The organism is Myceligenerans cantabricum, from assembly GCF_054777735.1.
Genome location: NZ_BAAHAJ010000009.1, coordinates 1,028,211 through 1,085,624 on the forward strand (window position 1 = coordinate 1,028,211; position 57,414 = coordinate 1,085,624).

Annotated in this window: 49 protein-coding genes (2 of these 49 running past the window's edge); 16 read left to right on the top strand and 33 right to left on the bottom strand. The window is 73.3% G+C overall.

Features of this window, described 5'->3' with window-relative positions; all coding sequences use genetic code 11:
• On the top strand, positions 1-1,862 hold the 3' portion of the coding sequence (locus ACYU96_RS13700) for a DEDD exonuclease domain-containing protein (protein WP_460754287.1). Its footprint begins 31 nt before the window's first position; the window shows 1,862 of its 1,893 coding nt (coding positions 32-1,893); its start codon lies off the left edge, out of view; its stop codon occupies positions 1,860-1,862.
• Here the strand turns inward: ACYU96_RS13700 and ACYU96_RS13705 are convergent.
• From ACYU96_RS13705 to ACYU96_RS13725, 5 genes are all read right to left on the bottom strand, one after another.
• Positions 1,840-3,291, bottom strand: a complete 1,452-nt coding sequence (locus ACYU96_RS13705) for a mannitol dehydrogenase family protein (RefSeq protein WP_460754657.1) — start codon at positions 3,289-3,291, stop codon at positions 1,840-1,842. The two genes, ACYU96_RS13700 and ACYU96_RS13705, sit on opposite strands and share 23 nt — an antisense overlap.
• 29 nt (positions 3,292-3,320) lie before the next feature.
• Positions 3,321-4,199: a carbohydrate ABC transporter permease gene (locus ACYU96_RS13710; protein ID WP_460754289.1), complete on the bottom strand. Its 879-nt coding sequence runs from the start codon at positions 4,197-4,199 to the stop codon at positions 3,321-3,323.
• A complete protein-coding gene (locus tag ACYU96_RS13715) occupies positions 4,196-5,083 on the bottom strand; it encodes a carbohydrate ABC transporter permease (protein WP_460754292.1) in 888 nt (295 codons plus the stop codon). Before ACYU96_RS13715 ends, ACYU96_RS13710 begins: the two co-directional genes overlap by 4 nt.
• Positions 5,080-6,444, bottom strand: coding sequence for an ABC transporter substrate-binding protein (locus ACYU96_RS13720; RefSeq protein ID WP_460754295.1), 1,365 nt, complete (start codon positions 6,442-6,444; stop codon positions 5,080-5,082). Before ACYU96_RS13720 ends, ACYU96_RS13715 begins: the two co-directional genes overlap by 4 nt.
• Before the next feature lie 327 nt (positions 6,445-6,771).
• On the bottom strand, positions 6,772-7,548 hold the full coding sequence (locus tag ACYU96_RS13725) for a DeoR/GlpR family DNA-binding transcription regulator (RefSeq protein WP_460754297.1): 777 nt from the start codon (positions 7,546-7,548) through the stop codon (positions 6,772-6,774).
• Between the two features lie 202 nt (positions 7,549-7,750).
• Here ACYU96_RS13725 and ACYU96_RS13730 point away from each other — a divergent pair, with 202 nt between their 5' ends.
• Entirely contained in the window at positions 7,751-8,032 is a 282-nt protein-coding gene (locus ACYU96_RS13730) for an Lrp/AsnC family transcriptional regulator (protein ID WP_460754300.1), read from the top strand.
• Positions 8,033-8,172: 140 nt separating this feature from the next.
• Here the strand turns inward: ACYU96_RS13730 and ACYU96_RS13735 are convergent, their stop codons facing one another.
• The 5 genes from ACYU96_RS13735 to ctaE all read right to left on the bottom strand — a co-directional run bounded on the left by ACYU96_RS13735 (position 8,173) and on the right by ctaE (position 13,237).
• The gene (locus ACYU96_RS13735; RefSeq protein WP_460754303.1) at positions 8,173-8,802 is read right to left on the bottom strand and encodes a superoxide dismutase; all 630 of its coding nucleotides are present in this window, start codon (positions 8,800-8,802) and stop codon (positions 8,173-8,175) included.
• A 96-nt stretch (positions 8,803-8,898) separates the two neighbouring features.
• Positions 8,899-10,629, bottom strand: a complete 1,731-nt coding sequence (qcrB, locus tag ACYU96_RS13740; RefSeq protein WP_460754306.1) for a cytochrome bc1 complex cytochrome b subunit — start codon at positions 10,627-10,629, stop codon at positions 8,899-8,901.
• Complete coding sequence (gene qcrA / locus ACYU96_RS13745; RefSeq protein ID WP_460754660.1) at positions 10,626-11,684, bottom strand: cytochrome bc1 complex Rieske iron-sulfur subunit; 1,059 nt, start codon at positions 11,682-11,684, stop codon at positions 10,626-10,628. Before qcrA ends, qcrB begins: the two co-directional genes overlap by 4 nt.
• Positions 11,685-11,689: 5 nt before the next feature.
• Positions 11,690-12,469: a cytochrome bc1 complex diheme cytochrome c subunit gene (gene qcrC, locus ACYU96_RS13750; protein WP_460754309.1), complete on the bottom strand. Its 780-nt coding sequence runs from the start codon at positions 12,467-12,469 to the stop codon at positions 11,690-11,692.
• Between the two features lie 114 nt (positions 12,470-12,583).
• Positions 12,584-13,237 (bottom strand): aa3-type cytochrome oxidase subunit III, encoded by a 654-nt coding sequence (gene ctaE, locus ACYU96_RS13755; RefSeq protein ID WP_460754663.1) that lies wholly within the window; start codon positions 13,235-13,237, stop codon positions 12,584-12,586.
• Between the two features lie 186 nt (positions 13,238-13,423).
• Here ctaE and ACYU96_RS13760 point away from each other — a divergent pair, with 186 nt between their 5' ends.
• Together ACYU96_RS13760 and trpD are read left to right on the top strand one after the other, a co-directional pair.
• Positions 13,424-13,864: a PleD family two-component system response regulator gene (locus ACYU96_RS13760; RefSeq protein WP_460754312.1), complete on the top strand. Its 441-nt coding sequence runs from the start codon at positions 13,424-13,426 to the stop codon at positions 13,862-13,864.
• Positions 13,865-13,887: 23 nt separating this feature from the next.
• Positions 13,888-14,919, top strand: a complete 1,032-nt coding sequence (trpD, locus tag ACYU96_RS13765) for an anthranilate phosphoribosyltransferase (protein WP_460754665.1) — start codon at positions 13,888-13,890, stop codon at positions 14,917-14,919.
• A 177-nt stretch (positions 14,920-15,096) separates the two neighbouring features.
• On the opposite strand, the gene ACYU96_RS13770 is transcribed toward trpD, so the two are convergent.
• The 7 genes from ACYU96_RS13770 to ACYU96_RS13800 all read right to left on the bottom strand — a co-directional run bounded on the left by ACYU96_RS13770 (position 15,097) and on the right by ACYU96_RS13800 (position 21,088).
• The gene (locus tag ACYU96_RS13770) at positions 15,097-15,510 is read right to left on the bottom strand and encodes a cytochrome c oxidase subunit 4 (RefSeq protein ID WP_460754314.1); all 414 of its coding nucleotides are present in this window, start codon (positions 15,508-15,510) and stop codon (positions 15,097-15,099) included.
• Positions 15,507-17,321: an aa3-type cytochrome oxidase subunit I gene (ctaD, locus tag ACYU96_RS13775; protein ID WP_460754316.1), complete on the bottom strand. Its 1,815-nt coding sequence runs from the start codon at positions 17,319-17,321 to the stop codon at positions 15,507-15,509. The genes ACYU96_RS13770 and ctaD overlap by 4 nt, the downstream gene beginning before the upstream one ends.
• Entirely contained in the window at positions 17,321-18,226 is a 906-nt protein-coding gene (gene ctaC, locus ACYU96_RS13780; protein ID WP_460754318.1) for an aa3-type cytochrome oxidase subunit II, read from the bottom strand. The genes ctaD and ctaC overlap by 1 nt, the downstream gene beginning before the upstream one ends.
• 195 nt (positions 18,227-18,421) lie before the next feature.
• Entirely contained in the window at positions 18,422-18,733 is a 312-nt protein-coding gene (locus ACYU96_RS13785; RefSeq protein ID WP_460754321.1) for a sulfurtransferase TusA family protein, read from the bottom strand.
• Positions 18,730-19,869 (bottom strand): cysteine desulfurase family protein, encoded by a 1,140-nt coding sequence (locus ACYU96_RS13790; RefSeq protein WP_460754324.1) that lies wholly within the window; start codon positions 19,867-19,869, stop codon positions 18,730-18,732. The genes ACYU96_RS13785 and ACYU96_RS13790 overlap by 4 nt, the downstream gene beginning before the upstream one ends.
• A 105-nt stretch (positions 19,870-19,974) precedes the next feature.
• Entirely contained in the window at positions 19,975-20,328 is a 354-nt protein-coding gene (locus ACYU96_RS13795; protein ID WP_460754327.1) for a HesB/IscA family protein, read from the bottom strand.
• A 184-nt stretch (positions 20,329-20,512) separates the two neighbouring features.
• Positions 20,513-21,088 (bottom strand): hypothetical protein, encoded by a 576-nt coding sequence (locus ACYU96_RS13800; protein ID WP_460754329.1) that lies wholly within the window; start codon positions 21,086-21,088, stop codon positions 20,513-20,515.
• 125 nt (positions 21,089-21,213) lie between these two features.
• Between ACYU96_RS13800 and nadA the strand changes: the two genes are divergently transcribed.
• The 3 genes from nadA to ACYU96_RS13815 all read left to right on the top strand — a co-directional run bounded on the left by nadA (position 21,214) and on the right by ACYU96_RS13815 (position 23,767).
• Positions 21,214-22,419 carry a quinolinate synthase NadA gene (nadA, locus tag ACYU96_RS13805; protein WP_460754331.1) on the top strand — a complete coding sequence of 402 codons (1,206 nt, stop codon included), beginning with the start codon at positions 21,214-21,216 and terminating at the stop codon, positions 22,417-22,419.
• 52 nt (positions 22,420-22,471) lie between these two features.
• Positions 22,472-23,125 carry a DJ-1/PfpI family protein gene (locus ACYU96_RS13810; protein ID WP_460754334.1) on the top strand — a complete coding sequence of 218 codons (654 nt, stop codon included), beginning with the start codon at positions 22,472-22,474 and terminating at the stop codon, positions 23,123-23,125.
• 81 nt (positions 23,126-23,206) lie between these two features.
• Positions 23,207-23,767, top strand: a complete 561-nt coding sequence (locus ACYU96_RS13815; protein WP_460754336.1) for an acyl-CoA thioesterase — start codon at positions 23,207-23,209, stop codon at positions 23,765-23,767.
• A gap of 57 nt (positions 23,768-23,824) precedes the next feature.
• On the opposite strand, the gene ACYU96_RS13820 is transcribed toward ACYU96_RS13815, so the two are convergent.
• Positions 23,825-25,216 (bottom strand): M20/M25/M40 family metallo-hydrolase, encoded by a 1,392-nt coding sequence (locus tag ACYU96_RS13820; RefSeq protein WP_460754339.1) that lies wholly within the window; start codon positions 25,214-25,216, stop codon positions 23,825-23,827.
• 79 nt (positions 25,217-25,295) lie between these two features.
• Between ACYU96_RS13820 and ACYU96_RS13825 the strand changes: the two genes are divergently transcribed.
• Positions 25,296-25,907, top strand: a complete 612-nt coding sequence (locus ACYU96_RS13825) for a DUF3043 domain-containing protein (protein ID WP_460754342.1) — start codon at positions 25,296-25,298, stop codon at positions 25,905-25,907.
• A 131-nt stretch (positions 25,908-26,038) separates the two neighbouring features.
• Here ACYU96_RS13825 and ACYU96_RS13830 read toward each other — a convergent pair whose 3' ends face one another.
• On the bottom strand, positions 26,039-27,052 hold the full coding sequence (locus ACYU96_RS13830; RefSeq protein ID WP_460754344.1) for an aldo/keto reductase family protein: 1,014 nt from the start codon (positions 27,050-27,052) through the stop codon (positions 26,039-26,041).
• A 119-nt stretch (positions 27,053-27,171) separates the two neighbouring features.
• Here ACYU96_RS13830 and ACYU96_RS13835 point away from each other — a divergent pair, with 119 nt between their 5' ends.
• Complete coding sequence (locus ACYU96_RS13835; protein ID WP_460754347.1) at positions 27,172-28,227, top strand: LLM class flavin-dependent oxidoreductase; 1,056 nt, start codon at positions 27,172-27,174, stop codon at positions 28,225-28,227.
• A gap of 279 nt (positions 28,228-28,506) precedes the next feature.
• On the opposite strand, the gene yczR is transcribed toward ACYU96_RS13835, so the two are convergent.
• On the bottom strand, positions 28,507-29,997 hold the full coding sequence (yczR, locus tag ACYU96_RS13840) for a MocR-like transcription factor YczR (protein WP_460754350.1): 1,491 nt from the start codon (positions 29,995-29,997) through the stop codon (positions 28,507-28,509).
• Positions 29,998-30,058: 61 nt separating this feature from the next.
• On the opposite strand from yczR, the gene yczE reads away from it, so the two are divergent.
• Entirely contained in the window at positions 30,059-30,724 is a 666-nt protein-coding gene (yczE, locus tag ACYU96_RS13845; protein WP_460754354.1) for a membrane protein YczE, read from the top strand.
• Here yczE and pdxR read toward each other — a convergent pair.
• Entirely contained in the window at positions 30,651-32,411 is a 1,761-nt protein-coding gene (gene pdxR / locus ACYU96_RS13850; protein ID WP_460754356.1) for a MocR-like pyridoxine biosynthesis transcription factor PdxR, read from the bottom strand. The genes yczE and pdxR overlap by 74 nt on opposite strands.
• 92 nt (positions 32,412-32,503) lie before the next feature.
• Between pdxR and ACYU96_RS13855 the strand changes: the two genes are divergently transcribed.
• Positions 32,504-33,325, top strand: coding sequence for a pyridoxamine 5'-phosphate oxidase family protein (locus ACYU96_RS13855; RefSeq protein ID WP_460754359.1), 822 nt, complete (start codon positions 32,504-32,506; stop codon positions 33,323-33,325).
• Between the two features lie 123 nt (positions 33,326-33,448).
• Here ACYU96_RS13855 and ACYU96_RS13860 read toward each other — a convergent pair whose 3' ends face one another.
• From ACYU96_RS13860 to ACYU96_RS13875, 4 genes are read right to left on the bottom strand one after another with little or no spacing between them, the layout of a single operon-like run.
• Positions 33,449-33,667, bottom strand: a complete 219-nt coding sequence (locus ACYU96_RS13860; protein WP_460754362.1) for a hypothetical protein — start codon at positions 33,665-33,667, stop codon at positions 33,449-33,451.
• A complete protein-coding gene (locus ACYU96_RS13865; RefSeq protein ID WP_460754364.1) occupies positions 33,664-34,764 on the bottom strand; it encodes a quinone-dependent dihydroorotate dehydrogenase in 1,101 nt (366 codons plus the stop codon). The genes ACYU96_RS13860 and ACYU96_RS13865 overlap by 4 nt, the downstream gene beginning before the upstream one ends.
• The gene (locus ACYU96_RS13870) at positions 34,761-35,261 is read right to left on the bottom strand and encodes a hypothetical protein (protein ID WP_460754366.1); all 501 of its coding nucleotides are present in this window, start codon (positions 35,259-35,261) and stop codon (positions 34,761-34,763) included. Before ACYU96_RS13870 ends, ACYU96_RS13865 begins: the two co-directional genes overlap by 4 nt.
• Positions 35,237-35,593, bottom strand: a complete 357-nt coding sequence (locus tag ACYU96_RS13875) for a hypothetical protein (RefSeq protein ID WP_460754369.1) — start codon at positions 35,591-35,593, stop codon at positions 35,237-35,239. The genes ACYU96_RS13870 and ACYU96_RS13875 overlap by 25 nt, the downstream gene beginning before the upstream one ends.
• Positions 35,594-35,763: 170 nt before the next feature.
• On the opposite strand from ACYU96_RS13875, the gene ACYU96_RS13880 reads away from it, so the two are divergent.
• Both ACYU96_RS13880 and ACYU96_RS13885 read left to right on the top strand, forming a co-directional pair.
• On the top strand, positions 35,764-38,577 hold the full coding sequence (locus tag ACYU96_RS13880) for an AfsR/SARP family transcriptional regulator (RefSeq protein WP_460754372.1): 2,814 nt from the start codon (positions 35,764-35,766) through the stop codon (positions 38,575-38,577).
• Positions 38,574-40,067: a leucyl aminopeptidase gene (locus ACYU96_RS13885; protein WP_460754374.1), complete on the top strand. Its 1,494-nt coding sequence runs from the start codon at positions 38,574-38,576 to the stop codon at positions 40,065-40,067. Before ACYU96_RS13880 ends, ACYU96_RS13885 begins: the two co-directional genes overlap by 4 nt.
• A 105-nt stretch (positions 40,068-40,172) precedes the next feature.
• Here ACYU96_RS13885 and ACYU96_RS13890 read toward each other — a convergent pair whose 3' ends face one another.
• A complete protein-coding gene (locus ACYU96_RS13890; RefSeq protein ID WP_460754377.1) occupies positions 40,173-40,526 on the bottom strand; it encodes an oxidoreductase in 354 nt (117 codons plus the stop codon).
• Positions 40,527-40,699: 173 nt separating this feature from the next.
• Between ACYU96_RS13890 and lpdA the strand changes: the two genes are divergently transcribed.
• Entirely contained in the window at positions 40,700-42,157 is a 1,458-nt protein-coding gene (lpdA, locus tag ACYU96_RS13895; RefSeq protein WP_460754379.1) for a dihydrolipoyl dehydrogenase, read from the top strand.
• 31 nt (positions 42,158-42,188) lie between these two features.
• Positions 42,189-43,958, top strand: coding sequence for a 2-oxoglutarate dehydrogenase, E2 component, dihydrolipoamide succinyltransferase (gene sucB, locus ACYU96_RS13900; protein ID WP_460754382.1), 1,770 nt, complete (start codon positions 42,189-42,191; stop codon positions 43,956-43,958).
• 169 nt (positions 43,959-44,127) lie between these two features.
• On the opposite strand, the gene ACYU96_RS13905 is transcribed toward sucB, so the two are convergent.
• Entirely contained in the window at positions 44,128-45,543 is a 1,416-nt protein-coding gene (locus ACYU96_RS13905) for a serine/threonine-protein kinase (protein ID WP_460754385.1), read from the bottom strand.
• Positions 45,544-45,676: 133 nt separating this feature from the next.
• A complete protein-coding gene (locus ACYU96_RS13910) occupies positions 45,677-46,690 on the bottom strand; it encodes a Gfo/Idh/MocA family protein (protein WP_460754387.1) in 1,014 nt (337 codons plus the stop codon).
• Positions 46,691-46,885: 195 nt separating this feature from the next.
• Between ACYU96_RS13910 and ACYU96_RS13915 the strand changes: the two genes are divergently transcribed.
• Positions 46,886-47,605, top strand: coding sequence for an HNH endonuclease family protein (locus ACYU96_RS13915; protein WP_460754390.1), 720 nt, complete (start codon positions 46,886-46,888; stop codon positions 47,603-47,605).
• Between the two features lie 30 nt (positions 47,606-47,635).
• Here ACYU96_RS13915 and ACYU96_RS13920 read toward each other — a convergent pair whose 3' ends face one another.
• The 5 genes from ACYU96_RS13920 to ACYU96_RS13940 all read right to left on the bottom strand — a co-directional run.
• A complete protein-coding gene (locus ACYU96_RS13920) occupies positions 47,636-49,600 on the bottom strand; it encodes a hypothetical protein (RefSeq protein WP_460754392.1) in 1,965 nt (654 codons plus the stop codon).
• The gene (locus ACYU96_RS13925) at positions 49,597-50,871 is read right to left on the bottom strand and encodes a VWA domain-containing protein (protein WP_460754395.1); all 1,275 of its coding nucleotides are present in this window, start codon (positions 50,869-50,871) and stop codon (positions 49,597-49,599) included. The genes ACYU96_RS13920 and ACYU96_RS13925 overlap by 4 nt, the downstream gene beginning before the upstream one ends.
• Positions 50,868-53,522, bottom strand: a complete 2,655-nt coding sequence (locus ACYU96_RS13930) for a DUF5682 family protein (protein ID WP_460754397.1) — start codon at positions 53,520-53,522, stop codon at positions 50,868-50,870. The genes ACYU96_RS13925 and ACYU96_RS13930 overlap by 4 nt, the downstream gene beginning before the upstream one ends.
• Positions 53,519-54,643 carry an ATP-binding protein gene (locus ACYU96_RS13935; protein WP_460754399.1) on the bottom strand — a complete coding sequence of 375 codons (1,125 nt, stop codon included), beginning with the start codon at positions 54,641-54,643 and terminating at the stop codon, positions 53,519-53,521. Before ACYU96_RS13935 ends, ACYU96_RS13930 begins: the two co-directional genes overlap by 4 nt.
• 191 nt (positions 54,644-54,834) lie before the next feature.
• Positions 54,835-57,414 carry the 3' portion of a DUF4132 domain-containing protein gene (locus tag ACYU96_RS13940; RefSeq protein WP_460754401.1) on the bottom strand. The gene runs 1,239 nt beyond the window's last position, so only the last 2,580 of its 3,819 coding nucleotides appear in the window; its start codon lies off the right edge, out of view; its stop codon occupies positions 54,835-54,837.

Genomic DNA, 57,414 nt, shown 5'->3' on the forward strand with positions numbered 1-57,414 from the left:
ACGAGCTCGGGACCCCCCTGCGGGACGTGACGTTCGTCGTCGTGGACCTCGAGACCACCGGGACCCGGGCGAGCGAGGGCGGCATCACGGAGATCGGGGCCGTGAAGGTGCGGGGCGGGGAGAGGCTGGGCGAGTTCCAGTCGCTGGTGAACCCAGGACAGCCCGTGCCGGCCTTCGTCGCGCGGCTGACCGGGATCACGAACGCGATGGTCGCCACGGCACCGGACATCGCGAAGGTGCTGCCGAGCTTCCTGGAGTTCGCGCACGACGCGGTCCTGGTGGCGCACAACGCGCCGTTCGACGTCGGCTTCCTCAAGGCCGCCTGCGAGAGGCTCGGCTACGAGTGGCCGGGCTTCGGCGTGGTCGACACGGTCCCGCTGGCCCGCAAGGTGGTCCCCCGGGACGAGGCCCCCAACCACAAGCTGTCCACGCTCGCCCGGCTCTTCCGGGCCGAGGTGACGCCGGACCACCGCGCGCTGTCGGACGCCCGCGCCACGGTCGACGTGCTGCACGCGCTCTTCGACCGGCTGGGACCGATGGGCGTCACCCACCTCGAAGACCTCCGCACGGCCGCGGACCCGGTCCCGCCGGAGGTGCGCGCCAAGCGCCACCTGGCGGCCGACCTGCCCGAGGCGCCCGGCGTCTACCTGTTCCGCGGCCCCGGCGACGAGGTCCTGTACGTGGGGACCAGCACGAACATCCGGGGGCGCGTCCGCTCGTACTTCACCGCCGCCGAGAAGCGGCGCCGCATGACCGAGATGGTGCGGATCGCGGAGCGCGTCACGCCGGTCGTGTGCGCGACGCCGCTGGAGGCACAGGTGCGCGAGCTGCGGCTGATCGCCGAGCACGAGCCCCGCTACAACCGGCGCTCCAAGCACCCGGAACGCGCGGTGTGGGTGCGGCTCACCGACGAGCCGTACCCGCGGCTGTCGGTGGTGCGGGACACCGCGTCGGGGATCGCGCACATCGGGCCGTTCGGCGGGTCGCGCGCTGCGAAGGAGGCGGTGTCCGCCCTGCACGACGCCCTGCCGCTGCGCCAGTGCACCGCCCGCATCGCGCGCGTCCCGCGGGTGCCCGGCAGCCCGTGCGCGCTGGCCGGGATGGGGCGCTGCTCCGCGCCGTGCGTCGCCACCGCCGGCCCCGACGCGGCGTACGACGACGTCTCCGCGACCGCCCGCGACGTCCTCGTGGGCGACCCGTCGCCCGTGGTCCGGGCGCTGTCCGCGCGCATCGCGCGACTGGCCGCCCAGGAGCGCTTCGAGGAGGCCGGGGAGGTCACGCGACGGCTGCGCGCGTTCGTCCAGGGCGCGCAGCGTGCGCAGCGGCTGGACCCGCTCGCGCGCTGCGCTGAGCTGGTCGCCGCGCGGCCGGCGGGTGTCGCCGGGGCGCCGGGCGAGCCCGGCGGCTGGGAGGTCGTGGTGGTGCGGCACGGGCGGCTGGCCGGGACCGCCGTGAGCGCGCGGGGCGAGGACCCGCTGGAGCTCGTGGCCGCCGCGCGGGCGACGGCGGAGGTCGTGGCACGGCCGGTCGCGCCGACGCCCGCGAGCCACCCCGAGGAGGCCGACCTGGTGCTCGGCTGGCTGGACCAGCCCGGGGTGCGGCTCGTCGTCGTCGACGGCGAGCTGACGTGCCCCGTACGCGGCGCCGCCGCCCACGCGAGCCTCGCGTGGGCGGCGGACAAGGTACGAGAAGAGATCACGCTCCCGCCGGACGCCACCGCCGCGGCCGAGGCGGCCTCCCCCGGCTCGGGCGTGCCGCCTCGGCCGGCCGGGAACGCCGAGGCAGCGCCTCCAACACGGGAGACGCTGCCTCGGAGCACGCGGGAGGGCGGTGCTGCGCTCACTCCCCTGCCAGGCTCCTGAGGGTGGCCGCGGACCCGATCGTGTGGAGCTTCTCCAGGGTGTCGAGGTAGGGCTCCGTGAACCGGGGCTCGTCGACGAGGCCGCCGAACAGGCTGGGGTCCCGCAGGAACGCGAGCGGGTCGGACCGCTGCGACAGCGCCCGCGGCACGAGGATCTCGGCCAGCCGGTCGTTGACGTCGATCGGCTGCCCGTCCTCGTCCACGCCCTCCGCGTAGCGCGCCCAGCTCGCCACGATCGCCGCCGACAGGCGCACGTCTCCCCCGGCGGCCAGCCGCTCCCGGATCACGGGGACGAGCCACTTGGGGATCCGGTCCGACGACTCCATGCACAGCCGGGCCAGCGTGTCGCGCACCTCGGGGTTGCCGAAGCGCTCCAGCAGCGTGGCGCGGTAGTCGTCCAGGTCGATACCCGGCACGGGACGCAGCGTCGGGGTCGCCTCCGCCTCCATGTAGCCGCGCAGCAGCGCGGCGATCGCCGGGTCGACCGTGGCCTCGTGGGCGTACCGGTGCCCGGCGAGGTAGCCGAAGTAGGCCATCGCCTGGTGCGACGCGTTGAGCAGGCGGAGCTTCATCAGCTCGTACGGCTCGACGTCGTCGACCAGCTGCACGCCGGCGTCCGTCCACTCCGGGCGGCCGAGCGGGAACTCGTCCTCCAGCACCCACTGGAAGAACGGCTCGGCCACGACCGGCCAGCGGTCCTCGACCCCGATCCGGTCCCGCACGAGCTCACGGTCCGCGTCGGTGGTCACCGGCGTGATCCGGTCGACCATCGAGCTCGGGAACGCGACCTCGTCACGGATCCAGATCGCGAGCTCCGGGTCCCGCATCGCCGCGAACGCCGAGAACACCGTCCGCGCCTTCTCGCCGTTCCCCTGCACGTTGTCGCAGGACATCACGGTGAACGGCGGGATCCCGCGTGCCCGCCGCCGCGCCAGCGCCTCGACGACGTACCCGAAGACCGTCGCGGGGACGGCCCCGGGCACGGCGTCGGCGACGACGGCAGGGGTGGCCGTGTCGAACTCGCCGGTGACCTGGTCGAAGTTGTAGCCGCCCTCGGTGATCGTGAGGGACACGATCCGCGTGGCCGGGTCGGCCATGCGCTCCAGGACCGCCTCGGGGTCGTCCGGGGCTAGCAGGTACTCGACGATGCTGCCCACCGTGCGGTGCTCCAGCGACCCGTCCGGGTGCTTGATCACCAGCGTGTAGAGGTTGTCCTGGGCCGCCAGCGCGTCCCGCATCCGGGCGTCGCCCGGCAGCAGGCCGACGCCGCAGATCCCCCAGTCCCGGTGCCCGCCGCGGCGCAGCAGGTCGTCGACCACCATGGCCTGGTGGGCGCGGTGGAACCCGCCCACCCCCACGTGGACGATCCCCGGGGTGATCCCGGACCGGTCGTAGGTTGCCGCGAGCGCCGTCAGCGCACCGTCCGCCATCTGCCCTGCCTCGCTCACCGGTTCGGTCGTCACTTGATCGCCCCCATCGCGAGCCCGCGCACCAGCTGCTTCTGCGCGATCCAGCCGGCGATCACCACCGGGACGATCGCGATGGTCGACGCCGCGGACAGGACGGACAGGAACTGCCCGCGTCCGTCCACGAAGCTCCCGAGCACGGGCGGCGTCGTCCGGGCGACCTGGGTGGTCAGCAGGTTGGCCAGGAAGAACTCGTTCCAGGCGAAGATGAAGCAGATCAGGCCGGCCGCGGCGACGCCGGGCAGGACGATCGGCAGCACCACGCGGAAGATCTCGGTGCGCAGGCCCGCGCCGTCGATCTGCGCGGCCTCGATGATCTCGCGCGGCACCTCGGCCAGGAAGGACCGCATCATCCAGACCGCGATCGGCAGGTTGATCCCGACGTACAGGATCGTCAGCCACGTGATGTTGTCGAGCCCGCCCACGGCCTGCAGCAGCAGGTACACGGGGATGATCGAGGCCGCCACGGGCATGAACTTCGTCGAGATCAGGAAGAACAGCGGGTCGCGCACGTTCTTCACGGGGCGCACGCTCAGCGCGTAGGCGGCCGGGACAGCGAGCGCCAGGACGAGGATCGTCGACCCGAGGCTCGCGCTGGCCGAGTTGATCAGGTACGGCATCATGTCGCGGTCGAACGCCGCCTGGAAGCGGTCGAGCGTGAAGTCCGGGGCGAACGTCGGCGGCAGGGTCGCTGCCTGGCTCTCCGGCTTGAAGGCGGTGAACACCATCCACACCACCGGGAAGAAGAACACCAGCACCGCGATCCAGGTCACCGTGGTGAGCAGGATGCCCCGCACGCGGCGGTTCAGGAGCCCCGGACGTGTCGCCGGGGGGCGGGCCTTCGTCGTGATCGGCAGACCGAGGGTAGTCATCGGTTCATCAGCCCTTCCTCCGAGAAGACCTTGAACAGGGTGCGCAGGGCCACCGTGGCCACGATGATCGTGACGATGACCGTCATGACGCCGTAGGCGGCGGCCTCACCGACCTCGAGGCCGATGAACGCCCGCTCGTAGAGCAGGTACGACAGGGTCTTGCTGCCGCCCGTGCCCTTGGTCATGATCGCGACCGGGTCGAAGACCTGGAGCAGCAGGATCGTCGAGAGCAGCACCGTGATCTCGACGTACTGCCGCAGGTGCGGCAGCGTGATCCAGGTGAACGTCCGGAACCTGCCCGCGCCGTCGACGCTGGCCGCCTCGAGCACCTCGCGGGGCTGCGACTGGAGGCCGGCCAGCAGGATGAGCATGGCGAACGGCGTGTACTGCCAGATCAGGACCATGATCACGGTCGCGGCCGGCACCTCGGTGTTCCACGCGACGGGCGGGATGCCCACCAGCGACAGGGCCCAGTTCGCCATGCCGTACGTGAAGTCGAGGATCGACCACTTCCAGATCAGCGCCGCCGCGGCGGGCATGATCAGGAACGGCGTGATCATCAGGGTGCGGGCCACGCTCTGGCCGAGGAACTTGCGGTCCAGCAGGATCGCGAACAGCAGGCCGAGCAGGGTGGCCCCCACCACCGCTGAACCGGTCACGAGGACCGTGTTCAGCAGTGACGAGAGAAACGACCCGTCGGACAGCACCTTCGCGTAGTTCGCGAACCCGACGAAGCCGCGCTGACCCGGCCGGAGCAGGTTCCATTCCTGGAACGAGTAGAAGAGCGTCGCCACCAGAGGGATCTGCGTGAGCAGGATGGCGACGATCAGCGCCGGCCACAGCAGCGCACGTGAGATCGCCAGGCTGCGGCGCCCTCCGGTCACTGTGCTTCCCCGGCTTCCTCGGCGAGCTCCTGGCCGCGGTCGAGGACCGGGCCGAGCTCCTTGCGACCGGAGAAGACGTCGGACAGGTCCTGCGACACCTGGTTGCCCAGGTCCTGGAACTCCGGGATCGTCACGTACTGGACACCGGTCCACGACTGCTCGTACAGGCCGGGCTTGGTCGGGTCGACCGACAGCATGATGTCCTGCGTGATCGGCGCGAAGGACTCCGCGGCCTCGATGTACTCCGGGATCTCGTAGGTCGACTGGCGCGCGCCCGGGGGCACGCGGGTCCAGCCGAGCTCCTCACCGACGAGCTGGTGGTACTCCTTGCTGGTCGCCCACTTCAGGAACTCGGTGGCCGCCTCCTGGTTCTGCGTGGTCTCGGGGACCGCCAGGTTCCACGACCAGAGCCAGCCGGACTCCTCGGTCTCCTTGACCGGGGCGTGGGCGTAGCCCATCTTGCCCGCGACCTCGGAGGCCTCCGGGTCCTCGAGCATGCCGGCGGCGACGGTCGCGTCGACCCACATGGCCGCCTTGCCCTGCGTCATCGTGTTGAGGCACTCGGTGAAGCCGGTCGAGACCGGGTCGGCGGGGCCGGCGTCGTTCACGAGGTCCACGTAGAACTGCACGGCCTCGTTGAACTCGGGGTCGTTGACGTGGGCGTTCCAGTCCTCGTCGAACCACGTGCCGCCGTAGGTCTGCACCACGGTGGTCAGCGGGGCGAACAGCTCGCCCCAGCCGGGCTTGCCGCGCAGGCAGATGCCTGTCACGCCGTCGCCGTCGACCTTGCGGGCCGCGTCCGCGACCTCGTCCCAGGTGGGGTTCTCCGGCATGGTGATGCCGGCGTCGTCGAGGATCTCCTTGTTGTACATGAGCATCGACGACTCGCCGTAGAACGGCACCGCGTAGAGGGAGTCGTCCACCGTGACGACGTCCTTGACGGGCTGGAACAGGTCGTCCACGTCGTAGTCGGGGTCCTCGGCCAGCGGCTCCGTGAGGTCGGCCAGCCACTCGTTCTCGGCCCAGATCGGGACCTCGTAGGAGCCGATGGTCACGATGTCGTACTGTCCGCCACCGGTCGCGATGTCCTTCGTCACGGCGTCGCGCAGATCGTTCTCCTCCATCTGCACGAAGTTCACCGAGATGTCGGGGTGCTCCTCCTCGAACTCGCCCTTGAGCTCCTCCATGTCCTTCATCTGCGGGTTGTTGACGGTCGCGAGCGTCAGCTCGACCGGACCGTCGCCGCCATCACCGGTACCGCCGCCGCCACCGCCGGCTCCCGCACAGCCGGCCAACGTCAGCGCGCCGACTGCCAGCACAGCCGGGCCCGTCGCCCGGCGCATCCTCGTCGTGAGCGTCATCGCTCTGTTCCCCTCGTCGTGGGTCCGCGCGCCGTCGTCGTCGCGCGGTTCTGGTCAACGTCGTCATGTTGTGCCCGGCCCGCGACGGGGTCAACGAACGCCGTGGTCAACCGGTCAGGGTCCGGGCGGGAACGGGCACAGCGCCCGGTCACGCAGTGACCACGATCACACGAGTGCGCAGGAACGGTCCCTCCGAAACGCACACCGTCGCCCGGACACCGTCCACGAACCGGAAACGACACCGTGGGAACCGGTCAACACGCAGGTCACGCTGAGATCACGCGGCGGTCACGCCAAGGTCTCGCGCGGCGAGAGCCGCGAAACCGGTCAGATCTGGACGACGTGCGCGCCCGCGTCGCTGAACACCCGCGCCCGGGCGGCCGGCAGCTCCACGCCCGTGATCACGACCTCGAAATCGGTCAGCTCGGCGAAGCGCACGAAGCTCGTCACCCCGAACTTGTGGTGCGCCCCCACGAAGACCTTCCGGTGGCTCGACGCGATCGCCGCCGCCTTCACGTGCGCGACGGCCGGGTCCGGCGTCGTGAGACCGTCGGACACGGTCACGCCGTTCGCCCCGATGTAGGCCAGGTCCATGCGGAAGTCCCGCAGCATGTCCACCGCCCAGCCGTCGACGACGCCGAGCGTGTTCCCCCGCACCCGTCCGCCCACGATGATCACCTGGAGGTTGTCGCGGCCGGCGAGCTCCGACGCGATGGGAAGGGACGTGGTCACGATCGTCAGGTCGCGGTCGTCCGGCATCGCCCGGGCCAGGAGCAGCGACTGGAACCCCTCGTCGATGAAGATCGTGCGGGCCTCGCCGACACGCCGCGCCCCCTCCTCGGCGATCCGCGCCTTCTCCTCCGGGAAGTTCTGCGTGCGCTCCGCCAACGCTGTCTCGAACGTGCTGGACTCGACCGGGAAGGCCAGCCCGTAGCTGCGCCGGATCAGGCCTTGCGCCTCCAGCTTGCGCAGCTCGCGCCGCACCGTCTCCTGGGACACGCCCAGCAGCCGCGCGGACTCGCTCACCTCGATGCGCCCCTGCCCCCGCACCAGGCTGAGCAGCTCCTTCGCCCGCGACGACGTGCGTTCCGTGACGTCACTCATCGCGGCACCACCCCCACTGCACCTGTCCTCGACCGCCGATGAACCTCATAGAACCCCATCGTGCCAATCCTGGAGCCAAGAGTCCACGTGTGACGTGTCCCCGCTCACAGCGGCGCCCCCCGGGAGCCCGCCGCCGGCCCCGCGCCGGCCCGCGCCCACGACGCCCGCGCGGCCCGCCCGCCGAGGTGATTACGATGGCGCCATGCTGACCGCTATCGTCCTCATCGACGCCGAGACCGCCCGCATCCCCGAGGTCGCCGAGGCCGTCACCGACATCCCCGGGGTGACCGAGGTCTTCTCGGTGACCGGGAAGGTCGACCTCGTCGCGATCGTGCGCGTGCACGAGCACGAGGAGCTCGCAGGCGTCGTCTCCGACACGGTGAACAAGGTCCCGGGGGTCACCCGCACGGAGACCCTCATCGCGTTCCGCGCGTACTCCAGCAAGGACCTGGAGCAGGCGTTCGCCCTGGGCCTCGACGACTGAGCCCGCGGCAGAGCCCTGACGCCCGTCGACCGGGCGGCGACGGCCCGCACGAGCCCTCCAGCGGCCACCACGCACGACGACGGCGGTCCGGGGAACCTTCACGGTGGAAGGGCCCCGGACCGCCGTCGTCGGTACGGGACTCAGACGGTCGGGACGATCAGGCCCGACGTCTGGGTCTTCGCGCGGGCGAGACGCTCGGAAGCGTCGGCCCAGTTGACGATGTTCCACCAGGCCTTGATGTAGTCCGGGCGGACGTTCAGGTAGTCGAGGTAGTAGGCGTGCTCCCAGCAGTCGAGCAGCACGATCGGCGTGAGGCCCATCGGGATGTTGCCCTGCTGGTCGAAGAGCTGGACCACGACGAGCTTCTCGCCGATCGAGTCCCAGGCCAGGATCGCCCAGCCCGAACCCTGCACGGTGGTCGCGACGGCGGTGAAGTGCGCCTTGAACTTCGCGAACGAGCCGAAGTGCTCGTCGATGGCCGTGGCGATCTCGCCGGTCGGCTCGCCGCCGCCCTCCGGGGACATGTTGGTCCAGAAGGCGGAGTGGTTGACGTGACCGCCGAGATTGAACGCGAGGTTCTTCTCGAGCTGGTTGATCGAGCCGAGGTCGCCCTTGTCGCGCGCCTCGGCGAGCTTCTCCAGCGTCTCGTTGGCGACCTTGACGTAGGTCGCGTGGTGCTTGGAGTGGTGCAGCTCCATCACCTTCGCCGAGATGTGCGGCTCCAGGTCCCCGTAGTCGTAGCTCAGGTCAGGGAGCTTGTACTCAGCCATGTGCGTGATTCCTCCTCGGTGCGACGACGACGACCCGGCTCCTCGCCCGCTGGAACGGGCAAGGAGCCGGGTCATCGCTCTGGTTCCGCAGGTCGCTCAGTGCTCCTGCGAGTCTGTGCGGTCCGAACGGCCGGTGCCGATGGCGGCCGGCGCCTCGTGCGCGCCGGCCTCGACCTCGTCGTGCACGCCGTGGGAGTGTGCCGCGGCGAGCTCGGCCGGGGTGGCCGGCTCCACACGGTCCTCGTAGAAGAACCGCGACAGCACGCTCCAGCGCTTGTCCGCGCCGTATCCCTTGCGCTTCACGCCGCGAGCGTCCATCTTCGGCTCGATCTCCAGCGGCCGGGGGGCGTCGTAGTTGACGCGCAGCCAGCGCTCCTGGTCGTCCAGCGGGGTATGGACCTCGACGTACTCCCCGTTCGCGTACCGCACGATGCGCCCGGACTCGTGCCCGTGCAGCACCAGCTCACGGTCCTTGCGCTGCAGGCCGAGGCAGATGCGCTTGGTCACCCAGAACGCGATCACGGGCAGCACGAAGAACAGGATCCGGTAGGCCCACGTGATCTGGTTGATCGACATCCCGAAGTGCGTCGCGATGAGGTCGTTGGACCCGGCGGCGGCCAGCAGGATGAAGTCCGCGAGGAACGCGACGCCGAGCGCCGTGCGCACCGGGACGTTCCGTGGCCGGTCCAGCACGTGGTGCTCCCGCTTGTCCCCGGTGACCCGGGCCTCGAGGAACGGGTAGGCGATGAGGAACGTGAACAGCAGGCCGGGCACGATGACGGCAGGGACCAGCACGTTCCACGACAGCGTGTAACCGAGGATCTCCCACTCCGTGCCCTGGCCGGGCATGAGCCGCAGCGAGCCCTCGAGGAACAGCATGTACCAGTCCGGCTGCGCGCCGGCGGACACCGGGGACGGGTCGTACGGCCCGTAGTTCCACACGTTGTTGATCGCCATGGTGGCGCCCATGAGCGTCAGCACGCCGAAGACGATGAAGAAGTTGCCCGCCATCTTCGCGGCGTAGACCGGGAGGGCGGGGTAGCCGACGACGTTCTTGTCGGTGCGGCCGCCGCCCGGGAACTGCGTGTGCTTGTGCAGCACCATGAGGAACAGGTGCAGCGCGATGAGCGCGACGATCAGCGCCGGGACGATGAGGATGTGCACCGTGAAGAGGCGCGGGATGATGTGCTCGCCCGGGAACTCGCCGCCGAAGATCATGTAGGACATGACCGAGCCGATCACCGGGATCGACTTCACCACGCCGTCGGTGATGCGCAGGCCGTTGCCGGAGAGCACGTCGTCGGGCAGCGAGTAGCCGGAGAAGCCGGCTGCCAGGCCCAGGATCAGCAGGGTGAAGCCGACGAGCCAGTTCAGCTCGCGCGGCTTGCGGAAGGCGCCGGTGAAGAACACGCGCATCATGTGCACGACGATGGACGCCATGAAGATCAGCGCCGACCAGTGGTGCACCTGGCGCATCAGGAGACCGCCACGGACCTCGAACGACATGTCCAGCGTGGAGGCGTACGCCACGGACATCGTCTGACCGGTCGCCGTGGGCGGGTGCTCGCCGTGGTACTCCGTGAGCGCCATCGACGGCTCGAAGAACATGGTCAGGAACACGCCGGAGATGAGCAGCCCGACGAAGCTGAACAGCGCGATCTCCCCGAGCATGAAGGACCAGTGGTCCGGGAAGACCTTGCGCGCGAACTCCTTGACCACGCCGCCGATGCCGGTGCGCTGGTCGAGGTAGTCCGCCGCCTTGCCGACGGGCGTCGTCGGCTCGGGAGCGGTGCTCCCGTCCGTCGCGGTGTCGTGTGCGGTACTCACTTCAGGCGCTCCCAGAAGCTCGGGCCGATGGGCTCGGCGAAGTCGTCCTGTGCCACGAGGTAGCCCTCGTCGTCGACGGTGATCGGCAGCTGCGGGAGCGGCCGCTTCGCCGGGCCGAAGACCACCTTCGCGCTGTCGACCACGTCGAACGTGGACTGGTGGCAGGGGCACAGCAGGTGGTGCGTCTGCTGCTCGTACAGTGCCACCGGGCAGCCGACGTGCGTGCAGATCTTCGAGTAGGCCACGATGCCGTCGTGCGACCACTGCTCGCCCTCGGGTGACTGGTCCGACACGAGGTCCTCGGGACGGACGCGCACCATCAGCACCACGGCCTTGGACTTCTCGGTGATCCACTCGTGGGACTCGCGGTACTCCTCCGTGGTCTCCGGGATCACGTGGAAGGCCGAGCCGATGTTCACGTCGCTGGCCCTGATGGGGCGGCCCGACGGGTCGATCGCGAGCCGGGTGCCCTTCTTCCACATCGTGTGCTTGAGCTTGGACACCTGCCAGTCGCCGCCCACCGAGCCGATCAGCGGCACGACGATGGTCAGCGGGAAGAGCGCCAGCGCCGAGAAGGCGGCGCCCTTGAGGAGGCCACGACGGCCGACGGCGCCCGAGTCCCGCAGGCCCTCGTTCAGGTCGTTCACCGCGTCCGCACGGACCGCGTCGGAGCTGCGGATGGGGTGCCGGTCCTGGATCATCTCCGCGTCACCCATGAGCGCCTTGGCCCAGTGGATGCCGGCGATGCCGATACCCAGCAGGGAGACGGCCATGCCGACTCCGAGCAGCAGGGTGGACAGCCGCACGCTCTCGGTGGTCCCCTCCGGGGGCACCGCGACGTACGCGACGATCGTGCCGACCGCGCCGAGGCAGGACACCACGAACAGGAAGGTGACGAGCCGTTCGTTCCGCTTCGCGGACTTCGGGTCGACGTCGGTCATGCGCGGCTTGTGCGCCGGGACCCCGGGGTCCGCGAACCGGTCCGACCGGACGACGTCGGTGCCCGCGTCGGGTGACGTCGTCAGCTCCGTCGAGGCGTCGTGGGGGTGGTTCATGTCGCTCACGAGGACTTCGCTCCGATCCAGACTGCAGCGCCGATCAGCAGGCCGAGGCCGACGACCCAGGCCCACACGCCTTCACTGACCGGGCCGAGCGAGCCGAGCGCGGCACCGCCGGCGGAACCCTCGCGCTGCTCGACCAGGAAGGCGATGACGTCGCGCTTCTCGTCGGGGGTGACGTTGGCGTCGTTGAAGACCGGCATCGACTGCGGGCCGGTCTGCATCGCCTGGTAGATGTTGCGCTCGCTCGTGTCGAACAGCGCGGGGGCGAACTTGCCCTCGCTGAGCGCGCCGCCCGCGCCCACGGCGTTGTGGCACATGGCGCAGTTGGTGCGGAACACCATCGCACCGTTCGAGGGATCGCCGAGCTCCGCGTCGACCTGCTCGTCGGTCGGGATGGCCGGGCCGGGGCCGAGCGAGGAGACGTAGGCGGCCAGCGCGGCGGTCTGCTCCGCGCCGAACTGCGGCGGCTTCACCTCGGCCTGCGGGCCGTTCGCCTGCATCGGCATACGGCCCGTCGACACCTGGAAGTCCACGGCGGCCGCGCCGACGCCCACCAGGGACGGCACGCCGTCACTGCCCTCGGCGCTGGGGCCGTGGCAGGTGGCGCAGTTCGCCTGGAAGAGCTTCTTGCCCGTCTCGATGTCCTCGGTGCTGACGGTCTCTGCCTGCGCCTCGTTGGGCGCGAGGACGGCGTACAAGCCGCCGGTGACCAGCAGCGCCATCAGCAGGAGCACGACCGGCGCCAGCCGGTGATGCCTGCGGGCGGCGAGTGCCTTCACGGATTGATCCTCGTCTCGTGCGTAAGTACGTGCATCTTCTCTTGTGACGCCCCGGCGGGCCGTGGTGTGACATCCCGTGTCGGCACACCGTGCCCGGAGGAGCGCCCAGGTCTGCTACTGCAGGATGTAGATCACGAAGAACAGCGCGATCCACACCACGTCCACGAAGTGCCAGTAGTACGACACCACGATGGCTGTGGTGGCCTCGTGATGCCCGAAGCGGCGGGCGGCGAACGAGCGCCCGAGCAGGAACAGGAAGGCGATCAGGCCGCCCAGCACGTGCAGCCCGTGAAAGCCCGTGGTCAGGTAGAAGACCGAGCCGTACGGGCTGGACGAGATGGTCAGGCCCGCGTGCACCAGCTCCGCGTACTCCATGACCTGCCCGCCGATGAAGAAGGCGCCCATGACATAGGTCAGCGCCATCCACTCGTGCATTCCCCAGGACCAGAAGGTGAGAAGGCCGCCCTTCCGCCGTGCCTGGAAGCGCTCTGCGGCGAGCACGCCCATCTGGCAGGTCACCGAGGACAGCACGAGGACCGTCGTGTTGAGGGCGGAGAAGGGGATGTTCAGCTTGTCCGCCTGAGCCGCCCATTCCTCGGGCGGCAGGACCTGCCGCACCGTGAAGTACATCGCGAAGAGCGCAGCGAAGAACATGAGCTCGCTCGCGAGCCAGACGATGGTCCCGACCGACACGGGGTTCGGACGGTTCACGGTCACGTGCTGATGAGTATGAGTGGCTGCAGCCGTTGCGGTCGACACGTCAGCCATTATGGCTGACATGAACCACCCGTGATGACCGAGCAGGCGGCAGAGCACGCGAAGAATGTCACAAAGCCGTCACTTGATGACGCGAGCAGCAACAGTGCCATGAAAAGCTGGCCGGACCGGACTGCCGCCGACGGCCGTGATGTGCCACGATGCCGGGGGACCTGACCCGCGAGAGGATGCCCTTCGATGACTGACGTGACCACCGCGCACTCCCCCGCGGCCGAGTCGACGGCACACCGCACGACGCCGTCCGGCACGGCCCCGCGGATCCTGCTGTACAGCGACGACCGCACCGTGCGTGAGCAGGTACGACTCGCCGTCGGCCCCCGCATCTCCGCCGGCGCGCCCGAGATCGTCTGGCACGAGACCGCCACCGCGGCCGCCGTCGTCGACGCCACCGACACCGGTCGGTGGGACCTGCTCGTGCTCGACGGCGAGGCCGACAAGAACGGCGGCATGGGACTGTGCCGCCAGCTGAAGAACGAACGCTACGAGTGCCCGCCGGTCCTCGTGCTGACCGGCCGCCCGCAGGACTCCTGGCTGGCGTCGTGGTCGCAGGCCGACGGCGTCGTCGCGCGCCCGCTCGACCCGATCACGCTGCAGTCCGCCGTGGCGGGCCTGCTGTGAGCACCGTGGCCGGCGAGCGGACGATGCCGGGCCTGGTGGCCTCGCTCATCGCCGGCGAGGACCTGGGCATGGACGGTGCCGCCTGGGCGATGGACCAGGTGATGACCGGCGAGGTCTCCCCCGTGCAGCTGGCGGGGTTCCTCGTCGCGCTGCGTGCCAAGGGCGAGACCATCGAGGAGCTCCACGGGCTCGCGTCGGCGATGGTCGCGCACGCCACCCGCATCGACGTGCCCGGCCCCGCGGTCGACCTCGTCGGCACGGGGGGCGACGGCGCACACACGGTGAACATCTCGACGATGGCGGCCGTGGTGCTCGCCGGGTGCGGCATCCGCGTGGTGAAGCACGGCAACCGGGCGGCGACGTCGTCGTCGGGCGCGGCCGACGTGCTGGAGCAGCTCGGCATCCGGCTCGACCACGCCCCCGGCCGCGTGGCGCAGATCGCGCAGGAAGCGGGCATCACGTTCTGCTTCGCGCAGGTGTTCCACCCGTCGATGCGGCACGCCGCCGTCGCGCGCAAGGAGCTCGGCGTCCCGACGGCGTTCAACTTCCTGGGGCCGCTGACGAACCCCGCACAGCCGGGCGCCACCGCCGTCGGCTGCGCGGACGCGCGGATGGCCCCGCTCATGGCAGGCGTGTTCGCGAGCCGCGGCACGAACGCCCTGGTGTTCCGCGGGGACGAGGGCCTGGACGAGCTGGCCGCCACGGCCACCACCACCATCTGGGAGGTGCGCGACGGCGAGGTCACGCAGCACCGTCTCGACGCCGCGGAGGACCTGGGCCTGACCCGGATCAAGATCGAGGACCTGCGCGGCGCGGACGCCGCCTACAACGCCGAGGTGGCACGCCGGGTCTTCTCCGGCGCGGACCAGGGCCCGGTCCGCGAGACGGTCCTCCTCAACGCGGCGGCAGCCCTCGTGGCCGACGGCACCCTGGAGGGCACGGCCACGGGCACTCTCACGGAGCGCCTGTCCGCGGCCCTGGTCCACACGGCGCGCTCCATCGACTCGGGCGCCACGGAGCGGGCCCTGGCCCGCTGGGTCGAGGCGGCGGAGTAGCCCGCACCACCCTGGGCACTGCCCGAGGCAGCGCCCCGCACGGCCGGGGCGCTGCCTCGGTGCTTCCGCGCCGCCGCGGCACCGGGCAGCACCGCCGGGGCGCTGCGCGCCGGTACGGCGAGACCGCCGGGGCAGCAGGTCGGGCCTGCCGCCCCGGCGGTCTCGTGCCGGACGGGGTCAGTGCGCGTGCTGTCCGCGGGAGAACTCGAAGACCCAGCCCACCAGGGCGATGATCCCGAACGGGACCGCGATGCCGAGGACCCACCAGCCGACCGCCAGGCCGAGGAACGCGAGCGCCGCCGAGCCCGCGATGGCCAGCGGCCACCAGCTCCACGGGGCGTACACACCCTGGTCGCCGGCACCGTCGGCGATCTCGGCAGCCCGCTGGTCCTCCGGGCGCTCATCGATCCGCCGCGCGGTCAGCATCAGGTAGAAGCCGACCATGAAGACCATCGCGCCCACGAGGAGGATGCACAGCGTCCCGACGGGTTCCCAGCCCTCGGCCGTGTTGTACGTCCAGAACGCGTAGACGGCGGCGGCCAGGAGGAACAGCGGCGCTCCCGCGATGAACAGCCGGGTCTCGATCTTCACTTGCCGCTCTCCTCTTCGCCGTCCTCGACGATGACCGTCGTGCTCTGCTCGGGCTCGCCCGTCCCGGTCACCACGCGATCCTGCCCCTGGATGTCGGAACCGCGGCGGTCTGCCTCGCCGTAGATGTTCATCAGCAGGTCACGGTTGTACTCCGGGTGCTCCATCGCGGCGACCTCCGGGTGGTGCAGGTCGAACGCCGGCGACTCGCTGCGGATGCGGGGCAGCGACGTGAAGTTGTGGCGCGGCACCGGGCAGGACGTGGCCCACTCGAGCGACCGGCCGTAGCCCCACGGATCGTCGACGGTCACCCGCGGCGCGTGGCGCGCCGTCGTGTACACGTTCCAGAGGAACGGCAGGGTCGAGGCCGCCAGGATGAACGCACCGATCGTGGAGACCTGGTTGGCGATCGTGAAGCCCTCCTCCGGCATGTAGTCCGCGTAACGCCGCGGCATGCCCCACACGCCCAGCCAGTGCTGGATGAGGAACGTCAGGTGGAAGCCCAGGAAGAGCATCCAGAAGTGGAGCTTGCCCAGCCGTTCCGACAGCATCTTGCCGGTCATCTTGGGCCACCAGAAGTAGAAGCCCGCGAACATCGCGAAGACCACCGTGCCGAACACCACGTAGTGGAAGTGCGCGACCACGAAGTACGAGTCGGAGAGCGAGAAGTCCAGCGCCGGGCTCGACAGGATGATGCCGGTCAGGCCGCCGAAGAGGAACGTCACGAGGAACCCGATGCTCCAGAGCATCGGTGTCTCGAACGTCAGCTTCCCTCGCCACATCGTGCCGATCCAGTTGAAGAACTTCACGCCGGTCGGGATCGCGATGAGCATCGTCATGAACGCGAAGAACGGCAGCAGCACCGCGCCGGTCACGTACATGTGGTGCGCCCAGACCGTCACGGACAGCGCGGCGATCGCGATGGTCGCGTAGACCAGGCCCGTGTAGCCGAAGATCGGCTTGCGGGAGAACACCGGCAGGATCTCCGAGACGATGCCGAAGAACGGCAGCGCGATGATGTACACCTCGGGGTGCCCGAAGAACCAGAACAGGTGCTGCCACAGCAGCGCGCCGCCGTTCTCCGGGTTGAACACCTGCGCACCGAGCCGGCGGTCGGCGCCGAGCGCGAACAGCGCGGCGGCCAGCGGCGGGAACGCCATCAGCACCAGGAGGCTGGTGACCAGCGTGTTCCAGGTGAAGATCGGCATCCGGAACATCGTCATGCCGGGCGCGCGCATCGTGATGATCGTGGTGATGAAGTTGACCGCACCGAGGATGGTCCCGAACCCCGCGAGCGCGAGGCCGAAGACCCACAGGTCACCACCGAGCCCTGGACTGAACGTCGTCGACGACAACGGGGCGTAGGCGAACCAGCCGAACGAGGCGGCGCCCTGCGGCGTGAAGAACCCGGCCGAGGCGATGATGCCCCCGAACAGGAACAGCCAGTAGGCGAACATGTTCAGGCGCGGGAACGCGACGTCGGGCGCGCCGATCTGCAGCGGCATGATGACGTTGGCGAAGCCCGCGAACAGCGGGGTGGCGAACAGCAGCAGCATGATCGTGCCGTGCATGGTGAAGAGCTGGTTGTACTGCTCCTTGCTCTGCACCAGCTGGATCCCCGGCTCGAACAGCTCGGCGCGGATGACCAGCGCCATCAGGCCGCCGATGCAGAAGAACAGGAACGACGTGATCAGGTACATGTACCCGATCGTCTTGTGGTCGGTGGACGTGACCCACTTGACCACGACCTTGCCGAAGGACTGCCGGTCCTCGCGCAGACCGGGGACCACGTCCGCGTAGGTAGCGGTGGCCATCAGCTCTCAGCCTCCTCGGCGTCGACAGGACCCTGCTCGCGGACGAGGTCGAGACCGAGCTCGCCCTCCTGGCCCGCGTCGCGCAGCTCTTCCATGTGCGCGTCGAACTCCTCCTGGGAGACGACCTTGACGTTGAAGAGCATGCCCGAGTGGAACTCGCCGCAGAGCTCGGCGCACTTGCCGGCGTACGTTCCCTCGCGCTCAGGGGTCACCTGGTAGTAGTTGGTGTGGTACGGGATCATGTCCTCTTTGTAGAGGAACGCAGGGATCCAGAAGGAGTGGTTCACGTCCCGCGAGTCGAGCTGGAACTCGACCGTCCGGCCCACCGGCAGGTACAGGGTGGGGGCCTCGACGTCCGTACCCGGCTCGCCGTCGACCAGCATGTCCTCGGTGACGTTGCCCGGGTCGGCGACGTGCTCGCCGTACTCGTAGACGTCCTCGTCGAGGTAGTTGAAGTCCCAGCTCCACTGCTTGCCGATGACGCCGACGTGCACCTCGGGCTCGGCCTCGGGCTCGACGATCGACGTCATGACACGGTCGGTGTGCCAGAACAGCGCCAGGATCATGAGCGTCGGGACCACGGTGTACATGATCTCGAGCGGCATGTGGTACCGGGTCTGCACCGGGAGCTGGTGGTCGTCGCGGCGCTTGCGGTAGGCCGCGATGCACCAGAGCATCAGGCCCCAGGTGACCACCCCCACGAGGAGCGCCGCCAACCATGACCCCACCCACAGCTGGGTGATGTCGGCGGTCTGGTTCGTCACCTCCCCGTCTTCGTATCCGGGGAGGTAGCCGCGCTGGGCGGCTTCGCTGGCGCAGCCGGTGGCCAGCCCCGCGACGACGACGGCGAGTGCCGACGCACGCAGAGCGGCCCGCCTGGTGCGGGTCGAGGGCTTCGAGTGCAAGGGTGGCCTTTCACGTCTCGTCCGGCGGTGCGCACCGGCGCACGACCACGACGTGCACCCGGGCTCCACGCAGAACCATCTGATAGACGGCAGCCTAGCGCGCCGAGACTGTCCGCGATGACCGACGGGGCATCTGCGGGTGTGACGAGTCACGCACTCGGCCACCTGCACCCCCGCCGTTCGGACACAGATGCTTCACGTGTCAGAACGTCGCACCCGGACCGTCAGCGTCCACACTCCGTCGCCCACGGTCGAGGCGACCATCTCGTGACCGCGCATCCGCGCCCAGGCGGGCACGTCGTGCTGCGCGGCCGGGTCGGTGGCCAGCACGACGACCTCCGTCCCGTGCGGGAGGTCCTTGGCCAGCGCCGCCAGCCGGATCACCGGCAGCGGACAGCGCAGCCCCCGCGCGTCGAGGGTCGGCACGCCGCCGTCCGAGCACTCCGGACCGGTCCGGCCGTCCGCGCCGTCTCCGCCGTGCGGCACCGGGCGTCCCGCGCCGCTCACAGCCCCTGCACCCCCAGCGCGTCGCGCACCCGGCTCACGGCCGCGGGCAGGACCGCGAGGAAGCGTTCGACGTCGGCGGCGGACGTGCCCCGGTCCAGCGCGATCCGGACGTTGCCGTGCGTGAGCACGCCCATCGCCGCGAGGACGTGCGACGGCTCGAGCGTGCTCGCCGTGCAGGCCGAGCCGGAACCGACGGCGAAGCCCTGCCGGTCGAGCTCCGTGACCAGCGCCTCGCCGTCGACGTAGAGGAAGGAGAACGTGACGACGTGCGGGAGGCGGGCATCGGGATCACCGACCACCTCGACGTCGGGCACGCCGGCGACGGCCCCGCGGACCCGGTCGACCAGCTCCCGGCGGCGCGCGCCGGCCGCGGCGAGGTCCGCCTGCACCGCCTCCAGGGCGACGGCCGCCGCGAACGCGAGCGGCACGCTGACCCCGCCGGGCGCCCACGGCTCGGGATCCTCGGGACCGGTCTCGGGCAGCCGCACCCGGCCGCGCGTGGCCAGCACGCCCACTCCGGCCGGGCCGCCCCAGTCCGCCGGGTCCGCGGCGAGCAGGTCCCAGGACGCGGGGACGACGGCGTGCCCGAGGCTCGCCCCGGCATCGACCAGCAGGGGGACCCCGGCAGCGCGGGCGGCGTCGTGCACGAGCTCCACCGGCTGGAGGGTGCCCACCTCTCCGTTCGCGTGCTGGAGCGCCGCCAGCGCGACGCCGGGGCCGGCGAGCGCGGCGGAGAACGCGTCGGCGTCGACACGGCCGAGCCGGTCCACGGCGACCGTCTCACGCTCCCCCGCGGCGTCGGCGGCGTGCAGCACCGCCGCGCGCTCGGTCGCGCCGACGACGACCTGGTCCCCCGCACGACGACGGCCCGCCGCGCCTGCCGCGACCGCACGGTGCAGGGCCGCCGTGTGGCTGGGCGTGAACCGCACCTCCTCGGTGCGCGCCCCCAGCACGGCGGCGACCGCCTCGCGGGCGCCGTCGAGCAGGCGTGCGGCACGGCGCCCCTCGGCGTGCAGGCGGCGCGGGTCGGCCCAGCCGTCCTCCAGGGCCTGGTCGAGGGCCTGGCGCGCCAGCGGGTGCCAGGGCGCACGGCCCCCGTTGTCGAGGTGGACGCGGACGGGTGGTTCGCTCTCCATGCTCAGATCGTCCCATCACGCCGGGCAGGTGCGGAGGCACGCCCGGACACGACGACGGCGGTCGCCGGTCTCGCAAGGAGACCGGCGCCCGCCGTCGTCCGCGAGTCAGCCGAAGGAACCGCCGCACGCGCAGGAGCTGCCGGCGTTCGGGTTGTCGATCGTGAAGCCCTGCTTCTCGATGGTGTCCGCGAAGTCGATGGTGGCGCCCTCGAGGTAGGGGACGCTCATCTTGTCGACGACGACCTCGACGCCGCCGAAGTCACGCAGCGCGTCGGCCTCGAGCACGCGCTCGTCGAAGTACAGCTGGTAGATCAGGCCGGAACAGCCACCGGGCTGCACGGCCACACGGAGACGCAGGTCGTCGCGCCCCTCCTGCTCCAGCAGACTGCGGATCTTCTCGGCCGCGAAGTCGGTGAGGTTCACGCCGTGGGTGGCGATTTCGGAGGCGGTCTCGGTCATGTCTGCTCCAGCTCCTGCTCTGGCGCGCGTACGCGCAGCCTTGGCGGTCTTCTCGTGGGCTGGCAACACCGGCCCGCCGAGTTCTGTTCCCGATCCTACGCCCGGAGCCGCGAGGCCTCCGTGACGGCTGTCACGTCCGCGGCACGGGTCCACCGCAGGGTCCGGCGGCGGCGCGTCGCGGGCGTCACGCCCAGCCGGGCGTCCACGACCGTGCGACGCGGGCGACGTCGGCGCCGGAGATCTCGTGGGCGCCGCTGATCCCCGCCGACGCCAGCTCCCGCCGCGTCACCTCCACCCGCCCGGCGAGCGCCACGACCGGGACGGCGTGCGGCGCGGCGGCGGCCGCGGCCTCGGCGACGGGACCGGTCCGCAGGCTGCCGGCGTCGAGCACGGCGACGTGCGCGGCGACGACGTCGGCCGCTGCCACGATCCCGGCGAGCCTGGCGGCGGCCCCCGCGGGAAGGGCCGAGCGCGGGGCGGACGGGCCGGGCTGCTCGGGCGGCGGGACGCCGACCCCGAGACGGGCCCCGGCGACGACGACGGGCTCCGGACGGTCCGGCGCCCGGAGCCCGTCCGTCCCGGGAGAGCCTCCGGCCCCGCCAGCCGCGGACCGGGCGCCTGCGCCGTGCGGGCCTGCGGGCGCGGCCGGCGCGACACCGACACCGTGCGCCTCGGCGGTCGCCTCCGGCACCGCGCGGCGCCAGGCCTCGGCCAGCTCGTCCGCGCCGTCGCCCCCCTCGGCGATCACCACAACATGCATGCGCCGAGGCTACCCGCCCCGCTCCCGGCCCGGCCCCGCTGGGCCCGGCGGCGCGCGGGCCGGCACGCCGACCACATCGGGAACCGAGGGACTGGGGTGTGTGAGGGCTGTGTGATCATGGATTCGTGAGCACCCTCCTGGAGAACTTCTCCGAGCCTGCGGCGTCCCCGCTCCTGCTGCTGGGGCAGGGCCGGGACCTGAGCTCGGAGCGCGGAGTCGAGTGTCCGGGCGACCTGCCGGCACCGAGCGACCCCGATCTCGTCGAACGCGCCCGTGCGGCACGCGCGGCACTGGGCGAGAAGGCATTCGTCCTGGGTCACCACTACCAGCGGGACGAGGTCATCGACTTCGCCGACGTGACCGGTGACTCCTTCAAGCTCGCCCGCGAGGCGGCGGCCCGACCCGAGGCCGAGTACATCGTGTTCTGCGGCGTGCACTTCATGGCGGAGAGCGCGGACATCCTCACGTCGGACGCGCAGCAGGTCGTGCTGCCCGATCTGGCCGCGGGCTGCTCGATGGCCGACATGGCGGAGATCGGCCAGGTCGAGGAGGCCTGGGCGGTGCTGCAGGACCTGGGCGTCGCCGGGGACACCGTCCCGGTGACGTACATGAACTCCTCCGCGGCGATCAAGGCGTTCACCGGGCGGCACGGCGGGACGGTGTGCACGTCGTCGAACGCGGAGGTCGCGCTGCGCTGGGCGTTCGACCAGGTGGGCGGGACCACAGGGGTGGACGGGACCGGCAAGGTGCTGTTCCTCCCGGACCAGCACCTGGGCCGCAACACGGCGGTGCAGCAGCTCGGCCTGTCGCTGGAGGACTGCGTGGTCTTCGACCCGCGCAAGCCCGACGGCGGCCTCACGGCGCAGGAGCTCAGCGACGCGCGGATGATCCTGTGGCGAGGCCACTGCTCGGTGCACGGCCGGTTCTCGGCGCAGAACGTCACGGACGTCCGGGCGCAGGTGCCGGACGTGAACGTGCTGGTGCACCCGGAGTGCAAGAACGAGGTGGTCACGGCCGCCGACTACGTGGGCTCCACGGAGTACATCATCAAGAAGCTGGCAGCGGCCGAGCCGGGGTCCTCGTGGGCCGTGGGCACGGAGCTCAACCTGGTGCGCCGCGTGGCGCGGGCGCACCCTGACCTGCAGGTGCACTACCTCGACAAGACGGTGTGCTTCTGCTCGACGATGAACCGGATCGACCTGCCGCACCTGGTGTGGGCCATGGAGTCCCTGGCGGCCGGCCGCATGGTGAACCAGATCGTGGTCGACGCCGACGACGCGCACTGGGCGCGGGTCGCGCTCGACCAGATGCTGGCGCTGCCGGGGACCTGATCCGGGCCCACGACGACGAACCTCCGGCGACGACGAAGGAGTGCGGGGTGCGATGAGCAGCAACGGCGGGCTGCGGGTCGGGATCTTCCTGTTCGACGGCGCGGAGGAGCTCGACGTCGTCGGCCCCTTCGAGGTGCTGTCGGTCTGGGCGGACCACTCCGGCCTCCGGCCGACGGTGTCGACGTTCTCCTGGGACGGCAACGGCGTGCGGCTCGGCCGCGGGCTGCGCGTGGTCCCCTCGCACTCGGCGGACGACGTCGGGCCGCTGCACCTGCTGGTCTACCCCGGCGGCATCGGCACCCGGGAGCTGCTCGAACAGCCCCACCACCTGGACTGGCTGCGCGCGATGCGGGCACGGACCCCGGTGGTCGCCGGCGTCTGCACGGGCGCGCTCCCGCTGGCCGCGGCCGGGATGCTCGCCGGACGGGTCGCCACCACCCACCGGGACAGCTTCGACGAGCTGGTGGCGCTCGACCCGAGCGTCATGGTCGACACCGAGGCGCGTTTCGTGGACGACGGCGACATCATCACCTCCGCGGGCGTCGCCGCCGGGATCGACATGGCGCTGCACCTGGTCTCACGCCTGGAGACCCCCGCCGTCGCGCAGGCGGTGCGGCGCGTGATCCAGTACGAGGGTGCCGCCGAGCCCTGGTACGGCGGGACGCCCGGTCCGGGCGGGACGATCGGGTTCGCCGGCGAGGGCTGAGGCGGGACCGGCGGGTCGGCCGCCGCCACGGCCGGCGGCGAAGTATCTAGTACCGGCGGTGCTGTGTATAACCTCGTCCTCATGACTCGGATGCTGCAGCTCGCCTGGACCGGAATCTTCCCCCGGAAGCAGGTTCCCGGTCGCTCCCTCCTCGACCCGTCCGTCTACCCGATGCGAGTCCTGCCCCAGGACCTCGACCTGCTGATGCACGTCAACAACGGCTCGTACCTCCAGCTCATGGACGTGGCACGGTTCCGGCACATCGCCGAGACGGGCGCGGCCGCCGTGGGCCGGGAGAAGCAGTTCGGCGCCGTGGTGGCGGCGTCGACCATGAAGTACCGACGGTCGCTGAAGCTGTTCGACAGGTTCGAGCTCACCACGCGCGTGCTCGGCTGGGACGAGCGCTGCTTCTACATGGAGCAGGTGTTCACGCGGCGCGGGAAGCTCTGCGCACGGGGCATCGTCGCGACCCGCTTCCTGCACTCGCGCACGAGCGACCGCCTCGCGCCGCCGACGGTGGTCGCGCACCTCGCCGAGGCGCACGGCCTGGCCGAGCTGCCGCAGAGCCCGGCCCTGCCCGACGACGTCACCGAGTGGGCCCGCATCCTCGACGTGGCACCCCGCGAGCGCCTCGACGCCTGACGGTGCGGGCCCGCCCCACGATGCGGGCCCGCTCCAGGGTGCGAACACCGCCGCGGGTCAGAGGCCCGTCGCGACGTTGCTCAGGAGCAGGGACTCGGCCAGGATCACCTTCCGGAGCTCGCCCAGGTGGACGGACTCGTTCGCGCCGTGGGCCCGGGTGTCCGGGTCCTCGACGCCCGTGACCAGGATCGCGGCGTCGGGGAAGACCTCGAGCAGGTCCGCGATGAACGGGATCGACCCGCCGACGCCGATGTCCACCGGCTCGGTCCCCCACGCCGTCGCGAAGGCGTCGCGCGCCGCCCGCATCGCGGCCGAGTCGCCGGGTGCCAGGAACGGCTTGCCCGTCTCCCGCAGGGTCCAGGTCACCTTCGCGCCGAACGGCGCGTGCGCGGCGACGTGCGCCTCGAGCGCCCGGGCCGCGGCGTCGGGGTCCTGTCCCGGCGCGAGCCGCAGCGACACCTTGGCGCGCGCGCTCGGCGTGATGGTGTTCGAGGCCCTGTCGACCGGCGTCGCGTCGATGCCGAGGACGGCGAGCGCCGGCTTGCACCACAGCCGCCCGGCGATCGACCCCGTCCCGGCCAGCTCCGTGCCCGGCAGGAGCGACGAGTCCGCCCGGAAGTCCTCCTCGGCGTAGTCCACCGTCGGCTCGGGCGCGCTGACCAGACCCTCGACCGCCACGTTCCCCGCGTCGTCGTGGAAGGTGGCGACGATGCGGCTCAGCAGCGTCAGCGCGTCCAGCACCGGGCCGCCGAACATGCCGGAGTGCACGGCGTGCTCCAGGACCTCGACCTCGACGTACCCGTCGACCAGGCCGCGCAGCGACGTCGTCAGCGCCGGGACGCCGATCTTCCAGTTCATCGAGTCGGCCACGACGATCACGTCGGCCGCGAGCAGGTCCCGGTACTGCTCCAGGAACGCGCGGAACGACGGCGAGCCGTCCTCCTCCTCGCCCTCGACGAACACGGTGACGCCGCAGGCGAGGTCGCCGCCCAGGGTGCGCAGCGCGCCGAGGTGGGCGACGAGTCCCGCCTTGTCGTCCGCGGCGCCACGGCCGTACAGCCGCTCGCCGGTGAGCGTGGGCTCGAACGGGTCGGTGTCCCAGGTCGCGGAGTCGCCCGGGGGCTGCACGTCGTGGTGCGCGTACAGCAGGACCGTCGGCGCACCCTCGGGGGCCGGGCGGCGCGCCACGACGGCGGGAGCGCCGTCGGCACCGTCCGGCCTCGGCGCGCGGAGGATCTGCACGTCGGGCAGGCCGGCGTCGCGCAGGAGCGCCGCGACGGCGTCGGCCGACGCCGCCACGTGGGCCTGGTCGAACGCCGCGGCGGACACGCTCGGGATGCGCACGAGCGCCTCGAGGTCGGCCCGCAGCGCGGGGAACAGCTCGGCGACCCGCTCGCGCAGCGCTGTGGCGTCGGCGGGAGCGGTGGAGGAGGTGCTTGGTTCAGTCACGCGGCCCACGGTACCCGCGGCCCGCGCACGGCCGTCCGGCTGACAGCGGGCCGCCCGCGACAGCGACTAGGATTGACCGGTGTTCTCCCGAAGCAAGACTCCCGACTCCGACGTGCCCCCCGGCGACGACACCCCCGACAAGGTGGTCGAGCAGCCGGCTGCCGGCAAGGGGCGCGCCACGCCGAAGCGCAAGGAAGCAGAGGCCGCGAACAAGCGTCCGCTGGTCCCGGACGACCGCAAGGCGGCGCGCAAGGCCGGGCGGGAGAAGGACCGCAAGGCCCGGGACCTCTCGATGGCCGCCATGCAGAACCCGACGGACCCGAAGCTGGTGAAGCACCTGCCGCCCCGGGACCAGGGTCAGGTCAAGGGGTACGCGCGCCAGTACGTCGACGCGCGCTGGAACCTCGGCGAGTTCTTCCTGCCGGTCGCGATCGTCATGCTGCTGGGGTCGTTCCTGGCGAGCCAGCTCGCCGAGCTGACGATCGTGCTGTTCGTCGGGATGTACGGCTTCCTGTTCCTCACCATCGCCGACGCGGTGGTCATGTGGCGCGGCCTGAAGAAGCGCCTCCTGGCCAAGTTCGGCGAGGTCCCGGGCGGGACGATGATGTACGCGGTCTCACGCTCGTACCAGATCCGCCGCTCGCGCCTCCCCCGCGCGACCCACAAGAAGCACGGCCACTTCCCGGACTGACGAGCCCGTCCCGGGACGCCGCCGAGGCAGCACCTCCCGCCAGGGAGCCGCTGCCTCGGCGTTCTCGTTCTCGTCCCGCCGAGGCGGTGGCTCCCGGCAGGGACCCACCGCCTCAGCGGTGTCGGCACGGGTCAGGCGACCCGCTGCTGCGGCGCGCCGGCCGCCGTCCGGGACGGGTCGCGCTCGACGACGCCGCCGAGCACCTCGTCGATCTTCGCCATCAGCTCCGCGGGGATCTCCACCCCCGAGGCCTTGACGTTCTCCGCGACCTGCTCGGGCCGGGAGGCACCCACGAGCGCCGCCGCCACGTTGTCGTTCTGCAGCACCCACGCCACGGCGAGCTGTGCCATGGTCAGGCCCAGCTCGTCGGCGACCGGCCTGAGGTCCTGCACGGCGGTCAGGACGTCGTCGCGCATGAAGCGCTGGATCATCTTGGCGCCGCCCTTGTCGTCCGTGGCGCGCGTCCCGGCCGGGGGCTCCTGGCCCGGCAGGTACTTGCCGGTCAGCACGCCCTGCGCGATGGGTGACCAGACGATCTGCGACAGGCCGTTCTCCTTCGACGCCGGCACGACCTCGTCCTCGATGACCCGCCACAGCATGGAGTACTGCGGCTGGGACGAGATGAGCTGGAAGTTCAGCTCCTTCGCCAGCGCCGCGCCCGCGCGGATCTGGTCCGCCGTCCACTCCGAGACGCCGATGTACAGCGCCTTGCCCTGCCGGACGATGTCGGCGAACGCCTGCATCGTCTCCTCGAGCGGCGTCTCGGTGTCATACCGGTGGGCCTGGTAGAGGTCGACGTAGTCCGTCCCGAGACGCTTCAGCGACCCGTCGATGGACTCCATGACGTGCTTGCGCGACAGTCCCGTGTCGTTGGGGCCGCCCGGGCCCGTGGGCCAGTAGACCTTCGTGAAGATCTCGAGGGACTCGCGGCGCTCCCCCTGGAGCGCGTCACCGAGCACCTGCTCCGCCTTGGTGTTGGCATACACGTCGGCGGTGTCGAACGTGGTGATCCCGGCGTCGAGCGCGGCGCGCACGCACTGCGTGGCGACGTCGTTCTCCACCTGCGAACCGTGGGTGAGCCAGTTTCCGTACGTGATCTCGGTGATCTTGAGACCGCTGTTGCCGAGGTACCGGTAGTTGACCATGCCGACACCCTACGACAAGGTTCGAATCGAATCGACACGCGGTTCGCCCACGATCGGTACGCGGTTACCCACCCGGTGCGGAGGGAACAGGCGACGGCCCGCGAGGGTTGTCGCCGGAGATGAGCACGCACAGCAGCCCGCACCTGTCGGTCCTCGACCTGATCCCGGTGCGCACCGGCCAGACCAGCGCCCAGTCCCTCGCCGCCTCGCTCGACCTGGTCGCGCTCGCCGACCGGCTCGGCATGCGGCGCTACTGGTTCGCGGAGCACCACAACATGCACGGCGTCGCGGCCTCGTCCCCGCCCGTCATGATCGCGGCCGCGGCCGCCCGGACGGTGAACATCCGCGTGGGGTCGGGCGGCGTCATGCTGCCGAACCATGCGCCGCTCGTCGTCGCCGAGCAGTTCGCGGCGCTCGAGGCGCTCGCACCCGGCCGCGTCGACCTCGGCCTCGGCCGCGCGCCCGGCAGCGACCCGGTGGTGTCCTCGCTGCTGCGCTCCTCGGGGACGACGTCGGACGTGGAGCGGTTCCCGCAGCACGTGTCGGACATCATGGCGATGATGGGGCCCGACGGCGCCCAGATGCGCCTGACCACCGGGAACCTCTACCGGGTGCGGGCCACCCCGGCCGCCGTCGGCTCCCCCGACGTCTGGCTGCTCGGGTCGAGCGACTACTCGGCCCGGCTCGCCGCGGAGCTCGGCCTCCCCTACGTGTTCGCGAACCACTTCGCGGGCCAGGGCATGGACCGGATCGTGCGGCTGTACCGCGAGAGCTACCAGCCCAGCGAGGCGCACCCGGAGCCGCGCACCTTCCTCACCATCAACACGTCCGTCGCGGACACCGCCGACGAGGCGTACGAGCGCGCCCTCCCGCAGCTGCGCGCCTTCGCCCGGATGCGCACGGGCCGCGCGATGCGCTCGGTCGAGACCGTCGAGGAGGCCCTCGCCGACAACCCGGACGCCGTGATGACGCAGACGATCGAGTCCCTGGCCGAGCGCTGGCTCATCGGCGACGCGGACACGGCGGCTGCCGAGCTGCGCCGGCTCGCCGCAGCGCACGACGTCGACGAGGTGATGATCGTCCCGGTCGCCGGCTCTCGCGCGGATGAGCCCCTGACGCAGACCCCGGGCCGCGCCCGCACCCTGGAGCTCCTGACAAAGGCCCTGGCCCCCTGACCCCAGCCGCAGCCGGTCCACCAGACCACCCCCTCACTCCCTCACTCCCTCACTCCCTCACTCCCTCACTCCCTCACTCCCTCACTCCTGAGGATGGTTCAACAGGGTTTCGAATCCATTTACTCAGGGCTGAAAGGTCTGCGAGACCCTACTGAACCCACCTCAGCGGCGGGGTGGGTGGGTGGGCGAGATGGAGTGGGTGGGGTGGGCGAGACGGAGTGGGTGGGGTGGGTGAGACGGAGTGGGCGAGGTGGGGTGGGTGTGGGTGGGTGGAGCTGGTCAGTGGGGGCGGAGGCGGCGGTGGGCTCGGGTCAGGCGGGGGATGACCTCGTCCAGGACGTCCGGGGCGTGGGGGAACGTGAGCCGCACCCGGTCGCGGGAGGACCCGTCCGGCGTGAAGGTCGGCCCGGCGTTCAGGATGACGCCCTCCGCCGCCGCGGCCGCCGTGAAGGCGTGCGCCAGCGGCCCGCCGAGGCGCGGCCAGACGAACTGACCGCCGTCGGGGACGGGCACGTCCCACGGCAGCGCGTCGCGCAGCGCCGCCACCAGCGCGTCCCGGCGCCCGCGGAACCACGCGAGCCGCCCGGGCAGCACCTCGTCGCGCCGCGCGACCAGGTCCGCGGCGACGAGCTGCTCCATCACCGCGGTCGCGATGTCCGTGCTCTGCCGGGTCCGCACGAGCCGCGCGACGACGTCCGGGTGCGCCCGGATCCAGCCGACCCGCAGCCCGCCCCAGAACGTCTTGGACGTCGACCCCACCGTGATCAGGTGCGGCGACGTCCCGTCGCCGTCGAACGGCGGGTTCGCGTCCGGCGGGCCGGTCAGCGCCAGGTCCGTCAGCGTCTCGTCGGCGAGCACCGTCACCCCGGTCCGCTCGGCGAGCTCCCGCACCGCCACCCGCTCCGCGAGGGTCAGGGAGGTCCCGGTGGGGTTGTGGTGGTCGGGGATGAGGAACACCAGCCGCGCCCGCGTGCGGCGGACGGTCGACGCCAGCAGGTCCACGTCCAGGCCGGCGTACCCCGCGGGGACGCCGACGGTCCGCGCCCCGACCTCGCGCAGCGTGTCCAGCGCGTGGAAGTACGTCGGCGACTGCACGACGGCGGTCTCCCGCGGGCCGAGCACGGTCCGGACCACGAGAGAGATCGCGTTCTGCGCACCGGTCGTCACGAGCACCTGGTCCGGCGTCGTCGGCACGCCGCGTGCGCGGTACCGCGCGGCGACGGCCTCCCGCAGCGGCGCGATCCCGTACGGCGCGTACCCGCCGTGCGCCAGGTGCTCGGGCAGCGCGGCCAGGGCGCGCTCGAACGCGGGCCCGACCTCGGGCGCCGCCGGCGACGTCGCCTGGTTCAGCAGGATGGGGAGTCCGGCGCCGGACGACGCCCCGGCGCTGCCTCCCGAGCCCGGGCGCAGCCCCAACGGGTCGCCCGGCGTGGCGGCGGCGTCCGGCACGGCGACGTCGCCGCCCGCCGGGACGTCGGTGAAGCGCGGCAGCAGCGCGACGGTCCCGGAGCCCACCCGGCTCGTGGCGAAGCCGAGGTCGCGGAGCCGCCCGTACGCGCCCGCCGTCGTCGTCCGGGAGACGCCGAGCGCCGGGGCGAGCTCCCGCTCGGACGGCAGCCGTGTCAGCGGCGCGATCGTTCCCGCCAGGATCGCCGCGCGCAGCCCGTCCGCGAGCGCCGCGTAGGCGGGGCCGCCCGCGTGCCAGGTGCCGAGCAGCCGGGCGGTGGCCGCCGGGGAGAGCTGGCGGTGCGCGGCCGGAGCGGTAGTCATGGGTCCACTGTCCCGGAATTGGCTATGGCCGACAAGTCCAATGTGGGTGAGGCTGGGTCGCATGACTGAACGAACCACCGCCGTCGGGCGGCCGCGCGCCACGGGCCCGGGCGTCCCGCCCGTCTTCGGCCCCGTCCGGCGCGCCGTACAGCTCGTCCTGGGGCTGCTGCTGTTCACCTTCTCGATGGCGATGATCATCCACTCCGGCCAGGGCAACACCCCGTGGGACGTGCTGCACGAAGGGCTCGTGCGAGTCACCGGGCTGTCGTTCGGCGGGGTGGTGCTGGTCTCGAGCCTGGCGGTCTTCGGCTGCTGGATCCCGTTGCGGCAGAAGCCCGGGATCGGGACGGTCGCGAACATCGTGATCATCTCGGCGACGATCGACCCGTTCCTGGCGGTGATGGACCGGCTGCTGCCCGATCCCAGCCTGCTCACCGCCGTGCCGCTGGCGCTGGCGGGGATCGTGCTGAACGGCGTCGCGACGGCCGCCTACATCGGGGTGCGGCTCGGCCCGGGCCCGCGCGACGGCCTGATGACGGGGATCGTGGGGCGCACCGGGTGGCCTGTCTGGCGGATCCGGACGGGGATCGAGACGCTCGTCGTGCTGAGCGGGGTCCTGCTCGGCGGGACGTTCGGCTGGTCGACGGTCGTGTTCACGCTGGCGATCGGTCCCGTGGTGCAGTGGTCCTCCTGGAGGTGGCTGGCGCCGCGCGGGCTGGTGGGGTGATCGCGGGGGCCGCCGCCCATGCCGTCACCTCCTCGCGGATGATCTCCAGCGCCGGCCGGAGGGCCGCGGCCGGGACGGCGCCGTAGCCGAGCACGACGCCGCTGAGCGCCGGGCCCGGGCCCCGGCCCGGAACCAGGTAGCCACGAAGGTTCGCGAGCCGGACCCCGCGGGCGGCGATCCGGTCCACGAGCACCTGCCCCCGGTCCTCGCCGCGTGCCGGGTCGCCCTCCTCCGGGTCGCCCTCCTCCGGGCCGTCCTCCCGCGGATGCCCCTCCTGCGGGCCGCGCTCCCGCCGGTCGCCCTCCGTGGGCTCCCCCTCCCCCGGGCCGGTCAGCTCCAGCACCGCGTGGAGTCCCCCCGCGAGGGCCCGGAGCCGCACGCCCTCGATGCCGGCGAGCGCCTCGGCGACCATGCTCCGCTTGTGTCGGTAGTCCCGGCGGCAGCGGGCGACGTGCCGCCGCAGCGCACCCGTCGCCATGAGGTGTGCCAGGGCGTGCTGGAGCACCGTGGCGACGGCCGGGCCGCGCGCCCCGCGGGCCCGGCGGATCCCGCCGCTGTGCGGTCCGCCGTCCGGGAGCACCAGGTATCCGCAGCGCAGGTGAGGGTCGAACACCTTGGAGAAGGTCCCCACGTGGACGACGGCGCCCCCGGCGTCCATCGCGGCCAGCGGCGGCAGGGGCGCGCCGCGGTGCCGGAACTCGGAGTCGTAGTCGTCCTCGATCACCAGGACGCCCTCCGCCGCCGCCCAGGCGCACAGCTCCTGCCGGTGCGCGACGGGCATGACACCGCCCATCGGGTACTGGTGGCTGGGCGTGACCATGACCGCGTCCAGCCGCCGTCGCGCGTGGGCGGCCCGGAGCGCGTCGAGCCGCAGACCGTCGTCGTCCACGGGGATCGGCACGAGCTCGCCGCCGGCCGAGGCGAGCGCGGACCGCCCGGCGCCATACCCTGGGTTCTCGACGCCGACGCGCGGACCCCGCCCGCCCGCCGCCGGGCGCGACGCGTCGGCCAGCAGCGACAACGCCTCGGCGGTGCCCGAGGTGATCAGGACCCGCCCGGCGTCGGGCGCGAGGCCGCGACCCAGCGCGAGGTGTGCGGCGACCTGCGAGCGCAGGTCGGACAGGCCCGCCGGGTCGGGGAACGTGTCGGTCAGCGGGACCGACGCCGCGTACCGGAGCGCGGCGCGCCAGTCCTTCCGGGACACGGCGGTCGCACGCGGCAGCCCGGGCGTGAGGTCCACGAGGTGCGACGACGGAACGGGCGGTCTCGTCGCACCGCCAGAAGCCGCACCGCCAGGGACCGCACCGCCAGAAGCCGCACCACGGCGGGTCGCACCGCCCGGAGCCGCACCGTCAGCGGCAGCACCGGAGGCAGCACCGCTCCGCGCCGCACGGCAACCCGCGGCACCGCTCCGCGGCGACGCCGGGTCGCGAGGCGCAGCCGGTCGGGGCGCGAGGGTCGCGGCCACGCGCGACACGGCGCCGTGCCGGGTGTGGAGGTACCCCTCACCGTCGAGCTGCTCGTAGGCGGCCACGACGGTGCCGCGCGACACCCCGAGCTCGGCCGCCAGCGCGCGGGTGGACGGCAGGGGGTCGCCCTCGGCGAGACGCCCGTCGTGGATCATCTCCCGCAGGAGCGCGGCGGTGCCGGCCGTCTTGCCCGGTCCCGGCAGGCGGTGCGGCGGCATGGAGGTCTCCTGGCCGGATGCGTAACTGGTCCGGTCGATCATCGCAGAACTGGACCTCTGACCGGACCAGACCGCTCCGTAGCGTCCGGGGCATGACGCACACGAACCCAGGCCGACCGGCAGCAGCGGCCGGCGACGACGTGCCGGGCCCCGGCACGGCCGACCGGCGCACGACGTCCCCGTCCCCGTCCCCGGACACCGAGCCGGCGCCGTCCCTGGCCGTGCGCCGTCAGCGCGAGCGGCAGGACCACGATCCGGCCGCGCTGCGCGAGATCCTGGCCGACGGGACGTTCGCGCACGTCGCCGTGGTGCGCGACGGGCTGCCCGTCGTGCTGCCGTTCCTGTACGCCGTGGGTGACCTGGGGCGCGGGCCCGACCTGCTGCTGCACGGGTCGACGGGCGGCGGGCTGTTCCTCGACGCCGGGGACGACGGCGTGCCGGTGTCGGTCGCGGTCACGCACCTGGACGGGCTGGTGTACGCGCGGTCGCTGTTCGACAGCTCGGCGAACTACCGCAGCGCGATGATCTTCGGCCGGGCGACACCGGTGCCCGGCGAGCTGCGGCCGGAGGCCCTGCGGATCGTGGGCGACCACCTCATGCCCGAGCGCCGGACCGAGATCCGGGACCCGACCCGCCGGGAGGAGGCGGCCACGCACGTGCTGCGCGTCCCGCTGGACCGCACGAGCGTGAAGATCCGGTTCGCCGGCACGAACGAGGCGCCGGACGACGGCGAGGACCACGGGGTGTGGTCGGGCGTCCTCCCGGTGGCGCTCCGGCCGGACGAACCGGTCCGGGACCGGTCCACGACCGAGGGGACCCCGGTCCCGCGGTCGGTCGGGAAGCTGGCGGACCGGCTGCACGCCGCCGCCGACGCGCGCCGCGCGAGCCTCGCGCGCGCCATGGCCGACGGCTGATAGCACCAGGTCCGTCGCGTCACGTCACCGGTCGGGCCGGACCGCCCCGGCCCACCGAGACCGTGTCCCGGTCGGGCCGGGGCGGGCACGGGTGGAGCGGGACGTGGCTCACCGGGGGGCGGCTCACGGGACGCGCAGGGCGATCGCCGGCGCGGACTCGCGGCCGTCGTGGTGGAGGGTCGCCGACGTCGCCCCCCTGTCCGCCAGGGAGCGCCAGTGCTCGCCGAGCCACTGCTCGGCGTCGAACTGGTTGGTGAAGACCGGGGTGACGGACTCCGGGAGGCGGGCGCCCTCGTCGTCGTGCAGCGCCCACTCCCAGCGGGGCCGGATCGGCGTGTTCACTCCTGCCTCCCGCTCGCGGCGGAGCCGGCGGAACGGGTCAGGGCGCGGTTGATCCGCGACGCCCAGAGCGGCCCCTCGTAGACGAACGACGTGTACCCCTGCGTCAGGTCGGCGCCGGCGTGCAGGTAGGCACGGACGTCGTCGGCCGACGTGATGCCGCCGACGCCGATGATGACCGGCCCCTGTCCGAGGCGCTTGCGCAGGCGCGTGACGACGTCGACGCCGCGGGCCCGCAGGATCGGGCCGGACAGGCCGCCCGGGCCGCGGTCGTGGCCGATGGTCGTGTTCACCGCGACGATGCCGTCGAGCCCGAGCTCGACGGCCAGGTCCGCGACGGCCTCGACGTCCTCGTCCGCCAGGTCGGGGGCGATCTTGACGAGCAGCGGGACCCGGCGCCGTCCGGCGGACCCGCGGGCCGACGTGGCGGTGGTGGCCTCGTCGGCGGCCTCGCGCACGGCCGTCAGGATGGGGCGCAGGGACTCGGTGGCCTGGAGGTCGCGCAGCCCGGGGGTGTTCGGGGAGGAGACGTTCACCACGAGGTAGTCGGCCCAGGGGGCGAGCAGGCGCGCGGAGTGCGCGTAGTCCTCGGCGGCCAGGCCGGGCTGGGTGCGCTTGGTCTTGCCGATGTTCGCGCCGACGACGGTCGCGCGGCCGGCCTTCGTGGCCCGCAGGGCACGGAGCCGCTCGGCGGCCACGGCGGCGCCGTCGTTGTTGAAGCCCATACGGTTGCGCACGCCGCGCAGGTCGAGCTCACGCCACAGGCGCGGACGGTCGTTGCCCGGCTGCGCGTGGGCGGTGACGGTGCCGATCTCGACGAAGCCGAAGCCGAGCGCGGTCAGGCCGCGGATCGCGCGGGCGTTCTTGTCGAAGCCGCCCGCCAGGCCGAACGGCGCGGGCACCGTACGCCCGAACACGCGCACGCTGCCGGGCCCGCCGGTGCCGCGGCCCAGGTAGGGCGCCAGCGCGCCCTGGACGACGTCGGCCAGCAGCGGCACCTTGCCGAGGGTCTCGATCGCCCGGAACGCCAGCTCGTGGGCCCGCTCAGGGTCCATCCGCCTGAAGACGGCGTTGAAGAGCGACGAGTAGGGAAAGCTCATGCCGTGGTCTCCTCCGTTTCGCCCGGCCGGCCGAGGCCCGGGACCTCGTGCGCTGCCGGCCCACGCGTGCGCCACAACCACCACAGGCCGACGAACGGCAGGACGAGTGGGACATAACCGTACCCCTGTCCGTACAGGCTCCACACCGTGGACTCCCCGAAGACGTCCGGGTTCGCGAGCGACGCCGAGCCGACGACGAGCACGCCGACCGCCTCGATCCCGACCGCGCCCCAGGCTGTCCACCGCCAGGCGGGCCGCGACCCGAGCGCGAGCGCCACGGTCGCCAGCACGTAGACGAGGGCGGCGAGCGCCGACAGCGAGTAGGCGACGGGAGCCTCGGACAGCTTGGTGGCGAACTCGTACGACGAGCGTCCCAGCGCGGCGAACGCGAGGATCCCGTAGACGGTCACGAGCACCCGCCCGAACCCGGCGCCGGTGGAGCGGGACGCGCGCGCACCCCCGGCCTGCCGGCTCACGCGGCCGTCCAGATCTGCCACAGCCGGTAGTCGAGGAACGCGACGGTCAGCGCCGCCACCAGCAGCACCACCGACGACCACTTGGTCCGCTCCGCGAACGCCCACGCGGCGGCGACGGGCAGGATCACGAGGGACGTGGCCATGTACCCCCAGAACAGCAGGGGGTCCGACGGCGCGTGGGCGGCGCTGCGGATCGCCGCGGTGATGGCCTGCGCGATGAGCACGCCCTCCACGATCGCCCCGCCCCAGAGCTGGTTGAGGATCACCGCACGGTCCCTGATCACGAACCAGGCGGCCCACCCGCCGAGCGCCACACAGAGCGCGACCAGCAGGATCAGTAGGGGTAGCAGCACGTGGAGCAGACTACCGGCGCGGTGGGGCCCGGTGAAATCGCGGGACCTCGCAGGGCGCGCCCGGCGTTCCGCGCGTGAGCGTGGGGATTCTGTCGGTACTGCCAGGTTTTGCCAGAGTTCGGGCGGCTGCGGGATACGCTCGTCGGCATCAGCCTCCCGGGGAGTACGTCATGCTCGAGTTCGCGGTACTGGGACCGATACGGGTCGGCGAGGCCGCGGTGGGCGGACGGCTCCGGCGAACGCTGCTGTCCGTCCTGCTGTCCCGGGCCAACGCGCCCGTGTCGGTGTACGAGCTGAGCGAGCACCTCTGGCCGGGCCAGGACCACGTCCGGGCCGAGCAGCGGCTGCACCTGCACGTGCACCGGCTGCGCCAGCTCCTCGACCAGCCCTCCCGGCTGTCCCGCGTGGACGAGGGCTACCGCCTGCGCGTGCTGCCCGGCGAGCTCGACGCCGACCGGTTCGAGACGCTGGTGGACGAGGCCGAGGCGGCTCCCGGGCGGTGCGCCGACCTGGTGGACGCCGCGCTGGCGCTGTGGCGGGGCGAACCGTTCGGGGGCCTGGACTGCCCCGCGCTGACCGACGTCGTCACCCGTCTGACCGAGCGGCGCCTGTTCGCGGTGGAGCTGCGCTGCGCCGCGGAGCTGCGGCAGGGGCGGCACGCGGCCGTCGTCGGGATGCTGACCGACGTCGTCGCCCGGCACCCGCTGCGCGAACGGCCCGCCGAGCTGCTGATGACCGCCCTCTACCGCAGCGGCCGGCAGGCGGAGGCCCTGGCCGTGTACCGCGGGACGCGGCGCGTCCTGGTCGACGAGCTCGGCGTCGAGCCCGGGGAGCCGCTGCGCGTCCTGGAGCGGCAGGTGCTCGCCGGCGAACCGATCGACGCCGACCCTCCGGCCGCGGCTCCGGCCCGGCCCGGCCGTCCCGTGCCCGCCCAGCTCCCGCACGACGTGGGCTCGTTCACCGGGCGCACCCGGGAGCTCGCGGAGCTGGACGCCGTGGGACCCCCGGCGGTCGTCGTGATCAGCGGCACGGCCGGCGTCGGGAAGACCTCGCTCGCGGTGCGCTGGGGACACCGGGCCCAGGACCGGTTCCCCGACGGCCAGCTCTACGTCGACCTGCGCGGGTACGGGCCCGACGAGGCGGTGTCACCCCACGGCGCACTGGCCGGCTTCCTGCGCGCGCTGGGCGTCGAGGGCCCCGACGTGCCGACCGCGACCGCCGAGCGGGCGGCGCTGTTCCGGACCCTCCTGGCCGGACGCCGCACGCTGGTCGTGATCGACAACGCCAACGACGTCGAGCAGGTGCGGCCGCTCCTCCCGGGTGGCCCGCACGGCCTCGCCGTCGTCACCAGCCGGGACGTGCTGACCGGGCTGGTGGTCCGGGAGGGTGCCCGCCGCGTGCACCTGGACCGGATGCCCGTGCCGGAGGCGGCGGCCCTGTTCCGGACCATGGCCGGCCCCGTCGCCGACGCCGACCCGGACGCCGTCGCGACCGTCGTGGAGCGGTGCGCCCGCCTGCCGCTGGCCCTGCGCGTGGCCGCCGAGCAGATGTGCTGCCGCCCCGGGATGGACGTCACCGGGCTGGTGACCGAGCTCGGCGGGGACGACCGGCTCGACACGCTGGACCTCGACGACCCGCACACCGCGGTCCGTTCGGTGTTCTCCTGGTCCTACACGAACCTCGGGCCCCGGGCCGCGCACCTCTTCCGGCTGTACGGCCTGCATCCCGGGCACCACCTGAGCCCGCCCGCGATGGCGGCCATGGCCGGCCTGGACCTCCCCGCCGTGCGACGGGCGATCGCCGCGCTGGTCCGCGCCGGCATGGTCGAGCAGGACGCGGAGGAGCGCCTCCTGCCGCACGACCTGATGCGGGAGTACGCACGGGAGCGCGCGCTGGCGGAGGAGCCGGCGCACGAGCGCGCCGCGGCGCTGCGCCGGCTGGGCACCTGGTACCTGTATGCCGCCGTCGCCGCGCGCTTCGCGGTGGACCCGAGAGGCGCACCCCTCGTGCTGACCGCCCCGGCACCACCCCAGGTGCCGGAGTTCGGGGACCGCTCCACCGCGCTGCGCTGGTTCGAGGTGGAGCGGCCCAACCTCGTCGCGATGATCCGGCAGACGGCCGGCACCGAGCCGGGCCTCGCCTCGCAGCTGGCCCGCCCGCTGCTGACCTACTTCTACCTGAGCAAGCACTGGGACGACTGGCTCACCACGCACCGCGTCGGGCTGGAGGCGGCCCGCGCCTGCGGCGACCCGTCCGGCAGCGCCCGCCTGCTCAACGGGCTGGGCGTCGCCTACAGCGACCTCGGCCGGTTCGCCGAGGCGGTCGCCGCGCACCGGGAGGCCGACGCGCTCTACCGCGTGGACGACAGCGCCCTGGGCATGGCCTGGAACCTGAACAACCTGGGCGTCACCTACGACCACATGGGCCGGTTCGCCGACGCGCTGGAGAGCTACGAACGGGCGCTCGAGCTGTTCACCGCGCTCGGCGACCGTGGGGGCCAGGGCCTCGTCCTGTACAACATCGGCGACGTCCACCTGCAGGCGGGCGACCCCGCCCGCGCGATCGAGCGGATCCGGGAGGCGCTGCACGTCCAGGAGGGGGCAGGCGACATGCCGGGCCAGCGGTTCACGCTCAAGGGGCTGGGCGACCTCGACCACGCCGCCGGCCGCCACGCCGAGGCCCGCGCCAGCTACACCCGCGCCCTGGTCATCAGCCGTGAGCTGGGCGACCGGCTGCACACGGCGGAGCTGCTCGACCGGCTCGCACGCACCGAGAACGCGCTCGGCCACCACGAGGCCGCCGCCACCCGCACCGGTGAGGCCGCCACGATCATGGCCACGCTCGTGCGCCCCGGCAGCACGGCGGAGCCGGGCGCCCACCTGGCCCGGCCCCGCCCCGCCGTGGCTCCGGCGCAGCCGGACGGCGCACCCCGCACCCGCGTCGCCACGACCGGCGTCGTGCACCGGGATAGCATCGCCAGGTGACCGATCTTTCCCTCTCCAGCAAGAATCCGATCGCCGTACGCGCCGACGTCCTCGTCGTCGCGACGGCCAAGACGTCGGACGGCGTCGCGATCGTCGCCGACCACCTCCCGGCGGAGCTCGTGACCGAGATCGAGGCGATCGCCCCGCAGCTCGGCATCACCGGCGCGCGCGACGAGGTCCGCAAGGTCCCGGCGGGTCCGCGGCTCAAGGCCGGCGTCCTCGTCCTGACGGGCCTCGGCGAGCGCGGCGACGACGGCACCTTCGCCCCCGAGATCCTGCGCCGCGCGGCGGGAGCCGCCACGCGGGAGCTGGCGGGCGTCGGCTCGGCCGCCGTGTCGCTGCCCGCGACGGACGACGCCGAGCTGGCCGCCGTCGTCGAGGGCGCGCTGCTGGGCGCCTACACCTTCGACAGGTACCGGTCGAACGGCGACGACGGCGGCAAGACGCCCGTCGGTGCCGTCGAGGTCCTGACCACGCTGGCCCGCGGCGCGAAGGCGAAGGCCGCCGTCGAGCGTGCCACCGTCGTCGCCGGTGCCGTGCACACCGCACGCGACCTGGTCAACACCGCGCCGAACGAGATGTACCCGGCCACGTTCGCCGACGCCGCGAAGGCCGCCGCCAAGGAGGCCAAGGGCCTCAAGGTCACCGTCCTGGACGACAAGCAGCTCAGCGCGGGCGGCTACGGCGGGCTGACGGCCGTCGGGCAGGGCTCCTCGCGCGGGCCGCGCCTGGTCAAGGTGACCTACGCCCCGGCGAAGGCGACCGAGAAGATCGCGCTCGTGGGCAAGGGCATCACGTTCGACACCGGCGGCATCTCCCTCAAGCCGTCCGCCAGCATGGAGACCATGAAGTCGGACATGGCCGGCGCCGCCGCCGTGCTCGGCACCATCGTCGCCGTCGCGCGGCTCGGCCTGCCGGTCGCCGTGACCGCCTACCTCTGCCTCGCGGAGAACATGCCCAGCGGGACCGCGCAGCGCCCGTCGGACGTCATCACCGTCTACGGCGGCAAGACCGTCGAGATCCTCAACACGGACGCCGAGGGCCGCGTCGTCATGGCGGACGGGCTCGCGTCCGCGGTGGAGGACGGGCACGACGTCATCCTCGACATCGCCACCCTGACCGGTGCGCAGATGGTCGCGCTCGGGCCGTACACGGCCGGCGTCATGGGCACCGAGTCCGTGCGCGACGGCGTGAAGGCGGCCGCCGACGCCTCCGGAGAGCTGTTCTGGCCGATGCCGCTGCCGGACGAGCTGCGGCCGAACATCACGTCCAAGGTCGCCGACGTCGCGAACTCCGGCCCGCGCATGGGCGGGATGCTCAACGCCGGGCTGTTCCTGCGCACCTTCGTGGGCGACACCCCGTGGGCGCACCTGGACATCGCGGGCCCCTCGTTCAACGAGAAGGGCCCCCACGGCTACACGTCCCCGGGCGGCACGGGCGTCGGCGTCCGCACCCTCCTGACCTACCTGGAGTCCCGCACGGGCGGCTGACCGCCCGCCCCGTCGCGCCGGAGGCCGAGCGCACGGCACCGGCCGGGTCCGGACGTCCGGACCCGGCCGGTGCCGTGCGCTCGAGGGAGGCGCAGGTGGCCGCGGTCAGCGGCGGCGCTGGGCCGAGGTCCAGTCGCGCATGCGCTGCGGGTAGCCGATGAAGCGGACGTTGTAGACGGGGACATCGAGCTCCCCGGCCAGGTCGAAGGCGGTCTTCTCGTCGGGCACGCGACGCCGGGTCCACTCCCCCGTCGTGGCCACGAGGAGGATCGTCGCGGGGATCTGGGCGGTGGGCGGCTCGACGTACGCCTCGACGCCCTGCCGGGTGGCGATGAAGTCGTACAGGTGCTGCATCGTCTCCCGGCGCGCATCGCCGACCGACGATCGACCCGCCTCCTGGCCACCGCGCGGGCGGCGGCCGAAGAAGCGCGCGAGCGAGAAGCGGGGGGTGCGGGACATGCGCGAAGACTACCTGGCCCGCCTGGAATGTCCCCAGCGTCACACCCGCAATGCACCACTACCGATTGGGGAGTGGCCGTTCGAGGTGACAAGATGTCAGGCGGTGCGTCCTGCGCCCACAAGGTGCGCACGCAACGTCCCAGAGGCTGACCGCTGGAGCGAGGAGCAACACAGTGCCATCCACGGCAACGACCGCCGGCAACCCCGGCACCTACGACCTCGTCGTGCTCGGCGGAGGCAGCGGTGGGTACTCCGCCGCGCTGCGCGCGGCACAGCTCGGCCTCAGCGTCGCCCTGATCGAGGAGGGCAAGCTCGGGGGCACCTGCCTGCACGACGGATGCATCCCGACCAAGGCTCTACTGCACGCCGCCGAGGTGGCCGACGTCGCCCGGGCAGGGTCTCGTCTCGGCGTGCGGACCTCGTGCGACGGCATCGACATGGCGGGTGTCCACGCCTACAAGGACGCCGTCGTCACGGGCCTCTACAAGGGCCTGCAGGGGCTGGTCGCCTCCCGCCGGATCACGCTCGTGCCCGGACACGGGACGCTCGTGGCACCCGGCGTGGTCGCGGTCGACGGCGTCCGGTACACCGGGCGGCACGTCGTGCTCGCCACCGGCTCGTTCGCGCGGCCGCTGCCGGGGCTGGAGATCGGCGGCCGCGTCATCACCTCCGACCAGGCGCTCACCCTGGACCACGTGCCGGGCACGGTGGTCGTGCTCGGCGGCGGGGTGATCGGCGTCGAGCTCGCGAGCGTGTGGCGGTCCTTCGGCGCCGAGGTCGAGATCGTCGAGGCCCTCGACCACCTCGTCCCGTCCGAGGACGTCGCCCTGTCCAAGGCGCTCGAGCGGGCGTTCCGCAAGCGCGGCGTCGGGTTCACGCTCGGCGACCGCTTCGCCGAGGTGAAGCAGTCCGACGACGGCGTGCGCGTGACCCTCGAGTCCGGCAGGACGCTCGACGCCGAGCTGCTGCTCGTCGCGGTCGGGCGCGGGCCGCGCACCGCGGACCTCGGTCTCGAGGCCGCCGGCGTACGGCTCGACCGCGGTCTCGTGGTCACCGACGAGCGCCTGCGCACCGGCGTGACGACGCCCGGCGGGGGCCACGTGTGGGCCGTCGGCGACATCGTGCCCGGGCTGCAGCTCGCACACCGCGGATTCGCACAGGGCATCTTCGTCGCGGAGTCGATCGCGGCGTCCGGCGCCACCGTCCCGGGCGGCCCGTCCGGGGCGGACCAGGCAGAGCCGACACCGGTCGACGAGACCACGATCCCCCGCATCACCTACTGCGAGCCGGAGGTCGCCTCGGTCGGCGTGACGCAGGCCCGCGCCGAGGAGCTGTACGGCGCCGACGCCGTCGAGACCCTCGAGTACGACCTGGCAGGCAACGGCAAGAGCCGGATCCTGGGCACCACGGGCTTCGCGAAGCTCGTGCGCCGCAAGGACGGCCCCGTCGTGGGCATGCACCTGATCGGCTCGCGCGTGGGCGAGCTCATCGGGGAAGGCCAGCTCATCGTGGGCTGGGAGGCGTTCCCGGAGGACGTCGCCTCGCTCGTCCACGCACACCCCACCCAGAACGAGGCACTCGGAGAGGCACACATGGCTCTGGCCGGCAAGCCTCTGCACGCCCACAACTGACCCAGTAACGACGAAGGAGACCCAACCGGTCATGTCTGAGAACGTGCAGCTGCCGGCCCTCGGCGAGTCCGTCACCGAGGGCACTGTCACCCGCTGGCTCAAGGCGGTCGGCGACACCGTCGCCGTCGACGAGCCGCTCCTCGAGGTATCGACCGACAAGGTCGACACCGAGATCCCGTCGCCCGTCGCGGGCACCCTGGAGCAGATCCTCGTGGAGGAGGACGACACCGTCGAGGTCGGCGCCACGCTGGCCGTGATCGGTGACGGCTCCGGCTCCGGTACGGCCCCGGCCGCCCCGGCCGAGGAGGAAGCCCCGGCCGAGGAGGCGCCCGCCGAGGCCGCCCCGGCGGCAGAGCCCGCGCCCGCCGCCGAGGCTCCCGCGGCCGCTCCGGCCGGCGAGGGCACCGAGGTGAAGCTTCCCGCGCTGGGCGAGTCGGTCACCGAGGGCACCGTCACCCGCTGGCTCAAGGCGGTCGGCGAGGAGGTGGCCGTCGACGAGGCGCTGCTCGAGGTCTCCACCGACAAGGTCGACACCGAGATCCCGTCGCCCGTGGCCGGCACGGTCCAGCAGATCCTGGCGGAAGAGGACGAGACGGTCGAGGTCGGCGCCACGCTGGCGATCGTCGGGTCCGGAGCGGCCGCTCCGGAGGCTCCGGCCGAGCCCGCCGCCGCGCCGGCCGCCGAGCCCGCCGCGGAGGCTCCGGCAGCCCCGGCTCCGGCCCCCACGCCCGAACCGGCGGCAGAAGCCCCGGCCCCCGCGCCTGCTCCCGCACCCGCGCAGGCCCCCGAGGCTCCGGCGCCCGCCCCGGCCCCCGCAGCCCCGGCCCCGGCATCCACGACGACGGCCCCGGCGGCGACCGCCGCCACCCGGTCGACCGGCTCGTACCTGACGCCGCTGGTCCGCAAGCTCGCGGCGGAGAAGGGCGTGGACGTCGCGACGATCACCGGCACCGGCGTCGGCGGCCGCATCCGCAAGGAGGACGTGCTGGCCGCGGCCGAGGCGAAGACGACCGCACCCGCTGCCGGGGCACCGGCGTCGGCCCCTGCCGCCCCGTCGACCGTGCTGGAGGTGTCACCGCTGCGCGGCACGACCGAGAAGATGTCCCGCCTGCGCAAGGTCGTCGCCGAACGGATGCTCGAGGCGGTGCAGACCCAGGCGCAGCTGACCACGGTCATGGAGGTGGACGTCACGAAGGTGGCGCGCCTGCGGGCCCGGGCCAAGGAGTCGTTCCTGGCGCGTGAGGGCGCCAAGCTCACGTTCCTGCCGTTCTTCACGCTGGCCGCCGTCGAGGCGCTCAAGGCGTACCCGAAGATCAACGCCACGATCGACACCGAGGCGGGCACGATCTCGTACCACCCGTCGGAGAACGTCGGCATCGCGGTGGACACGGACCGCGGGCTCGTGGTCCCGGTGATCAAGGACGCGGGCGACCTGAACCTGGCGGGCATCGCGCGCCAGATCCAGGACCTCGGCTCGCGCACCCGCGCGAACAAGGTCACGCCGGACGAGCTGTCCGGCGGCACGTTCAACATCACGAACACGGGCTCGGGCGGGGCGCTGATCGACACGCCGATCGTGCCGGGCGGTCACGCCGCGATCCTCGGTACGGGCACCATCACGAAGAAGCCGGTCGTCATCACGGACGCGGACGGCGGCGACTCGATCGCCGTGCACCAGATGTCGTACATCTTCCTCTCGTACGACCACCGCCTGGTCGACGGCGCCGACGCGGCCCGCTTCCTGACGGCGATCAAGAACCGGATCGAGGAGGCGGCCTTCGAGTCGGAGCTGGGGCTCTGACCTGATCCCGCCGAGGTCCTGACGCACGAGAGGGGCCGGGCAGCCGATCGGCTGCCCGGCCCCTCTCGTCGTCCTCCGGGCTTCGTGATCCTCCGGGCTTCGCACTCCTCGGAGATTCGCCGCCCTCAGTGCTTCGCCGCCCCCGGGGCGCCGGTGCCGGACCCCGGCGTCACGACACCCGGGAGACCCGCCAGCCGTCGTCGGTCCACGTCAGCGACAGCATCGCCGAGCGCGGCTCCGACTCCGGGACCTGGACCGGGCCGGAGTCGCTGACCTGGATGTGCGCGCTGATCCGGTAGTCGACGAGCACGACCGCCTCCGTCGGCGGGCCGTTGTTCGCGCCCTTGCCCCCCGCGCCACGACCCGCACCGTCCCTGCCGACCAGCTCGGACCGGGTGACCTTGACCTCGGCTCCCGAGACGTGCTTGTCCCAGAAGAAGATCCGGTTCAGCAGCGCGAGGTCGGCCGCGTGCGCCGGCGAGCCGGGCTGGTCGATGTCGGAGACCTCCACCGGCATGCCCGTGAGCAGGAGCATCCGCAGCCGCGTGAGCTCCCGGGCGGCGGCCGCCGGGGTGTTCTGGTTCGAGATCGCCGCCATGTCGGCCCCCAGGTCCTGGGCCGTCCGCGGCTCCTGCGCGTCGGCCTCGGACCCCGACGACGACGCCGCGGCGCTCTCCCCGACCAGGTCCGACACCGAGGCGATCACGCCGACCCCGACGCCGAACACGAGCCCGGCCGAGGCGACCGCGAGCGCCGCGGTCCATCGCCGGCGCCGTGGGCTGCCCGCTCGCAGGCTGGGCAGGCCGGCCAGGGCCGGAAGCCCTGACAGGCCCCGCACGCGCTGCGTGCGCTGGATCGACGGCGGTGCCGTGAAGTCGTCCCGGCGCACCACTCGCCCGCCCGCGCCGGGCCCGAGGATCGGGATGGGCCCGGTCAGTGCGGCCTGCACGAGCGCGTCCGGGGCGGGCATGTCGACGAGCTCCGGGGCCACGATGTCGTGCACGCGGGCGGCGAGCGTCCCGGCCTGCGGGCGGTCTCTCGGGTCTTCGGCGCACGCCTTGGCGAGCTCGGTCCGCAGCGCCAGGTCCTCACCGCTGAGCGGGGCGGGCCTGCCGTCGGTTCCCCGCAGGCCGGTCCGCAGGACGGACCGCGCCAGCCTGGCCAGCGACGGGACGTCCTCGACCGGCTCCTCGCTCGTGGTGGAGTAGGGCAGGGCGAGCTGGGGCCGGAGCAGGGCGCTGCCGTCGGGCGCGAACAGCACGTCCGACGCCTCGACCCGGCCGTGCACGAGCCCGGCGCTGTGCAGTGCTGCGAGCGCCTGCGCGATCGCGACCACCATGCCGGACGTCTCGGCGGCCGTGAGGGGCCCGCGCGAGGCGAGGACGGTGGGCAGGTCGGCGGCGTCCGGCCGGTCGAGCCGGACGTCCAGCCGGTCCCCGCCCGTCGGCGAGATGGTCACCAGGCGCACGAGGCTCGGGTGGTCGAGGCCGGCGAGCGTGTCGAGGCGCCGGATCAGGAGGTCGCGAGGCAGTCCGCCGGCCGGGACTGCGACGGGCACGAGCTCCGTGGCGTCGATGAGATGCACGTTTTCATGTCTACGTGCGGCACACCGCGCCCGCTCGTTTTCCACAGATATGCGAGACCCGCGCGGGAGTGGTAGCCGAGGGCGCGGGCGGTAGCCGCCGAACTCGTGATCCGAGGCTTGACCTGCATGGACGTCAGACGTCGACGATGCGGCCCTCCCGGGCGGCGACGCGGGCGGCGTCGAGCACCTCGGCGGTGCGCAGAGCGTCGGCCGGATCGACGGGCGGCCCGGCGTCGTCGTCGGTGAGCCACGCCTCGACCGCGCGGTAGAAGTCGGCGTGGCCGCCGGGTGCGGCGGGGACCGGCGTGCGCTCCCTGCCCCGGGTGAGCCAGCCCGCGGTGCCGTCGGGCGCGCCCTCGTCCATGACCTCGAACGGTGAGGCGTCCTCCTCGAAGGTGGTGACCACGAAGGCCCCACCGGTGCCGAGCACGCGCGTGCGCGGTCCGGGCGCCCCGACGACCGACCCCGCCCACAGGCGCGAGACGACGTGGTCGGCGTGGTGCAGCACGAGGAACATGTCGTCCTCCAGGGGCGTGGTCAGGGCGCGCATCTCCGCGTAGACGGCCTCGACCCGGCCGAACAGCTGCGTCGCCGAGTCCACGAGGTGCGGCCCGAGGTCGAGCAGGAGCCCGCCGCCCCGAGGGTCGCGCTCCTTCCAGCGCTGGCGGGGCACGGGCCGCCACCGCTCCCAGCGGCGCTCGAACGTGTGCACGTCACCCAGGTCCCCGCGCCGCACGAGGGCCGCGAGGGTGAGCTGCTCCGGGTCCCAGCGCCGGTTGTGGAACACGGTGAACGGGGTCCCGGCGTCCGCGGCGGCGTCGACCACGCGACGCGCCTCGCCGGCGTCGACGCCGATCGGCTTGTCCAGCACGAAGGGGACGCCCGCGGCGGCGACGGCGGCCGCGTGCTCCACGTGCATCGCGGTCGGGCTCGCGACGACGACCAGGTCGTACGCGCCGCTGTCCTCGAGCATGCCCGCGAGGTCGTCGTACAGCTTCGCGCCGGGCCAGTCCCCCGCGGCCTGCACGCGCCGTCCCGGATCACGGGTCACGACGGCCGTCACCGTCATGCCCGCCTCGCGCGCGAGGCGGGCATGGATCTGTCGCCCTGCTCCGCCGTATCCGACGATTCCCAGCCGTTGTGCCATCCGCCCATCGTGCCCGAGCGGCGCGGCGGGCGCGCGGGCTGTCCGACCTGCGGCGGAGACCTTGCCACGAACGGGACGCCGCGCCCCGTGACGACGACGCCGGAAGTGTTGCGCGCAGTAACCTGCGCGTTACTGTTCAACTGATATATATACGCTGTAAGATCTTTTTCGCCTATCACGGTACATAGGAGCAACGTGGCCGCCGCATCCTCGAAGAAGCACCTGAGCAAGCGCAAGGCTCTGCAGGTGACGTTGGTCGTGATCGCGGCCCTCGTGCTCGGCGGCAACTTCGTCGTCAAGTCGCTCGGGGACGACGCCGCGCCCGCCGTGGGCGCCGAGGGGTCCGCCCTGGAGGCGCTCGAGACGCTGGAGATCAGCGAGTGGGAGGACGAGGACGGCTACGACCGCGACGCGTTCGGCACCGCGTGGAAGGACGTCGACCAGAACTCGTGCGACACCCGGAACGACATCCTCGCCCGTGACCTCGAGGACGTCGAGTACAGCGAGGGCGACGCGTGCGAGATCGCGACGGGCACGCTCGCGGACCCCTACACCGGCGGCACCATCGACTTCGAGCGCGGCCCCAGCTCGGGCGACGTGCAGATCGACCACATCGTCGCGCTGAAGAACGCCTGGGTGACCGGAGCGTCCGAGTGGGACCAGGAGAAGCGCGAACAGGTCGCGAACGACCCGCTGAACCTCATCGCCTCCGACGGACCGGCGAACATGGGCAAGGGCGCCGACGACACCGCCGAGTGGCTCCCCGAGAACAGCTCCTACCGGTGCGAGTACGTCGCCGCGCAGATCGCGGTCAAGGTCAAGTACGAGCTGTGGGTCACCCTGGACGAGCACGACGCCATGTCGGACGTCCTGACCTCCTGCCCGGCCGAGCCCCTCCCCACCGGCGGGCTCTGACCGGAGGACGCCCTGGCGCCTCCCGCCGGCTCAGGTCGTGGAGGCGACCTCCTGGGTGCGGCGGACCAGGAAGGCCGTACGGGCCACCGTCTCGGGCGTGAGCACCGGCGCGCCGTCGTCGGGCACGAGGTCCGAGACCGCGCGTTCGAGCGTGCTCAGCCCCAGGTCGCGCGCCAGCGCACGGGCGAGCCCGACGTCGGAGCGCTGGCGCGGCGTGAGACGGCCACGCCCCGTGGCGGCCACCGCGACCAGGACGTCCCACGCGAGGCCGCACGCGCGCACGACGGGCGGCTCGGGCTCCGCCGCGTCGATCACCGCTCGCGCCCGAGAGCGCATCCCCGCCACCCGCGACAACCGCTTGCGCCACGTCTCCCAGTGATGGTGGCTCCAGCGCGACTCGCGGCCGAGCTGGTACTGCTCCATGATCGACGGGCTGATCAGCCGGATCGCGCCGTCGGTCCCGCGCACGAAGATCCCGGCCGGCTCGAGGCGCTCCGCCCGTCGCTCGGCCGTCACGCCGACCACGGACCACCGGCCGGCCAGCACGTGCAGGAGCGTGTCGGCGGTGCGGCGGTCCTCGACCGGCACGCGCAGGAGGTGCTCCTGGCCGGAGGAGTCGGTGATGTTCCAGGTCACTTCCTGACGGACCTCGTCGATACCGACCTCGCCGGAGTCCCGCACGAGCAGCAGGCGCACGTGCGACGGGCGGCGGCCGAACCCGACGGTGTCCCGCGCCGGGGTCGCGGCACCCGTCCGGTCCGCGATCCCGCGCAGCTCGTCCAGGTCGAAGTCGCCGAGCGACGCCAGCCGCGGGCGCCCGCCGGCGCCCAGCGAGCCGTCCGGCCGGGCGCGGACGGCACTGACGGCGAACGGACCGGCGCTGAGCCGGGCGGCCGACGCTCCCCACAGCAGCGGCGTGTCCCACTCGCGCCGGAACGACGGGTCGCCGCCCGCGGGCCGGCCGGTCACCGCGGTCCGGACGCGGCCGTCGGAGGGGTCCCACGCGGCGAGCACCACCCCGCGCGATCCGCTCGCCCCGGTCCACCACCGCACCGCGAGCGGCACGAGGCGCCCGAGGTCGACGTCGTCCTCGTCCCGGCCCGTCCGGCTGCCGGCGGACTTCCGCGTCCTGGCCGCAGCCTCGGAGGCCGCGGCCGGCCCGCCGGCGGCTGCCGGGGCGCCGGCCGGCCCGCCGCTCCGGCCGGTCCCCGGCTCCTCGGCGGCGCGCCGGGGCTCCGGCTCGCCGACCGGGCGGTCCCCGGCGTGCTCGTGGGCCTCGCACAGGGCCCAGACCTCGGTGAGCGTGGACAGGAGACCCGCTTCGTCGGTGCCGTCGTCGTGCGCGGCGAGGTCGGCCGCCTGACCGGCGGCCGTGCGAAGCAGGGCGTCCAGACGCAGCCCGTGCACGGGGTCGAACCCCGCCACGCGGACGCGTCCCGCGAGCGCCCGCAGCGACTCGGACGCATCGTCGCGCAGGTGCGCGAGGCCGCCGTCGAGCAGGTGGACGACGACGTCGCGCACCTCGGCCAGTGCCACCGCGCGCCGCTCCGCCACCGCGGACCGCTTCGCCGCAGCCCTGGCCGCCCCGGCATGTCCCCGGCCCGAGGCCCGGCCTCGGCCGTCACCGTCCGCGGCGCCGGCCCGCCGGGCGGGCCCCGCGTCGGCGGACCGGCCGGGCCCCTCGGCCCGATCGCCGGGCGCCGGACCGGCGGGAGCCTCCACGCCCAGCTCGGACGCCCGGTCCCGCGCCCACCGGCAGGCCACGACGACGTGCACGCACACGCCGCCCGTCGGGCACGCGCAGGCGACCGCCGCGGGGCCGCGCCCGTCCACGCGGACCGCGTGCCCGCCGATCGACAGGTTCGCGCCCTTCGCGCCGGACGCTTCCTCGGTGACGTCGTCGGCCAGCTTCCGGGCGCGGCGCAGCAGGCCCGCGCTCGCGAGCCCGGCGAGCGCCTCGTCCGTCAGTGCGGCATACGGCTCCAGGTACTTCATGACAGGACCTCTCCCAGCCACTCGGCGAATCTCTCGGGCGTCAGTGCCGCGACCTCCATGCCGGCCTCGGCGAGGTGCCGGGCCGTGCCCTGGTCGTAGACGGGCTCGGCGGCCTCGTCGAGCGCGGCGAGCCCGAGCAGGGTCACGCCCGAGGACCGCAACCGCCGCACGGCGGCCAGCAGCTCCGAGACGGAGCCGCCCTCGCAGAAGTCGCTGACCAGCGCCACCACGGTCCGGGACGGGTTGCTCACCTGCCCCTCGGCGAAGCGCACGGCCCGGGCGATGTCGGTGCCGCCGCCGAGCTGCGCGGTGAGCAGCACGCTCACCGGGTCGTGCGCGAGGTGCGACATGTCCACCACGCTCGTGTCGAACAGCACCAGCCGGACATCGATCCCGGGCAGCCCCGACAGGATTCCCGCGCACACCGCGGAGTACAGCAGCGAGGCCGCCATCGACCCGGACTGGTCCACCAGCACGATGACGTCCCACGTCAGGGACCGCTTCTGCCGAGCGTTGAAGCGGACGTCCTGCACCAGCATCCGCCCGTCGCCGTCGACACGCCCGAGGTTCGCGCGCAGCGTGCGCTTCCAGTCGAAGTTGCGCGCCACCCGGTGCATCGACCGGCGCGACCGGTCCACGCGGCCGCCCGTCGCCGTGAGGAACCGCGGCCGCAGCCGCCGCACCACGTCCTCGACGACGCGTTCGATGACCCGCCGCACGCCGTCGGCCGCCGCGGGGTCGAGCTTGCCCCGCAGCTGCAGCAGCGCCGTGGCGAGCTCGCGCGACGGCTCCATCGCCTCGACCGTCTCGCGGTCGCCGAGCAGCTCGGACAGCCCGTAGCGGCCGACCGCCTCGACCTGCATCCGCTCGAACGTCTCGCGCGGGAACAGCGAGCGCGCCTCGCCCAGCCAGCCGAGCGCCGAGAAGTCGACGCCGTGCGGCGCCGAGCCGTCGAGCGACCCGGGGCCTCCACGCTGCCGGCCGCCGTCGCCGCCGCGCCCGGCAGCGTGGCCGCGCGCCGCGTACTCGCGGTCGTAGAGGTAGCGCAGCGTGCTCTCCAGGCGCTGGTCGCCGTCCTGCACGTCGAGCCGCTCGGCCGCGTACCGCCCCAGCACGAGCCGCCAGCGACGCGCCGCCTCCGGGTCGGTCGCGGCGTCGGCCGTCCGTCCCGCGGCCGCCGGCCCCGCCTCCGCCGCCGTGCCCGACGCCGCCCCCGCGGCTCCCGGCTCCGCCCGGCCAGGGGTCGGCTCGGTCAGTTCCGTCCCGGTCATACCTCTCCTCCGCTCCAGTGCGCCAGCCCGTCGCGGGCCAGCACGGCGGCGAGCTCGCGTTCGACCGCGAGCCCTGCCGTCAGCTCCTGCTCGTCCACGCGCACCCGCACGTCGACGTCGGACGCGCGCGAGCCCGTCCGCTCCGCGACGCGTTCCGCGAGCCGGTGCGTCTCCGTGGGGCGCAGCCAGGTGAAGCCGCGGCGCAGGTCGGGCAGCACGGTCAGGAAGGCGTCCGGCGTCAGGTCGCGGATCGCGCCGTCGACGGCGTCGAACAGCTCCGGGGTGTGCAGCAGCAGGTCGGGCGCGGCGCGCAGCACACCGCCGAGGAAGCGCACCGCGAGGCCGGGGTCCGCGCCCGGCCGGAGGGCGCCGCGCACGCGGGCGACCAGCACGTCGTCGGGCACGTCGCCGTCCACCGACCCCACCGCGAGCAGGGCTCCGCGCACGCCCGGCGCCGCGTCCTCGTCCTCGCGCAGCCGCGCGAGCTCCCGCGCCACCGACGCGGCCGGCTCCTGCCCGACGCCGGTCGCGTCCTTGGCCCAGGCCCGTCCGGCGTCGCGGGCGAGCGCGCGGAGCTCCAGGACGGAGGCCACGGCGGCCTCCTCGTCGTCCGGTCCGGCGCGGCCGACGTCGGCCACCAGGTACGCGGCGGTCGCGAGCGCCTGCGCGACCAGCGCCAGCAGCTCGTCGGCGGCGTCGCCCAGGTCCAGCTCCACCCGCGAGCGCCACAGCCCGAGCAGGCGTCGCGCGCCCGCCACGACGGACCCGAGGTCGCGGTCGGTGTCGAGCGTGCCGGCGAGCAGGTCGACGAGCCGGGGCAGGTGGGCGGTCAGGCCGACCACCGCCGCCCGGGCCACGAGCGTCGCCGCCCCGTCCGCGGCGGCCGCCGCACCGTCCGCGCGCAGCTTCTCCTCCGCCTGCCGCAGCAGCGTCACGGCCGCCGCGTCGACGGTCGCGCCGAGGTGGGACAGCTCGACCAGCCGCGCCTCGACGACCGGAGTCCAGCAGTACTCCCACTCCTCGCTGATCAGCCCGAGCCCGCGCCCGGCCACATGGTCCGGGCCGGAGACCTGCCGCCCGAACCCGGTCTCGAGCAGGTCCAGCAGCGCCAGCACCCGGCGCCGTGCGCGGTGCGGAGCGGTGCGCCGGGCGTCTAGCCGGGCGGTGCGCGGGATGGTCGTGCCGATGTCGAGGCCGACGTCCCGCACCCGGTCCCGCGCGTCCCGCACCAGGGGCGGCACGGAGCCGCCGGCAGGTACCGCGCCGACCACGCGACCGCCGAACACCTCGGCGACCGCGAGCCCGAGGGGGCGGTCCGGCCCGATCCCGCCGTCGTCGGTGACGAAGCCGGAGGTGATCGCGTCGAGCACGTCGGTGCGGCCCGGGTACGGGCGCATCCGCAGGTCGGCGAGCCGGGAGGCGGCGACCGCCGCCGCGGCGACCTGGGGGGTCGAGACCAGGTGCCCGCGCTCGGCCGCCCCGCGCGCGACGTCCACCAGGACCTCGGTCGCGACGGCGTGCGCGGGGTGGTCGGGGCACGGTGCACCGTCGTCGCGGCAGCCGTGCCGCTCGCATCGCAGGTGGGCGGCGTGGAGCCGCTCGTAGAACCCGGGCGAGGGCATGCCGGCGCCGTAGCCGCGCAGGCCGTCGAGGCGTTCGTGGTCGTAGCGGATCAGCCAGGCGTCGCCGGTCGCGGTGGGGCCGTAGCCGTCGTCGGGCCGGCGTGCCCGCACCGGTTCGCCCTCGGGGAGGCCCGCGAGCGCCTCGGCGAGGGCGAGCGTGTGGAACGCACCGGTGACGACGAGGACGTCGCCGGTCCGGCTCGCCTCCTCGACCCGGGCCGACATCCTCGCCTCCCGGTCCAGCGACCCGTCCGCGGCGAGGACGTCGTCCTCGTAGTCGAGGCGGGACAGCGCTGCCCAGGCGAAGACGTCGTCGAACACGGTCCGCCAGTCCGCGAGCTCACCGGCGGAGCGGGCCTCGAACAGGTGGTCCCACACCTCGTCGTGGTCGCGGCAGCCGAGCCGCCGCGCGAGCGCGGCGACCGACCGGGAGTGGGCGAGGTACCGCTCGGACATGAGGGTCCGTGCGAAGGGGTCGTCCTCACCCTCCGGACCGTGCCCGTCGCGGTCCGCCGCGGGGCGGTCGCAGAACCGGACCTCCGCGCCCGTCCCGTGCGCCGAGCGCAGCGCGGTCCACTCCGGGGAGAAGGAGGCGAGCGGGTAGAACGAGGCGCCGCCCGGCCCGCCGTGCCCGTCGGGCAGGCTGAGCAGCGCGACCGGTGGCCGGGTCTCCTCGTGCAGCAGCTCGGGCAGGAGGTGGGTGTACTCCTCCGGCCCCTCGATCAGCACGACCGCGGGCCGCAGCTCCTCGATCGCCCGGCGTACCGCGACCGCGCAGGCGGGCGAGTGGTGCCGGACCGGGGCGAGGTGCACGCCCCGCCCTCGTAGCTCCTCGACCGCGGCGGCGGCGCGGCGCAGCCGGTCGGGCGCGCGGTCCCACACCTCGCGCAGGCCGCCCGTCGCGGCGTCCGGACCGGCCGTGCCCGTGCGGGCCGTGGTGCGCGACGGCGCGCCGCCCCCGGCCGCGCGAGGCCGCCCCGCGGCGGGCGGGTCCGCGGCGAGACCGTTCTCCTGGATGCCGGCACTCACCGCCACAGCACCTCGGCCGCGTCGAAGAAGGCCTTCCAGCCCTTGTCCTTGCGGGCGCGCTCGCGCACGACGTTGTCGACGTAGTGCCGCAGGCGGCGCGCGTCCTCCTCGTCGCCCTTCAGCGCGACGCCGGCGACCTGGCGGGCGACCTCGGCCGCGGTGACGCGGCCGTCGCCCAGGTAGCGGGCCTCCAGGGAGGCCGCCACGGCCACGTTGACGGCCTCGGCCGTCGACATGACGGTCTCCGGACGCTTGACCGGGGCGCCGTCCCGCGTGGTGCCCGACCGCAGCTCCTGGAACACCGTGACCAGCACCTCGAGCACGTCGCGCGGCACCTCGGGGTGGCCGCCGGCCGCGCCGAGCTCGTTCGCGAGCTGCCGTTCCACCAGCTCGATCTCGAAGTCGCGGTCCCGCACGGGCGCCACCGTCTCGAACGAGAAGCGACGCTTGAGGGCCGCCGACATCTCGTGCACGCCCCGGTCCTTGAGGTTCGCCGTCGCGACGACGTTGAACCCGGGCCGGGCCGCCTCCCGGGCGTCCGGCCCGAGCTCCGGGACCATGAGCTGCTTCTCGGAGAGGATCGACACGAGCGTGTCCTGGATCTCGGGCGCGCAGCGCGTGATCTCCTCGAACCGCACGAGCGACCCGGCGCGCATCCCCGTCATCACGGGCGACGGCACGAGCGAGCGCTCGGTCGGCCCCTCGGACACGAGCAGCGCGTAGTTCCAGGAGTAGCGCACATGGTCCTCGGTGGTGGCCGCCGTGCCCTGCACGGTCAGCGTGGACGTCCCGCTCACCGCCGCCGCCAGCAGCTCCGACAGCATCGACTTCGCCGTACCGGGCTCGCCCACGAGCATCAGCCCCTGGCGGCCCATGAGCGCCACGACGGCGCGGTCCACCAGCGGGTCGTCACCGTAGAACTTCCGGCTCACGCCGAGCTTCTCGTCCCCCACCACGAAGGCGCGGACCGCACGGGGGCTCAGCCGCCAGCCGGGCGGCAGCTCCGCGCCCCGCTCCGTGTCCCAGGCGGCGAGCGCCGCGAGCTCCTCGGCGTGGCGGACCTCGACGGGCGGGCGCTGCTCGCTCGCCGCGCCGGGGCGGGTCTCTGTGCTCTCGGTCATCATCCTCGGTCTTTCCTCTCGTGCGCGGGTCGTGTCGGGCCGCGTCCGGACGCGCGGCCGTTCGGGTGGTGCTCGGTGGCCGGGTGGCCAGGCGGTGCCCGGCGGGCGGATCGGGTCCGCAGGCGGCGGGCGCCGCCCGGCCGAACGTGCACGGCGGGCGGCGGACCAGGCGCTCCCGCCGGGCCGTCGGCTCAGTACTCCGCCTTGCGCTCCCAGGCGGGGTCGAAGGCCCCGGCCGCGGCCGCGTCCAGGTAGTCGGCGTAGGACTCGGCCAGCAGCACGGGCGGCACGTCGGCGAGGGGTACGACGCCGCGGTCGCCCCAGGTGCCCGGCTTGCGGAAGCGGAGGTCCTTGATCGCCGCCGGGATGTTCTCGTTCGCCATGAACGCGCCGGTGAACTCGATCTCGGCGACCAGCCCGGCCGCCGGGTACTCCTTCACGTACTCGTAGAACCAGCCCGCGTCCTGCACCTCGCCGTTCTTGTACCCCCGGGCGAGCAGCCTGCCCCGCACCGTGTAGGACTCGGTGAGCCAGCCCCGGCGGTCGGTCACGGCCAGCGCGTCGGCGGCCACCTCGGGCGACGCCGTCGCGAGCTGGTCGAACAGCGGCGTGACCTCGTAGTCCGCCAGGTGCTCCCGCCACGCCCCGAGCGTGTCCGCGCCGCCGTTGCCGCCGGCGAGCGTCACGGCGTGCGCGATGCCGACCACGGTGCCGGCGCCCGCGGCCTCGGCACCGCCGTCGTCTGCGCCAGCGCGGGTCAGGGTCACGTCCTCGTCGTCGACGCCGACCAGCGCGCCGTCGTCCGGGCGGAACGCCCGCTGCTCGGGGGTGCCCGGGTCGGCGAGCCACACCACGCGCGCGGCCAGGCGCGACATCACCGGGTGCTGCGCGACGAACTCGCTCCACTCGCCGGCGCTCCAGGTGCGGCCCTGGATCATCGCCTCGCGCAGGCGGCGCGTCTGCAGCTCCACCACCGTCTTGAGCTCCTTCTTGCTCGCCGTGAGCTGGGTACGCGCCTCCTTGTAGGCGGCCCGGGTGTCCTCGTCGGCGCTCTGCGGCGTGCTCGGCGGCGTCTTGACGACCTTGCCCTTGTCGTTGCGCAGCTCGATGGCGAACGCGTCGGTGATGCGCCCGGTGTACTCTCGCGAGCCGAAGGGCAGGCGGAGCACGCCGTCGGCGTCGAACCCGGCGGTCTGCACCGTGCGGTCGGCGAGCTGGTCCGCGGTCCAGCCACGTGCCTCGGCGAGCTGCCCGGCGAGCCCTTCCGCCGTCTCGCGCACCGTGCGGAGCTTGAACTGCCGGGACACGGCGAGCAGGAGCTGCACGGCCGGGCGGTCGCCGTTCGCGGCCAGCGCCCGCACCAGCGAGTCGGCCTGGGAGCGCCGCTGCGGGTGGGCCTTGAAGTAGTGCTGCGCCGCCGCGGCCAGGTCGGCCCCCGGCATCCCGACCGTGAGCGCGAGAAGCCCCTTGTCCTTCGTCGCGGAGCCCAGGTACGTGGCCTGATGCTCCTTGTAGGCGAGGCGATGGTGCTCGTCGAGCGGGGCCGCGGCCCCCTCCTGCGCCCACGAGGACTTGGGGTCGCGGCGCAGCCACTGCTGCGCCCAGTCGTACCGCTGCCGGGCCACGTCCTCGGCATGCTCCCGCGACTCCGCGGTGGAGGGCCCGCGGGTGTCCTGGGCGATCCACGCGCGCAGCACGTACGAGCCCAGCGTGGTTCGCGAGGCCTCGTCCAGCAGCGAGACGTAGCGGGCCAGCAGCCCCTCACCGCTCGGTTCCTTCAGGCGCACCGCGAGCACGACCCACCAGCGCACGATCTCGCGCGGCACCGCCGTGCCGTCGGCCCACCGCAGGTCCGGCAGCGCCTCGAGCGGGAACCAGGCCATGCTGACCGGCGCCTTCTTCTTCAGGCCCTTGGCGGCCTCGGCCGTCAGCTGCCGCACCGACAGCTCCTCCGCGATGTCCTCCCCGAGCGCCTCCAGCGCCGTGAGGAACGCGGCCCGCACGTCCTCACGACGCTCCGTGCCGAGCGCCGCGCGCAGGGCGGGGACCGCCTCCTTGTCGCCGAGGTTCGCGAGCCAGCCGGCGGCCGAGGCCCGCACCGCCGACCTGCCGTCCGTCAGCCCCTGCTCGGCCAGCGGACGCACCTGCGGGTGCCGGGCGAGCACGCGCTGGGCCTCCAGCCGGTGCGTCTTGCCCGTGCCCATCGCGAGGCTGCTGAGCCGCGGCAGCAGCGTGGCGGGCACCGCCGGGAAGTGGTCGAGGATGGCCAGGACCATGGCCGGCGCGCGGTTCTGGTCGTAACCGTCCCGCGTGATCAGGTGTGCCTCGAGCATGCCGACGCGCTCGGCGAAGTAGTGCCACATGTGCTCCAGGGGGATCTCGGCACCCCACCAGCGCTGGAACACGAGCTCGGCGATCCGGGCGTCAGGATCCTCGATCCCCGCCCGCACGAGGGCGTCGCGCAGCACGCGAAGGTCCCCGATCCGGTCGAGGTGGTTCCGCATCGCCCACCACAGACGGGGAGTGTCCCCGTGCGCGACGGTGACCGCGCGCACGATGTGCAGGGGCGACGCCTGGGGAACCACCGCTTCCAGGTTGTCCACGAGCCACGTCGCCGTACGGGTGAACCGCCCGGTGCCGCTCTGGGACGGACCGGTGTGCTCCCGGTTCGACAGGATCGCCAGCAGGTGCGACAGGTGCTCGTCGCCGACGTGCTCCACCTCCTGGAGACGCTGCCGGGCGCTCTGGATGTGCCAGCAGGGCGTGCCGCC

Coding starts and splice junctions, on each gene's coding strand:
- ACYU96_RS13705 (WP_460754657.1), bottom strand. CDS start 3,291: ATGGCGGACGGTGCGCTGACGGCGCTCGCGGCAACCTACGACCGGTCC.
- ACYU96_RS13920 (WP_460754392.1), bottom strand. CDS start 49,600: ATGAAGTACCTGGAGCCGTATGCCGCACTGACGGACGAGGCGCTCGCC.
- yczR (WP_460754350.1), bottom strand. CDS start 29,997: ATGACTACCGCTCCGGCCGCGCACCGCCAGCTCTCCCCGGCGGCCACC.
- ACYU96_RS13830 (WP_460754344.1), bottom strand. CDS start 27,052: ATGGTCAACTACCGGTACCTCGGCAACAGCGGTCTCAAGATCACCGAG.
- ACYU96_RS13935 (WP_460754399.1), bottom strand. CDS start 54,643: ATGACCGAGAGCACAGAGACCCGCCCCGGCGCGGCGAGCGAGCAGCGC.
- ctaE (WP_460754663.1), bottom strand. CDS start 13,237: ATGGCTGACGTGTCGACCGCAACGGCTGCAGCCACTCATACTCATCAG.
- pdxR (WP_460754356.1), bottom strand. CDS start 32,411: ATGCCGCCGCACCGCCTGCCGGGACCGGGCAAGACGGCCGGCACCGCC.
- ACYU96_RS13880 (WP_460754372.1), top strand. CDS start 35,764: ATGCTCGAGTTCGCGGTACTGGGACCGATACGGGTCGGCGAGGCCGCG.
- ACYU96_RS13865 (WP_460754364.1), bottom strand. CDS start 34,764: ATGAGCTTTCCCTACTCGTCGCTCTTCAACGCCGTCTTCAGGCGGATG.
- ACYU96_RS13855 (WP_460754359.1), top strand. CDS start 32,504: ATGACGCACACGAACCCAGGCCGACCGGCAGCAGCGGCCGGCGACGAC.
- ctaD (WP_460754316.1), bottom strand. CDS start 17,321: ATGGCCACCGCTACCTACGCGGACGTGGTCCCCGGTCTGCGCGAGGAC.
- ACYU96_RS13835 (WP_460754347.1), top strand. CDS start 27,172: ATGAGCACGCACAGCAGCCCGCACCTGTCGGTCCTCGACCTGATCCCG.
- ACYU96_RS13800 (WP_460754329.1), bottom strand. CDS start 21,088: ATGCATGTTGTGGTGATCGCCGAGGGGGGCGACGGCGCGGACGAGCTG.
- ACYU96_RS13795 (WP_460754327.1), bottom strand. CDS start 20,328: ATGACCGAGACCGCCTCCGAAATCGCCACCCACGGCGTGAACCTCACC.
- sucB (WP_460754382.1), top strand. CDS start 42,189: ATGTCTGAGAACGTGCAGCTGCCGGCCCTCGGCGAGTCCGTCACCGAG.
- ACYU96_RS13815 (WP_460754336.1), top strand. CDS start 23,207: ATGACTCGGATGCTGCAGCTCGCCTGGACCGGAATCTTCCCCCGGAAG.
- ACYU96_RS13790 (WP_460754324.1), bottom strand. CDS start 19,869: ATGGAGAGCGAACCACCCGTCCGCGTCCACCTCGACAACGGGGGCCGT.
- ACYU96_RS13730 (WP_460754300.1), top strand. CDS start 7,751: ATGCTGACCGCTATCGTCCTCATCGACGCCGAGACCGCCCGCATCCCC.
- ACYU96_RS13810 (WP_460754334.1), top strand. CDS start 22,472: ATGAGCAGCAACGGCGGGCTGCGGGTCGGGATCTTCCTGTTCGACGGC.
- ACYU96_RS13710 (WP_460754289.1), bottom strand. CDS start 4,199: ATGACTACCCTCGGTCTGCCGATCACGACGAAGGCCCGCCCCCCGGCG.
- ACYU96_RS13725 (WP_460754297.1), bottom strand. CDS start 7,548: ATGAGTGACGTCACGGAACGCACGTCGTCGCGGGCGAAGGAGCTGCTC.
- ACYU96_RS13890 (WP_460754377.1), bottom strand. CDS start 40,526: ATGTCCCGCACCCCCCGCTTCTCGCTCGCGCGCTTCTTCGGCCGCCGC.
- ACYU96_RS13735 (WP_460754303.1), bottom strand. CDS start 8,802: ATGGCTGAGTACAAGCTCCCTGACCTGAGCTACGACTACGGGGACCTG.
- trpD (WP_460754665.1), top strand. CDS start 13,888: ATGCCGGGCCTGGTGGCCTCGCTCATCGCCGGCGAGGACCTGGGCATG.
- ACYU96_RS13760 (WP_460754312.1), top strand. CDS start 13,424: ATGACTGACGTGACCACCGCGCACTCCCCCGCGGCCGAGTCGACGGCA.
- yczE (WP_460754354.1), top strand. CDS start 30,059: ATGACTGAACGAACCACCGCCGTCGGGCGGCCGCGCGCCACGGGCCCG.
- ACYU96_RS13910 (WP_460754387.1), bottom strand. CDS start 46,690: ATGGCACAACGGCTGGGAATCGTCGGATACGGCGGAGCAGGGCGACAG.
- qcrA (WP_460754660.1), bottom strand. CDS start 11,684: ATGAACCACCCCCACGACGCCTCGACGGAGCTGACGACGTCACCCGAC.
- ACYU96_RS13925 (WP_460754395.1), bottom strand. CDS start 50,871: ATGACCGGGACGGAACTGACCGAGCCGACCCCTGGCCGGGCGGAGCCG.
- ACYU96_RS13720 (WP_460754295.1), bottom strand. CDS start 6,444: ATGACGCTCACGACGAGGATGCGCCGGGCGACGGGCCCGGCTGTGCTG.